The 43,996-nt window shown below is 53.3% G+C and carries 41 protein-coding genes; 19 read left to right on the forward strand and 22 right to left on the reverse strand.

Translation table 11 applies throughout. The annotated features are described in order from the left end of the window. Positions 1-227: 227 nt before the first annotated feature. Complete coding sequence (locus UC14_RS22660) at positions 228-1,877, forward strand: Na+/H+ antiporter (RefSeq protein WP_013577313.1); 1,650 nt, start codon at positions 228-230, stop codon at positions 1,875-1,877. A gap of 58 nt (positions 1,878-1,935) precedes the next feature. Here UC14_RS22660 and UC14_RS22665 read toward each other — a convergent pair whose 3' ends face one another. Continuing rightward, on the reverse strand, positions 1,936-2,814 hold the full coding sequence (locus tag UC14_RS22665) for a LysR family transcriptional regulator (RefSeq protein ID WP_112198482.1): 879 nt from the start codon (positions 2,812-2,814) through the stop codon (positions 1,936-1,938). Between the two features lie 144 nt (positions 2,815-2,958). On the opposite strand from UC14_RS22665, the gene UC14_RS22670 reads away from it, so the two are divergent. Next, positions 2,959-3,381 (forward strand): CidA/LrgA family protein, encoded by a 423-nt coding sequence (locus tag UC14_RS22670; RefSeq protein WP_013577311.1) that lies wholly within the window; start codon positions 2,959-2,961, stop codon positions 3,379-3,381. Further along, positions 3,374-4,063 carry an LrgB family protein gene (locus UC14_RS22675; RefSeq protein WP_013577310.1) on the forward strand — a complete coding sequence of 230 codons (690 nt, stop codon included), beginning with the start codon at positions 3,374-3,376 and terminating at the stop codon, positions 4,061-4,063. The genes UC14_RS22670 and UC14_RS22675 overlap by 8 nt, the downstream gene beginning before the upstream one ends. Positions 4,064-4,455: 392 nt before the next feature. Here UC14_RS22675 and UC14_RS22680 read toward each other — a convergent pair whose 3' ends face one another. The 18 genes from UC14_RS22680 to msrP all read right to left on the reverse strand — a co-directional run bounded on the left by UC14_RS22680 (position 4,456) and on the right by msrP (position 20,748). Then, positions 4,456-5,217: an amino acid ABC transporter ATP-binding protein gene (locus UC14_RS22680; protein ID WP_013577309.1), complete on the reverse strand. Its 762-nt coding sequence runs from the start codon at positions 5,215-5,217 to the stop codon at positions 4,456-4,458. A gap of 8 nt (positions 5,218-5,225) precedes the next feature. After that, complete coding sequence (locus tag UC14_RS22685; protein ID WP_041673173.1) at positions 5,226-6,335, reverse strand: amino acid ABC transporter permease; 1,110 nt, start codon at positions 6,333-6,335, stop codon at positions 5,226-5,228. Positions 6,336-6,344: 9 nt separating this feature from the next. Next, a complete protein-coding gene (locus tag UC14_RS22690) occupies positions 6,345-7,523 on the reverse strand; it encodes an amino acid ABC transporter permease (RefSeq protein WP_112198483.1) in 1,179 nt (392 codons plus the stop codon). Between the two features lie 103 nt (positions 7,524-7,626). Next, positions 7,627-8,652 (reverse strand): amino acid ABC transporter substrate-binding protein, encoded by a 1,026-nt coding sequence (locus tag UC14_RS22695; RefSeq protein ID WP_013577306.1) that lies wholly within the window; start codon positions 8,650-8,652, stop codon positions 7,627-7,629. A gap of 417 nt (positions 8,653-9,069) precedes the next feature. Further along, a complete protein-coding gene (locus tag UC14_RS22700) occupies positions 9,070-9,255 on the reverse strand; it encodes a hypothetical protein (RefSeq protein WP_013577305.1) in 186 nt (61 codons plus the stop codon). Positions 9,256-9,341: 86 nt separating this feature from the next. Continuing rightward, complete coding sequence (lpxP, locus tag UC14_RS22705) at positions 9,342-10,262, reverse strand: kdo(2)-lipid IV(A) palmitoleoyltransferase (RefSeq protein WP_112198484.1); 921 nt, start codon at positions 10,260-10,262, stop codon at positions 9,342-9,344. 420 nt (positions 10,263-10,682) lie between these two features. Next, positions 10,683-11,114 carry a DoxX family protein gene (locus UC14_RS22710; RefSeq protein WP_370447499.1) on the reverse strand — a complete coding sequence of 144 codons (432 nt, stop codon included), beginning with the start codon at positions 11,112-11,114 and terminating at the stop codon, positions 10,683-10,685. A 197-nt stretch (positions 11,115-11,311) separates the two neighbouring features. Further along, positions 11,312-11,608, reverse strand: coding sequence for a DNA-binding transcriptional regulator Fis (gene fis / locus UC14_RS22715; protein ID WP_004097144.1), 297 nt, complete (start codon positions 11,606-11,608; stop codon positions 11,312-11,314). Positions 11,609-11,629: 21 nt separating this feature from the next. Beyond that, entirely contained in the window at positions 11,630-12,595 is a 966-nt protein-coding gene (gene dusB / locus UC14_RS22720; protein WP_013577302.1) for a tRNA dihydrouridine synthase DusB, read from the reverse strand. 389 nt (positions 12,596-12,984) lie between these two features. Beyond that, the gene (locus UC14_RS22725; RefSeq protein WP_225444940.1) at positions 12,985-13,737 is read right to left on the reverse strand and encodes a carbonic anhydrase; all 753 of its coding nucleotides are present in this window, start codon (positions 13,735-13,737) and stop codon (positions 12,985-12,987) included. Positions 13,738-13,882: 145 nt separating this feature from the next. Then, positions 13,883-14,767 (reverse strand): 50S ribosomal protein L11 methyltransferase, encoded by an 885-nt coding sequence (gene prmA / locus UC14_RS22730; RefSeq protein ID WP_013577300.1) that lies wholly within the window; start codon positions 14,765-14,767, stop codon positions 13,883-13,885. Positions 14,768-14,810: 43 nt separating this feature from the next. Then, positions 14,811-16,256, reverse strand: a complete 1,446-nt coding sequence (gene panF / locus UC14_RS22735) for a sodium/pantothenate symporter (protein WP_112198485.1) — start codon at positions 16,254-16,256, stop codon at positions 14,811-14,813. Then, positions 16,246-16,488, reverse strand: a complete 243-nt coding sequence (locus UC14_RS22740) for a YhdT family protein (RefSeq protein ID WP_015690529.1) — start codon at positions 16,486-16,488, stop codon at positions 16,246-16,248. Before UC14_RS22740 ends, panF begins: the two co-directional genes overlap by 11 nt. An 85-nt stretch (positions 16,489-16,573) precedes the next feature. Next, positions 16,574-17,923: an acetyl-CoA carboxylase biotin carboxylase subunit gene (gene accC / locus UC14_RS22745; RefSeq protein ID WP_013577297.1), complete on the reverse strand. Its 1,350-nt coding sequence runs from the start codon at positions 17,921-17,923 to the stop codon at positions 16,574-16,576. Between the two features lie 11 nt (positions 17,924-17,934). Beyond that, positions 17,935-18,399 carry an acetyl-CoA carboxylase biotin carboxyl carrier protein gene (gene accB / locus UC14_RS22750; protein ID WP_013577296.1) on the reverse strand — a complete coding sequence of 155 codons (465 nt, stop codon included), beginning with the start codon at positions 18,397-18,399 and terminating at the stop codon, positions 17,935-17,937. Positions 18,400-18,431: 32 nt separating this feature from the next. Next, positions 18,432-18,884, reverse strand: a complete 453-nt coding sequence (gene aroQ, locus UC14_RS22755; RefSeq protein ID WP_013577295.1) for a type II 3-dehydroquinate dehydratase — start codon at positions 18,882-18,884, stop codon at positions 18,432-18,434. A 241-nt stretch (positions 18,885-19,125) separates the two neighbouring features. After that, the gene (gene msrQ / locus UC14_RS22760) at positions 19,126-19,728 is read right to left on the reverse strand and encodes a protein-methionine-sulfoxide reductase heme-binding subunit MsrQ (RefSeq protein ID WP_013577294.1); all 603 of its coding nucleotides are present in this window, start codon (positions 19,726-19,728) and stop codon (positions 19,126-19,128) included. 18 nt (positions 19,729-19,746) lie between these two features. Continuing rightward, positions 19,747-20,748 (reverse strand): protein-methionine-sulfoxide reductase catalytic subunit MsrP, encoded by a 1,002-nt coding sequence (gene msrP, locus UC14_RS22765; RefSeq protein WP_013577293.1) that lies wholly within the window; start codon positions 20,746-20,748, stop codon positions 19,747-19,749. Positions 20,749-21,064: 316 nt separating this feature from the next. Here msrP and csrD point away from each other — a divergent pair, with 316 nt between their 5' ends. From csrD to tldD, 8 genes are all read left to right on the forward strand, one after another. Beyond that, on the forward strand, positions 21,065-22,999 hold the full coding sequence (gene csrD, locus UC14_RS22770) for an RNase E specificity factor CsrD (protein WP_112151056.1): 1,935 nt from the start codon (positions 21,065-21,067) through the stop codon (positions 22,997-22,999). 355 nt (positions 23,000-23,354) lie between these two features. Then, the gene (mreB, locus tag UC14_RS22775) at positions 23,355-24,398 is read left to right on the forward strand and encodes a rod shape-determining protein MreB (protein ID WP_013577291.1); all 1,044 of its coding nucleotides are present in this window, start codon (positions 23,355-23,357) and stop codon (positions 24,396-24,398) included. Positions 24,399-24,653: 255 nt separating this feature from the next. Next, a complete protein-coding gene (mreC, locus tag UC14_RS22780; RefSeq protein ID WP_013577290.1) occupies positions 24,654-25,661 on the forward strand; it encodes a rod shape-determining protein MreC in 1,008 nt (335 codons plus the stop codon). Continuing rightward, positions 25,658-26,146, forward strand: a complete 489-nt coding sequence (mreD, locus tag UC14_RS22785) for a rod shape-determining protein MreD (RefSeq protein ID WP_013577289.1) — start codon at positions 25,658-25,660, stop codon at positions 26,144-26,146. The genes mreC and mreD overlap by 4 nt, the downstream gene beginning before the upstream one ends. 7 nt (positions 26,147-26,153) lie before the next feature. Next, the gene (locus tag UC14_RS22790; RefSeq protein WP_013577288.1) at positions 26,154-26,747 is read left to right on the forward strand and encodes a nucleoside triphosphate pyrophosphatase; all 594 of its coding nucleotides are present in this window, start codon (positions 26,154-26,156) and stop codon (positions 26,745-26,747) included. After that, a complete protein-coding gene (rng, locus tag UC14_RS22795; protein WP_013577287.1) occupies positions 26,737-28,206 on the forward strand; it encodes a ribonuclease G in 1,470 nt (489 codons plus the stop codon). The genes UC14_RS22790 and rng overlap by 11 nt, the downstream gene beginning before the upstream one ends. Before the next feature lie 98 nt (positions 28,207-28,304). Beyond that, entirely contained in the window at positions 28,305-32,132 is a 3,828-nt protein-coding gene (gene yhdP, locus UC14_RS22800) for an AsmA2 domain-containing protein YhdP (RefSeq protein WP_112198486.1), read from the forward strand. A 141-nt stretch (positions 32,133-32,273) separates the two neighbouring features. Then, positions 32,274-33,719, forward strand: a complete 1,446-nt coding sequence (gene tldD / locus UC14_RS22805; RefSeq protein WP_013577285.1) for a metalloprotease TldD — start codon at positions 32,274-32,276, stop codon at positions 33,717-33,719. Between the two features lie 73 nt (positions 33,720-33,792). On the opposite strand, the gene aaeR is transcribed toward tldD, so the two are convergent. Continuing rightward, the gene (aaeR, locus tag UC14_RS22810) at positions 33,793-34,731 is read right to left on the reverse strand and encodes an HTH-type transcriptional activator AaeR (RefSeq protein ID WP_013577284.1); all 939 of its coding nucleotides are present in this window, start codon (positions 34,729-34,731) and stop codon (positions 33,793-33,795) included. A 273-nt stretch (positions 34,732-35,004) separates the two neighbouring features. Here aaeR and aaeX point away from each other — a divergent pair, with 273 nt between their 5' ends. Genes aaeX through aaeB form a run of 3 tightly spaced genes read left to right on the forward strand, consistent with a single transcriptional unit; the run spans position 35,005 to position 38,120 of the window. Further along, positions 35,005-35,208, forward strand: a complete 204-nt coding sequence (gene aaeX / locus UC14_RS22815; RefSeq protein WP_013577283.1) for a p-hydroxybenzoic acid efflux pump operon protein AaeX — start codon at positions 35,005-35,007, stop codon at positions 35,206-35,208. 7 nt (positions 35,209-35,215) lie between these two features. After that, positions 35,216-36,151: a p-hydroxybenzoic acid efflux pump subunit AaeA gene (gene aaeA, locus UC14_RS22820; protein WP_013577282.1), complete on the forward strand. Its 936-nt coding sequence runs from the start codon at positions 35,216-35,218 to the stop codon at positions 36,149-36,151. A gap of 10 nt (positions 36,152-36,161) precedes the next feature. Next, positions 36,162-38,120 (forward strand): p-hydroxybenzoic acid efflux pump subunit AaeB, encoded by a 1,959-nt coding sequence (gene aaeB, locus UC14_RS22825; protein WP_112198487.1) that lies wholly within the window; start codon positions 36,162-36,164, stop codon positions 38,118-38,120. A gap of 7 nt (positions 38,121-38,127) precedes the next feature. On the opposite strand, the gene UC14_RS22830 is transcribed toward aaeB, so the two are convergent. Continuing rightward, positions 38,128-38,709, reverse strand: coding sequence for a maltose acetyltransferase domain-containing protein (locus UC14_RS22830; protein WP_112198488.1), 582 nt, complete (start codon positions 38,707-38,709; stop codon positions 38,128-38,130). A 185-nt stretch (positions 38,710-38,894) separates the two neighbouring features. On the opposite strand from UC14_RS22830, the gene UC14_RS22835 reads away from it, so the two are divergent. The 3 genes from UC14_RS22835 to UC14_RS22845 all read left to right on the forward strand — a co-directional run bounded on the left by UC14_RS22835 (position 38,895) and on the right by UC14_RS22845 (position 41,178). Next, positions 38,895-40,355 (forward strand): NAD-dependent succinate-semialdehyde dehydrogenase, encoded by a 1,461-nt coding sequence (locus UC14_RS22835; protein ID WP_013577279.1) that lies wholly within the window; start codon positions 38,895-38,897, stop codon positions 40,353-40,355. Between the two features lie 77 nt (positions 40,356-40,432). Beyond that, positions 40,433-40,879, forward strand: a complete 447-nt coding sequence (locus tag UC14_RS22840) for a ribonuclease domain-containing protein (protein ID WP_013577278.1) — start codon at positions 40,433-40,435, stop codon at positions 40,877-40,879. A gap of 5 nt (positions 40,880-40,884) precedes the next feature. Then, positions 40,885-41,178, forward strand: a complete 294-nt coding sequence (locus tag UC14_RS22845) for a barstar family protein (RefSeq protein WP_013577277.1) — start codon at positions 40,885-40,887, stop codon at positions 41,176-41,178. Positions 41,179-41,230: 52 nt separating this feature from the next. On the opposite strand, the gene yjgA is transcribed toward UC14_RS22845, so the two are convergent. After that, on the reverse strand, positions 41,231-41,782 hold the full coding sequence (gene yjgA, locus UC14_RS22850) for a ribosome biogenesis factor YjgA (RefSeq protein ID WP_013577276.1): 552 nt from the start codon (positions 41,780-41,782) through the stop codon (positions 41,231-41,233). A gap of 227 nt (positions 41,783-42,009) precedes the next feature. Here yjgA and pmbA point away from each other — a divergent pair, with 227 nt between their 5' ends. Beyond that, complete coding sequence (gene pmbA / locus UC14_RS22855; RefSeq protein ID WP_015690526.1) at positions 42,010-43,350, forward strand: metalloprotease PmbA; 1,341 nt, start codon at positions 42,010-42,012, stop codon at positions 43,348-43,350. A gap of 147 nt (positions 43,351-43,497) precedes the next feature. Then, on the forward strand, positions 43,498-43,884 hold the full coding sequence (cybC, locus tag UC14_RS22860; RefSeq protein ID WP_013577274.1) for a cytochrome b562: 387 nt from the start codon (positions 43,498-43,500) through the stop codon (positions 43,882-43,884). The last annotated feature ends 112 nt before the right edge of the window (positions 43,885-43,996 follow it).

The following is a 43,996-nucleotide window of genomic DNA, read 5'->3' on the forward strand; positions in this document are numbered from 1 at the left end:
GGTATTAATGACGAATCAGTAGGTTGAAGTGTGCTTTGGCATGAGTTTTGTCATTAAAACCCCCTCCCGTCCTCCCCCTTCGCAGGGGGAGGAGCAAACCCTCTCTGATGTAACCGCACGCACTGATTTAAATCACATCCCCTTTTGATCTACTATTCCTTAGTTCGCTCCGGACTCACTCACCTGCGTCTGGCTGAAATTCATAAAAACAAGAGTCTAAGGAAAGCATGGAAATCTTCTTTACCATTCTGATTTTGATTCTGGTGGTGTCGCTCTCCGGTGTCGTCACCAGAATGTTGCCGTTTCAGGTTCCTCTTCCATTAATGCAGATTGCCGTCGGTGCTTTGCTGGCGTGGCCCAATTTTGGCCTGCACGTGGACTTCGATCCGGAACTGTTTCTCGTCCTCTTTATCCCGCCGTTGCTGTTCGCCGATGGCTGGAAAACCCCGACCCGTGAATTCCTCCACCATGGGCGCGAAATTCTCGGGCTGGCGCTGGTGCTGGTGCTGCTCACCGTCGTCGGTATCGGTTATCTGATTTATATGATGGTGCCGGATATTCCGCTGGTGGCCGCGTTCGCGCTGGCTGCGGTGCTGTCGCCGACCGATGCCGTGGCACTGGGCGGCATTGTCGGTAAGGGCCGTATTCCTAAGTCGATCATGAGCGTGCTGGAAGGTGAAGCGCTGATGAATGACGCGTCCGGTCTGGTGTCGCTGAAATTCGCTATCGCCGTGGCGATGGGCACGATGATCTTTACCGTCGGTGGTGCCAGTGTTGAGTTCCTGAAAGTCGCGATTGGCGGTCTGATGGCCGGTGTGGCGGTGACGTGGTTGTACAGTAAATCGCTGCGCATTATGAGCCGCTGGAGCGGTGATGATCCGGCCACACAAATCGTCTTCCTGCTGCTGTTGCCGTTCGCGTCTTATCTGATTGCCGAACATATCGGTGTGTCGGGCATTCTGGCCGCTGTGGCTGCAGGGATGACCATCAGCCAGTCCGGCATTATTCGTAATGCACCGCTGGCGATGCGTCTGCGTGCGAACAGCGTCTGGGCGATGCTTGAGTTCGTGTTCAACGGCATGGTGTTCATCATGCTGGGTCTGCAATTGCCGGGCATCCTTGAGAACTCAATTGATCAGGCGACACACGACCCGTCTATCGTGACGTGGCACCTGTTTGCTGATGTCGGGATTATCTACTTTGCGCTGCTGATCCTGCGTTTCGTCTGGCTGTGGGTGATGAAGAATTTCAGCAACCGTTTCCTGAAAAAGAAACCGCTCCTGTTTGGCAGCTACAGTACGCGTGAACTGTGGGTGGCGTCTTTTGCCGGTGTGCGCGGAGCCATTACGCTGGCCGGTGTGTTGTCGATTCCGTTATTCCTCGCCGATGGTTCGGCGTTTCCGTCGCGTTATCAGCTGGTGTTCCTGGCGACCGGCGTCATTCTGTTCTCGCTGATTGCCGGTGTGATTGCCTTGCCGTTCCTGCTCAAAGGCGTGGTAGTGGCGGATGGTACCGCTTATCGCGAAGAAGAGCGCATGGCGAAATCGGTCGCGGCGGAAGTGGCGATTGAAAGCCTGCATAAGATGGAAGAGCGTCTGGCGGCGGATACCGAAGAAAATATTGATGAACAGACGCTGAAGGAAATCAGTTCGCGGGTTATCGGGACGTTACGGCGACGCACGGCCAACCGCGATGATATGGAAACCGCGCTGAAGCTGGAAAACCTCGAGCGCCGCTTCCGTCTGACCGCGCTGCGCGCTGAACGTGGTGAGCTGTATCACCTGCGTGCCACGCAGAAAATCAGTAACGAGACGCTGCAAAAACTGCTGCATGACCTCGATTTACTTGAAGCGCTGCTTGTCGAAAAAGAAGTGTAGTTTCTGTCAGAAATGAAAAAACCGCGTGCGCTGCCAGGTTCACGCGGTTTTTTATTGGCTATTTCCAGTAGTCGCGGCACAACGTGATCCACGCCTGTGCACTGTGCGAGAGATAGCTGCCCTGATGCCAGATCAGCCCGAGCTGCCACGGCATCAGCGGATCCAGTGGCAGCCACATCAGGACATTCTTATCCAGCCGCTGACAGACCGGTTCCGGCAAAATCGCCACACCCATACCGGTTTGTACCATCGCCGCCAGGAAATCCCACTGCCCGCTGCGCGCCGCAATTTTTGGCGTAAAGCCGTGTGAGGTAAAGGCATCCATCAGTTGGCGGTACAGGGCAAAATCTTCGTTATAAATCAGGATGCTTTCATCAGCCAGATCACTGAACCCGATGCGCGTGCGGTTCAGCCAGTGCGGCGTGCGCGGCACCACAACGCACAGCGGATGACTGAACAGCAGCAGTGAGGCGATAGAAGGCACGGCGTCAGCGGGCAGGGCAGTCAGCGCCAGATCCAGCTCGCCGGAAATCACAGCCTGTTGCACGGTCAGCCCGCCAAACTCGGAAATAATCAGTTCAATGCCGGGATATTGCTGGCGGAAGCTGCCGATAAGCGGCGCGATTTGCGTCCCGACCATCGGCGGAATGCCCAGCCGCAGATGACCGGATTTCAGCGAGTTAATGTCTTCCAGTTCCGCTTCAAGCTGGCGGAATTCCTCAAGGATATTCAGGCCACGCTGATACAACGCCTGACCGCTGTCGGTCAGGTGTAAACGCCGTCCTTCGCGGACAATCAGCGTGCATTCCAGTTCTTCTTCCAGATGACGCAGCATTTTGCTGATCGTTGGCTGGGTGACGAACAACTTTTCCGCCGCGCGGGTAAAGCTCTGCTGGCGAACCACTTCGACAAAATAGCGTAAGGTACGGACGTCCATGGGCTGATGTTTCCCCGGTCAGATCGGCGAGTTACAAAGTATTCCAAACTGGAATCATTTTTATGATTTTAATTCATTTCTTTACCAGTTTCCTGCCAGCGTATACTTCATTTTCACACTTTTCCCTCTTTCGAGGTCGTCCCCATGTTGTTGGCGTTGCGCACTAAAGCGCCGTCCCTGCTGACCCGTTGTCAGATCCCTGTTCAGGTGGTGTTGTACGCGGTGTTATTCGTTATCGCTGATCGTCTGGTCACTGCGTTACATCTGCCGTTACCCGCCAATATTGTCGGGATGCTGATGCTTTTACTGCTGATTATGTTGCGTATTTTGCCTGTGAAATGGGTGAAAGCCGGTTCCCGCTGGTTGCTGGCGGAAATGCTGCTGTTCTTCGTACCAGCCGTGGTGGCTGTGGTGAATTACGCCCAATTGCTGATGATCGAAGGCTGGAAAATCTTTCTGGTGATTGGGATCAGCACGATGCTGACGCTCGGGGCGACTGCCGTGGTGGTCGATAAAGTGTATCGTCTGGAGCAGCGTCTGGCGGCAAGGAAGGCGAGCCGTGACTGATTTACTGATCAGCATGTTGTGTTTTGTGGTCACCCTCGGGTTGTATTACGGCAACAAAAAACTGTACCGCCAGAAGCGCACACTGCTGCTGATGCCACTGGTGTTCACGCCGATTGTACTGGTGATTTTGCTGGTGGTGACGCACACGTCGTATCAGGATTACCTCGGTGAGACGCACTGGTTGTTATGGCTGCTCGGGCCGTCAACCATCGCGTTTGCGGTGCCGGTTTACGAGAATATGGCGGTGATCCGCCGTCACTGGATGTCGCTGAGTGCGGGCGTGCTGACGGCGATAGTCGTTGCCGTCGGCAGTTCCGTCTGGCTGGCGCGCATGCTGACCCTGCCCGAAGAAATCCAGCGTAGTCTGGCGGTACGCTCTATCACTACGCCGTTTGCACTGGCAGCCGCGAAACAAATGGGTGGCCAGCCTGATCTGGTCGCGTTGTTTGTGGTGATCACCGGCGTATTCGGCATGGCGGTCGGGGATATGCTGTTTCTGCGTCTGGCGGTAAAAAGCGGCCTCGCAAAAGGTGCCGGTTTCGGTGCGGCGTCACACGGTGCGGGCACGGCGAGAGCTTATGAACTGGGTGCGGAGGAAGGCGTAGTATCAAGCCTGGTGATGATGCTGGCAGGGGTTGTCACTGTGGTGATTGCGCCGGTGATCGGCGGGGTGATGTGGTGATGATCTTTTGAAAAAGATCTGAAACATTAAGGTCAAGACCTTGGGTTGCCACCCAAACTGGCCTTAAGGGCGGCTTATCGCCGCCGCCCTTAAGAATCCCGGGCTCTTTTACTGCACGCTTCGCTCGCTGGCTATGTTTCAGGTGCCGCAGCGATAGCCGCAAAATTCCGCCGCTGCGCGGTGCCCTCCGTTCGGGTTACAACCCGCGCAAAAAGACGCGCGGTTTTCCACCTCTCCTCCGGCGGTATTTTGGAACCGGCCTCAACGTTAACTTCACAACCTCACTTTCCCCTTTTGGGCGGTTTCGGCGCAGCGCGATAAGTGATCACCGCTAATGAGAAACCGAAATTTTCACCGTTCCGTTCAGATGCCGGTCAAGCTGCGGCCTCAGCTCAGTGAATCACCTGTGACAAGAACTCCCGCGTCCTCGCTGACTTCGGATTGGCAAAGAACTCCAGCGGCGGGGCCTGTTCCACGATCTCCCCGCGATCCATAAAGATCACCCGGTCGGCGACCGTTCTTGCAAAGCCCATTTCATGCGTTACACACAACATGGTCATGCCTTCTTCCGCCAGCGTGATCATGGTGTCCAGCACCTCTTTCACCATTTCCGGATCGAGCGCAGAAGTCGGTTCATCAAACAGCATAATTTTGGGCTTCATACACAGCGAACGGGCGATCGCCACACGCTGTTGCTGACCACCGGAAAGCTGGCCGGGGAATTTATGCGCATGCTCGGCGATACGGACACGTTTCAGGTAATGCATCGCCAGTTCTTCGGCTTCTTTCTTTGGCATCTTACGCACCCAGCAGGGTGCCAGGGTGCAGTTTTGCAAGACGGTCAGATGCGGGAACAGGTTGAAATGCTGGAACACCATACCGACTTCGGTGCGCACGCGTTCGATATTGCGCAAGTCGTCGTTCAGTTCGGTTCCGTCCACCACGATGCGCCCTTGCTGGTGCTCTTCCAGATGGTTAATGCAACGGATGGTCGTTGATTTCCCCGAGCCGGAAGGGCCGCACAACACGATACGTTCACGCGGTTTCACGCTCAGGTTGATGTCTTTCAATACGTGGAACTGTCCGTACCACTTATTCACGTTTTCCAGCGTGATCATCATATTTTGGTTTTCAGTGACTTGATGGTCGCTCATGGTTTACCTCAGTGTGCGGAACGTCCGGTGTGAAAGCGTCTTTCCAAATGCTGGCTATAACGCGACATGCTAAAACAGAAAATCCAGTAGACGGCGGCGGCGAAGACGTAGCCTTCGGTTGACATGCCCAGCCATTCAGGATCGACGGTGGCTTGCTGGACGCTGCTGAACAAATCAAACAGGCCGATGATGATCACCAGACTGGTGTCCTTAAACAGCGCGATAATAGTGTTGACCAGACCCGGTATCACCATTTTCAGTGCCTGCGGCAGAATGACTAAGCCTTGCGTTTTCCAGTAGCCGAGCGCCAGTGATTCGGCGGCCTCCGTCTGGCCTTTCGGCAGCGCCTGTAACCCGCCGCGCACCACTTCCGCGACATACGCCGACTGGAACAGCACCACCCCCACCAGCGCACGCACCAGTTTGTCGATACTCGTCCCTTCGGTCATAAACAGCGGCAGCATCACCGAGGACATGAACAGCACGGTGATAAGCGGCACGCCGCGCCAGAACTCGATGAAAATCACCGACAGAATACGCACGACAGGCAGGCTTGAACGCCGTGCCAGCGCCAGCATAATGCCCAGCGGTAACGCACCGGCAATGCCGACAGCGGCAATGATCAGCGTCAGTGTCAGGCCACCCCACTGACGGGTTTCGACGCGACTCAAACCCAGGAAACCGCCGTACAGCATGATCCAGGTGAAAATCGGGAAGAGCACCATCCAGCAGGCGATATAACGTCCGCGGCGTGGCATGGCTTTAAAGAAGATCGGTGCAAGGGTCAGCAGACCGACGATCAGTGTGACGTTGATGCGCCAGCGTTGATCGAACGGATACAGCCCGTACATGAACTGGCCGAAACGTGCGTGGATAAACACCCAGCACGCGCCAGCTTTGGTGCAGTCAGTGCGCGCCGTGCCAACCCAGTTGGCCTGAAAAATCACCCAGTTCAACAGCGGAGGGATCAGCAGCCACATCAGCCATAAACAGAACAGCGTCAGCAGGCTGTTAAACCAACTGGAGAACAAATTTTTACGCGCCCAGAGCACGGCCGTTCCGAGTGGCGTTCCGGGTTTCACGGCTCTGACTCCCGGAGGAAGTGTTGTCATTGTCATGGGATTCCCTTAACGCTCGACCAGCGCGATACGCCGGTTGTAAATGTTCATCAGGAAGGAAATTGCCAGGCTGATGATCAGGTACACCGACATCGTAATAGCAATGGTTTCAATTGCCTGACCGGTCTGATTGAGCACGGTACCGGCGAACAGCGACACCATATCCGGATAGCCAATTGCAGCCGCCAGAGAGGAGTTTTTCACGATATTGAGATACTGGCTGGTCAGCGGTGGAATGATCACCCGCATGGCCTGCGGCAAAATCACCTGACGCAACGTGACAGGATTCGGCAATCCTAACGAACGGGCGGCTTCATGCTGACCGTGTGAGACAGACTGAATGCCGGATCGGATCACTTCGGCGATAAACGTTGAGGTATAGACCGATAATGCCAGCGTTAACGCCGCCAGTTCCGGGATCAGCACCATGCCGCCACGGAAGTTGAACCCGCGTAGCGCAGGCACGTCCCAGTGCAGCGCAGGCCCGAAAATCAGGTGCGCCAGCGCCGGAAAGACAACCAGCATCACAATCGCCCACGGCCAGATATGCCAGATCCGGCCGGTGTGAATCTGGCGGAAATGGTTGTAGCGTTGCAGCGCGATGATGCCAAAAATCGCCAGCAGCACGGCGATAAAGCCCGCCAGACTGCCCGGTGCCAGTTCCGGTGAGGGCAGATAAAAGCCACGGTTACTGACGAAAGCCAGGTCAAAAGCATTCAGACTCTGACGCGGCCCCGGCAGGTTACGCAGTACGGCGAAATACCAGAAGAAGATTTGCAGCAGCGGGGGAATGTTACGGAACGTCTCGATATATACCGTCGAGACTTTGCGAATCAACCAGTTATCGGAAAGGCGTCCTAAGCCGATAATGAACCCGAGAATCGAGGCAAAAACGATACACAGCGCGGAAACCAGCAGCGTATTCAGCAGACCGATAACAAATACGCGGGCGTAGGTGTCACCTTCCTGGTAATCAATAAGATGCTGAACAATGCCGAAACCGGCACCTTTTTCAAGAAACGCAAATCCCGAGGTGATCCCTCGTGTAGTCAGATTGGTAATGGTGTTGTGGAGCAAGTAACCCAAACAGGCTACCAGCAACACCACCGCGAAAATTTGGTAAATCCAGGCTCGTACGGCTGGGTTGGTCAGCGATAACGAACCTTTTTCGGTTGGGCGTTGCGACATAGTGAATGGCCTTTAGCAATCTTTCACCGGGAAGTGATGCACCGGGGAACGACCGGTGCATCAACATCCTTAAACACTTTTCAACTTCATGAAGAAAGGATATTTAGCGAACTGGAGGAGCGTATTGGATCCCGCCTTTATTCCACAATGCGTTCTGGCCACGTTTGATTTTCAGCTCGCTGCCCTGACCGACGTTGCGTTCAAAGCTTTCGCCGTAGTTGCCGACCTGTTTAACGATTTTTACTACCCAGTCATTAGGCACTTTCAGGTCAGCACCGTAAGTCCCGGTTTTGCCCAGCAGGTTGCTCATATCAGGTGTCGTCGGGTTAGCCGCCAGCTTATCCACGTTCTGAGAGGTTACGCCCATTTCTTCAGCGTTCAGCATCGCGAACAGTGACCAGCGGACGATCGCCAGCCAGTCTTCGTCACCACGACGAACTACCGGACCCAGAGGTTCTTTAGAAATCACTTCCGGCAGAACGATGAATTCGTCTGGTTTGCCGAGTTTGATACGCAGTGCGTACAACTGAGACTGGTCAGAGGCCAGGGTGTCACAACGACCTGAGTCCAGCGCTTTCGCACTTTCGTCCGAGCGGTCGAAGGTGACCGGGGTGTAAGTCATTTTGTTGGCTTTGAAGTAGTCAGCCACGTTCAGCTCGGTATCCGTACCGGCCTGCAGACAGACCGTTGCGCCATCGAGTTCTTTCGCGCTTTTCAGGCCCGCTTTCTGGTGAGTCAGGAAGCCGATACCGTCGTAGTAGTTTACGCCAGCGAAAATCATGCCCATGCCCGCATCGCGGGAAGAGGTCCAGGTCGTGTTACGTGACAGGATGTCCACTTCGCCAGACTGCAGCGCGGTGAAACGCTCTTTGGCAGTCAGCGGGGTATATTTCACTTTCTCAGCATCACCAAACACGGCAGCAGCCACCGCACGGCAGACGTCAACGTCGATACCGGTGAATTTGCCTTTGGAGTCAGCGTAAGAGAAGCCTGGCAGGCCGTCGCTGATACCGCATTGAACAAATCCTTTCTTTTTAACGGCATCCAGAGTGGTACCTGCATGAGCCTGACCAGCCAGTGTCACGAAGCTTGCTGCGGCAATCAGTGTTGAGAGCAATATTTTTTTCATAAAGCGTCCTGTGAGACAAAACTGAAAATTATTATTGTGTAAGTGCCGGAGCACCCTGTCTGTTTATGGGGCAACGCCCTCTGCACCTGTCTTTGCAAAGGGAGTGCCAACATGAAAAACGCCCCATCAATCAAGTCATGTAGAGGAATTGCACAGTAACATTGACGAGGCGTATAAAATTTATTGCCCCGTTTCAGTGCGCGGTCAATGTGGCTGCGTTAAATGAGTGCGGAATATTTCAATATTGGAGTGCAGATCGCGCTGTTTGCAGCGAAGTGAAATGTGCATTCATATTTGGAAAAAAAATGAGGCAAAACGATGAGTAAATCTCTCAGACCAGGCGTTCTGAGAGATATGTTGGCATGACGGGATTTAAAACAGGGGACATTATCAGTGCAGCGGAGAAAATAGAGTGACTTATTTGGCCTGATCTTTACTGCCTTTGATCAGTTTACGCGCCGCCGCAATCTGGTCATTGTCCGGCGTTTTAGGTTTGGCTTTGTTGAGCGCAGAACTGAGGCCTGAGCGCCCCCAAAGGTCAAAGCTGTCATCATCTTTGAGATGGTCAAAGATAGAAGGTGTCGCGTCGGGTTTTTTAGCCATAAAGATTACAGATCTCTTATTGGATGCAATGAATGAAAAAAGCCCGACGCGGTGGCATCGGGCTACTGTTTTATGGCCTCTGGCGCTTATCGATAAAGCGAAGGCGCACCCGCCGGGCGGGTTTTAAAGCGGCGATGCAGCCAGAGATACTGATCCGGCGCACGCATAATTTCTTTTTCGATCACGCGATTCATGTAGGCTGCTGCCGCCATTTCATCGTCGATCGGGTAATCCTGCAACTGGGGCTGGATAACCAGTTCATAACCCGCACCGCCTGCTTTACGTACCAGCACAACGGTCACCAGCGCAGGTTTTGCCAGACGCGCCAGCATAAAGGTTCCGCTGGTAGTTGCGGCCTGATCGACAGCAAACAGTGGCGCAAATACGCTGCCACGCGGGCCGTAATCCTGATCCGGCGCAAACCAGACAGCTTCGCCTTTTTTAAGCGCGTGAACCATACCGCGTAAATCTTTGCGATCGAGCATCGCCTTGTTAGACCGCATACGCCCCCAGGTCTGCACAAATTCCATCGCTTTATTATTGTGCGGGCGATACATCGCCATCATCGGCTGACATAAGCCCATCGCGCGGCCGCCTAATTCCAGCGACATAAAATGCACGCCAATCACCAGCACGCCCTGTTTGTTTTCCTGCGCCTTTTTCAGGTTGTGCAGGCCGCTGACATCAAACCAGCGTTTAACACGGGCATCCGACCAGAACCAGGCCATGCCGGTTTCCAGCAGGCCCATGCCAAGGGATTCAAAGTTGCTGATGATGCGCGCTTCGACCTGATCAGCGGGGAGATCCGGGAAGCACAATTGCAGGTTACGGCGCGTTATCGACACACGACGTTTCAGGAAACGCATGGACGTCCGGCCCAGCCAGATGCCGAGACGGTTTAACACCGGATAAGGAAGCTGAACCAGCAGGAACAATACGCCAAGGCCAAACCAGGTCAGCCAGTAACGTGGATGTAAAAATGATGCGCGAAAGCGAGGAGAATTCATAAAAGCCCAATCATCTGCATAAAAAACCGGGGTAACGCGTCAGGGGTTAGCTCAGTCGCGATACGAATTGTCTGTTAAAGAGTGGGACAACATGCGGGTGTAAACGTTTCCGAAAGCACATATATTGACTCACTTTTACTTTATCAAGACACAATTAAAAGGCGGGATCGCGAAGCTGAAGGGCTGTCCGTAGGCGTTGAGCGGGGCGAATTCGACTCTTGCCGTGAGTATAACATGTCGTGTGATCTAACCGCAGAGGGTAATTGTCCGATAAACGCACTCTTTACTGTTTATTTACGTGTGGGTTTAGACAATAAAATGAAAACGCTACGGAAAGAAGGCATTAGCATTCAGACGTCGCGATATCCTCCACATGATATTTCAGCATGCTCCGCTGGCGAAACATGCTGAAAGGGAATATCAGCGATACAGCGGGTTGCTCATCACAGAGTACCGTCCACTGCCATACAGCGCGATCACGACGGCGGCCATGAAGTAATAGACGATATCTTCAATCGCCCAGGCACCGACCGGGGTGAGTGCAAAGGTGTGATGGATACCGACCATCATCCACGCAACAATCATTGTCGCTGCGGCAGACAGCGCGGCGAGTCGGGTGAAAATCCCCAGCATCATCATAATCGGGGCGATCACTTCGCCGATGATCACGCCGTAGGCGACAAATGCCGGAATACCATAGCCTGCCAGCATGCCCTGAATACCGCCCAGACCGTCATGCAGCTTATGCCAGCCGTGAAAAATCAGCAGTCCATAGGTGATCCGTAACAGCAAAATCGCCAGATCAGGTTTGTTCAGTGCTGCGGTAAAACGAAGATAAAGTTGCTTCATCAGAGTGACTCCCGGAGACGTTTTATTGTCCGTCTAAGGTAGTGCTTAATCGCTGAATGCAGGAGATAATTATTCTCATTTGGGTTGATCTGGGTTAGGTTTTGCGCAGATTTTGGGGTAAAGGTTTACGGGCAAAGCAGAAAACAAAAAGGCGCTCCCCTTGCGGAAAAGCGCCTTTTTAAGACATCGACTGATTAGTATCAGTTCATGCCATATTTTTTCAATTTCTTACGCAGCGTACCGCGGTTGATACCCATCATCAGGGCCGCACGAGTCTGGTTGCCACGGGTATACTGCATCACCATGTCTAACAGTGGCTGTTCAACTTCAGCCAATACCAACTCATACAGGTCATTCACGTCCTGACCATTCAATTGAGCAAAATAGCCCTTAAGTGCTTGTTTTACCGAGTCACGCAGGGGTTTTTGGGTTACCTGATCCTGAGAATTAACGGTAGAAACGGTCAGTACGTCAGAATTCACGCGTTGTTCGAACATAGTTCTGTCAGCTCTTTTTTGTTACGCAAGATTTTCGAAATATGCTTCCAACGCCTCCAGCTGTTCGCTGGCATCCTCTATGGCGTTGAAGGAGCGCCGAAACTGGTCATTTGGGGCATGCTCCTGGAGATACCAGGAAACGTGCTTACGGGCGATACGGAATCCCTTGCCTTGACCGTAAAAGTCGTGCAATTCCCGTACGTGCCCTATTAACAAGCGCTGAACCTCACCCATAGGAGGTGGAGGTAACAGCTCCCCTGTGTCCAGATAATGCTGGATTTCCCGGAAGATCCAGGGTCTCCCCTGAGCGGCACGTCCTATCATCAGAGCATCAGCTCCGGTGTAGTCGAGCACCGCTCTGGCTTTATGCGGGTCAGTTATGTCGCCATTCGCGATAATCGGAATGGAAACACTCTGCTTAACTGTCCGAATACTGTCGTACTCTGCTTCTCCATTGAAGAGACAGGCACGGGTTCGGCCATGAATAGTCAGGGCCTGAATTCCACAGTCTTCAGCCAATTGGGCAATTTGTACACAGTTACGGTGTTCCGGTGCCCAACCAGTACGAATTTTCAACGTGACTGGCACATCTACCGCCTTAACAACGGCAGTCAGGATTTGTTTCACCAAATCCGGATACTGCAACAATGCAGAACCTGCCAGTTTGCGGTTCACTTTCTTGGCCGGGCAGCCCATATTGATATCAATGATTTGCGCACCGCTTTCCACGTTAATTCGTGCAGCAGCCGCCATATCTTCGGGGTCGCAACCGGCAATTTGCACGGCGCGGATCCCCGGTTCATCGTTATGTACCATGCGCAAACGTGACTTATCCGTCCGCCACACCTCCGGATTGGAGGAGAGCATTTCAGATACTGCCATTCCAGCCCCCATCGCATGACATAAGGCACGAAATGGTCGGTCAGTGATACCGGCCATCGGGGCCGCAATCAGGCAATTTGTAAGCTGGTGGTGTCCGATGCGCATGAACTAGGAATGACCATACTGATGTCCGCAAGGGCGCGTATATTACGCATTTTCGCTGCGATATGAAAGGCCAAACTTTGAGCAATTTGATAAGAAAATGCCTTGTCAGCGCTGAAGTTCATGACGATTTGTTTTTTTATCGTGGTTTTACATTGAGTTATGTGACTTCGGTCAAATTGTGCGCTTGGGCAAATTCCTAATAACTCTCTGAATCATCCGGTTATAACAGTTGATTCTAAGGGGAGATCTGACGTTTTAAGCAGCAACAACCACAAAATTCTGTGATGCAGATCGTCTTTTGGTTAAAAAGTGACTCATTTTCAGAAAGGTGAACAAACAAGACAAAGAGATGCAGAAACAGATTCTGCACCTTAATCTGCAGTACGGAATTACTCTGCCACTACCACGCGACCATGCAGTCCTTGTACCGGGCGATTGTTCGCATGATGCATCGCATGCTGGAATTTCTTCAGCTGCGCCTCAGACAGCGTCTGAGGTTGTTTAACGACCAGCCAGCGAACGCCTTCTGTACAAGGTGGCGTAGTCAGCGATCCGCTGAAACGATAATGCGTCAGATCGGTGGGCAGCAGGCCATCAAGACTGACTTTCTCTTTCAGCGTGACAGATTCGCCCGCTTTTTCCGGCATCTGTTGCCAGATTTTTTCCAGCTCGGCATTAGCTTTGCCGGTTTCAAACATTACGGCAATCACCGCAATTTCACCGTCAGCATCCATATGAACAAAATGCGCCTCCATCGGGAAAGATTTACCGTTGAGGGTATTTTCGCTCGGAGAGTGGAAGTGGAATTGCTGGAGGACGAATTTATCCCCGTCCAGCGTGGCAAAATCACCCTGCTGAACATTCACCTGCACGCTGTGGCCGTTATTAATGACATTCACCGGCGGTAACTGATAGCTGAGTTTAAGCGGGCGAGGGTGCACCTCTAACGCCTCTTTGATATCGATAGGCGACTGTGCTTTGCCCTGCTCGCACAGATGGAAGTCAGGGCTGAGTTTTGACCAGTTTTGCGGGGCGGCGTCGCCATCATATGACCAATGTGGCGCTTCGTTTGCGAAGGCGGGTTGTGCAGAAACTGACAGCGTAAGTGCAGCCAGCGCGGCAGACAATATTGTTCCTTTCAAGAGTTATCCCTTTCATTTGTTGAGTAATAAACCTTGCGAAGTGTAAGGGGTTTACGCGGCAGGAGAAATACGGGAAAAGGCCGGAAAAGGATTTTGGGGGGAAACCCGCTCTTTCTGCACAAACAGAAAAAGCGGGAGGCTGACATCAGGCTTTTTTAACACCGGTTATACGGCACCATTCTTCTTTCTCGGCCACCGGATCCAGTTCGAATTGGTCTTTATAGGCATCCGCTACGCTTTGCGCCTGGCTGGCCAGTACGCCGGAAAGCCCCAGATGGCCACCTGCTACCGGCAGCACGCTGATCAGTGGCGCCAGTTCGCGCAGAGGGCCTGCGAGAATATTGGCGACCACCACGTCGGCTGACAGGTTATCAGGCTGGTCTTTCGGCAGATAAAGCGACAGACGCTCTGATACGCCGTTACGTTCGGCGTTATCGCGGCTGGCCTGAATTGCCTGCGGATCGATGTCGATCCCAACCACGTGTTTTGCACCCAGCTTCAGCGCGGCGATCGCCAGAATGCCGGAACCGCAACCGAAGTCGATCACGGTTTTATCGGTCAGATCCAGACTGTCGAGCCATTGCAGACACATCGCGGTGGTCGGGTGGGTGCCGGTACCAAACGCCAGTCCCGGATCCAGCATCACGTTCACGGCATTCGGATCCGGCACATCGCGCCAGCTCGGGCAAATCCACAGACGTTCGCCAAAACGCATCGGGTGGAAGTTATCCATCCATTCGCGTTCCCAGTCTTTGTCTTCCAGTTGTTCGATTTTGTGCACGAAACCTTTGCCCAGCAGAGGTTCGTTCTCCAGCATGACGATCACTTCGTCCATGTCGGTTTCCGCATCGTACAGGCCGATGGCGTCGGTATCACCCCACAGCAGGGTTTCGCCCGGCAGCGGTTCGAAGACCGGATTATCGTGGGTGTCCTGGAACGTTACGGACACGGCGCCACTTTCGATAAGCGCGTCGCTCAGCGTTTCCGCGTCGTTACCGGTGGTATTAATTTTCAGTTGGATCCAAGGCATAGCCATTCTCTTCTTAACAATCTGTAAAATCAGTGCCGCCTGTTCAGGACGGCTTGAGTACGGTTTCACGAGGCTGTTTACCAAACTTATTGCCGGTATAAAACGCCAGCAGGCTCAGCAACAGCGACGGCACAATCGGATGCAGACCGGCAATATGCAGGTCAATACTGGCGAGCAGGGTATAACAAACCGCGCCAACAATCATTGAGCTCAGTGCGCCCGTGGCGTTCGCCCGCTCCCAGTACAAACCGAGCACCAGCGGCCACAGGAACACCGCTTCCAGCCCGCCAAACGCCAGCAGGTTCAGCCAGATAATCATTTCCGGCGGACGCCATGCGGCCAGTAAGACCAGTAATCCCAGTATAAAGGTGGCCCAGCTTGAGAAGCGTTTTAACTTGCGCTCGTTAGTCAGTTGTTCCGGTTTAATACCGAGGTACAAGTCTTTAACGATAGTCGCAGATGATTGCAAAAGCTGCGCGTTGATGGTCGACATAATGGCGGCCATCGGTGCCGCGAGGAAAATCCCGGCGGCGTAAGGCGGCAGCACGGTGATCATCAGCGTCGGGATTACCTGATCGGGAATTTTCAGATCAGGTAAAATGGCACGCCCCAGCGCACCCGCCAGATGCATACCAAGCATCAAAATGGCGACCACGATAGTGCCAAGCACAATGCCACGGTGTACCGCTTTGCTGTCTTTGTAGGAAATACAGCGCACGGCGGTATGCGGCAGGCCAATCACGCCAAAGCACACCAAAACCCAGAAAGAAGCCATAAACGGCAGTGAAAGGACGTCATCCCCGCCATGCACGGATACCAGTTTCGGGTCGATTTGCTGGAGCTTATCCACCGCACTGTGCAGGCCACCCGCCGCGTGAATGACAGCGATCAGGAGTAAAATGGTGCCGAGCAGCATCACCAGTCCCTGCATGGCGTCATTGAGCACGCTGGCACGAAAGCCGCCAAACGCGGTATACAGCGCGATGCTGATGCCGAAAATCAGCAGTCCGGTGTCGTAAGGAATACCGGCTGCTGTTTCCAGCAGGCGTGCACCACCGATGAACTGAACGGTCATCGCGCCCAGAAATGCCACCAGCAGACTCAGGCTTGCCAGCCAGACCAGCAGACGGCTCTGGTAGCGGGCAAACAGCATGTCGTTCAGCGTGACCGCATTATAGCGGCGCGCCAGAATGGCGAATTTTTTACCCAGTACGCCGAGTGAAAGCCAGACGGCAGGCAACTGAATCATTGCCAGCAATACCCAGCCAAGGCCAAATTTGTAGGCGGCACCGGGGCCGCCGATAAAGGAACTGGCACTGATGTAGGTGGCGGTCAGGGTCATGGCCAGCACGAAGCCGCCCATGGAGCGGTTGCCGAGGAAATATTCAGTCAGGAAGTTGCCCTGCTCGCGGCGGGTATATGCATAAACAGACAACCCGAAAACCAGCAGCAAATAGGCAATCAGTGGCAATAAGACTTCAGTCTGCATGACTGTCCTCCAGCGGAATATCGCGGTAAATCACGCGAACCATCAGCCAGCTTAAAAGAACGAATATCAGCGGTACCAGCAGACAGGCCATTTCGAACCAGTGCGGCAGGCCGGTGATGCCCTGTTTATCGTCAGGAATATAGGCGGCAAAACTCCATGCCAGCAGATAAGCAATCGTCAGCCCAAAAGCCCATCGGGCTTCACGGTTGGCTTGTAAGAAACGTTTGTCCAACGCCATTTACTTGTCTCCCCTCAAAACGTAAAAAAGGCCGGAATATCCGGCCTTGATAAGAGAGTACGCAACGGTACGGTCTTTTTTATTTTTCCTGCAAACCGAGTTTTTTCTCAAGATAGTGGATGTTAGTTCCACCATGCTGGAAATTCTCGTCGTCCATAATGCGCATTTGCAGTTCAATGTTGGTTTTGATGCCGTCGATGATCAGTTCTGCCAGCGCATTTTTCATGCGGGCAATGGCCACTTCACGGGTTTCACCGTAAGTGATCAGTTTACCGATCATGGAATCGTAGTACGGAGGCACTGTGTAGCCTGCGTAAATGTGCGATTCCCAACGAACACCGAAGCCGCCAGGGGCGTGGAAACGGGTGATTTTGCCTGGGCTTGGCAGGAAGGTGTTAGGGTCTTCCGCGTTAATGCGGCATTCCACCGCATGGCCTTTGACTTTCACTTCGCTTTGTTTGATCGACAGTGGCTGGCCGGACGCAATGCGCAGCTGCTCTTTGATCAAATCCACACCGGTGATCATCTCAGTAACCGGATGCTCAACCTGGATACGGGTGTTCATTTCGATGAAGAAGAACTCGCCGTTTTCATACAGGAACTCGAAAGTACCTGCGCCACGGTAGCCAATATCCACACAGGCTTTGGCACAACGTTCGCCGATGAAACGACGAAGATCTTCCGTGATGCCCGGTGCTGGCGCTTCTTCAACGACTTTCTGGTGACGACGCTGCATGGAGCAGTCACGTTCAGCCAGATAAACGGCGTTGCCCTGACCATCAGCCAGTACCTGAATTTCCACGTGACGTGGATTTTCCAGGTATTTTTCCATGTAAACCATGTCGTTGTTGAAAGCTGCTTTAGCTTCCGCACGGGTCATGTTGATGGACTGTTCGAGGTCTTTGTCGCCGCGTACAACACGCATACCACGACCACCGCCGCCGCCAGAAGCTTTGATGATGACCGGATAGCCGATACGTTTTGCGAAGGCACGGTTTTGATCCATGTCATCGCCCAGCGGGCCGTCAGAGCCAGGTACACAAGGTACGCCAGCCGCTTTCATCGCCTGGATCGCAGAAACTTTGTCACCCATCAGGCGGATAGTTTCAGCTTTCGGGCCGATGAAGATAAAACCAGAACGCTCAACCTGCTCTGCAAAATCGGCATTCTCGGACAGGAAACCGTAGCCCGGGTGGATAGCCACCGCGCCAGTGATTTCCGCCGCAGCGATGATGGCAGGGATGTTCAGATAGCTTTTTACTGAAGGTGCAGGACCGATACAGACGGTTTCGTCTGCCAGCAGCACGTGTTTCAGGTCACGGTCAGCGGTAGAGTGCACAGCAACGGTTTTGATGCCCATTTCTTTACAGGCACGCAAAATACGCAGAGCAATCTCGCCGCGGTTCGCGATAACAATTTTATCTACCATGGTACGCCTCGTTATTCGATGACGACCAGCGGCTCGTCGAATTCAACCGGTTGGCCGCTTTCTACCAGAATTGCTTTAACAACACCGGATTTGTCTGCTTCGATTTGGTTCATCATTTTCATCGCTTCAACGATACACAGGGTATCACCGGCGTTCACTTTCTGACCCACTTCGATGAAGGCTTTAGCGTCCGGGCTTGGCGTACGGTAGAAGGTGCCTACCATCGGTGAGCGAACGATATGGCCACTGATTGCAGCCGGAGCTGCTTCTGCAGGCGCAGCTGCTGGCGCAACCGCAGCAGCCAGACCTGGCTGTTGTTGTACAGGCATAGCGTAAGCCTGTTGCATCATAGGATAAGCCTGCGCAGGTGCAGCACGGCTGATACGTACTGATTCTTCGCCTTCAGAAATTTCCAGTTCAGAAATGCCTGATTCTTCAACCAGTTCGATCAGTTTTTTAATTTTACGAATATCCATGGGTGTGATTCCGTACTCTTTTTGCGTAGAAATTAGTGGGTTTTTGACAAGCGGTTAACCGCTGCCTGTAATGCAAAGTGGTAGCCATCTGCGCCAAGTCCGCAAATAACGCCCACTGCGATGTCGGAAAGATAGGAATGGTGCCGGAACGCTTCGCGGGCATGTACATTCGACAGATGGATCTCGATAAACGGAATCGACACCCCCAGTAATGCATCGCGCAGCGCCACGCTGGTATGGGTAAAGGCCGCGGGATTGATCAGGATGAAATCGACATTTCCGCGTGCCTGATGAATACGTTCAATCAGGACATGTTCTGCATTGGATTGCAGATGGCTCAGTGCTACATCAGCAGCAGCAGCCTGCACTTCCAAACCTTTAACAATATCGTTGAGCGTGGTGTGTCCGTACGTTTCAGGCTCACGGGTGCCTAACAAATTCAGGTTAGGACCGTTCAGTAGCAAAATGTCAAACTTATGCGCCATTGTGAGCCTATCTCCGGCAATTAGACAAAGATTGTAGAAAATACCCTGATGTCACCGGTTTGTCACCTATTTCGCGGCAAATCGGCCCGTCTCTTCGGCATGAGGTCGGGCATTATAATGATATCGTGGCAATTCGCAGCTAAATACTGGTCTTATCAGCGAAGATAATCAACCCTCGGCCGGTCAACGTGGGTGCAATTGTCGAAATTATGAGGGGCAACCGGGCCAAAAGTTCCACGGCTTATCGCAGCCACTGGCGGAATTTTTTATAACGGAATGCCAGCAAGATGACGGCAAGTATTGCGTAAATCACCGGTTGTGGCGACAGCACTTTTACCGACCAAAGGTAGTGGATCGGCGCAAGTATGGCGATGAGATAAATGAAGTTGTGCAACTTTTGCCAGGTTGATCCCATTTTGCGTTGTGCCCACACGGTGGAGGTGCAGGCCAGTGCCAGCAGCAGGATCCAGCAGATGATACCGAGGGTGAGATACGGGCGCGATATCAGTTCACTTCCCAGCAGGCGGATATTGTTGATCCCAAGCTCCAGGAATGAATAGCTGAGAAGATGCAAGGTTCCCCACGCAAAACACCACAACCCCAGCAAACGGCGCGTGCGGATCAGTAATGGCTGTTTGCCATAGCGTGCGACGGGCGTGACCAGTAATGTCACCAGCAAAAATTTCAGAGTCATCCTACCGGTAAAATGCTGAATATCTTTGGCGGGATCGGCGCTGAACCCGCCCTGATTAATCGAAAGCACAATCCAGAAAAAAGGCAAAATGGCGCAAAGATAGATGATCACTTTCAACCCGGTAATATTGGCAGGGCTTAAACGACGCATAACTGAACCGCCTCTTCCTTAATAGAACTTACGTAAATCCATACCGTGATACATCGATGCTACCTGCCCGGCATAACCATTGAACAGCAATGTCGGCTGGCGTTGCACGTCGAGTAAGCCGCCGGAACCGATAAACCGTTCCGTTGCCTGCGACCAGCGCGGGTGATCCACATGCGGGTTCACGTTGGCGTAAAACCCGTATTCGTTGGAGGCAATCTGGTTCCAGGTTGTCGGCGGCTCATCTTGAGTAAATTTGATGTTCACGATGGATTTGATGCCTTTGAAACCGTACTTCCACGGAATGGTCAGGCGGATAGGCGCGCCGTTTTGTGGCGGAAGTGCTTTGCCATAAACGCCGACCGTCATCATCGCCAGCGGGTTCATCGCTTCATCTATACGCAATCCTTCAACGTACGGGTAATTCAGTCCACCGCCGATAAACCGGTCTTTCTGCCCCGGCATATGTTCCGGGTCATATAAGGTAGTAAACGCGACATAACGCGCTTTGCTGGTCGGTTCGGCAAGTTTGAGAATCTCACTCAGCTGAAAACCGATCCACGGCACCACCATCGACCAGGCTTCGACGCAACGCATCCGGTAAATACGTTGCTCAAGCGGGAAGCGCTTCATGATGTCATCCATATCCAGCGTCATCGGTTTAGCAACTTCGCCTTCTATTGTTAATTTCCACGGCGAGGTAACCAGTTGCCCGGCGTTGGCGGCCGGATCAGCTTTATCCAGCCCGAATTCATAGAAATTGTTGTAGCCGGAAACTTTGTCCTCGGGGGTCAGTGTCAGGTCATTTTGATAAGCAGCGGGTTTGGTGAAATCCAGCGGTTTACCGGCGGGCGCGGCAGGGCGGTCATGGCCTTTGAACCAGGAAAGGATATCTGCGCGTGCATTTTGGGGAACAGCAAGTGCCGCGGCACTGATCCCCAGTGCCTGTAAAACTTTGCGCCGGTCATAAAAAATACTTTCGGGTGTGACGTCTGCTTCGGTTAGTTTGCGGGGTTTGAACATAGCCTTCTCCGGCATTCTCATTTTCGTGATTCATTTTTATGGTTATAAACAAAGCATGGCGTGAAACCGGACGCTTTGCGAGATATCACGCTAAAAAAGCGCATTTTGCCGCAGGCATTGAGGAGGCGTTTACCATTTATATAAGAATTACGAATTGATTGGTTTTTGTGTTGCTATGCTATGAATGTATGCGAATGACTCTTTCGAAAATTTCTCCTTTCATCGCATTTTTCTGTTTTATAGTAGCGGCGTTTTTTCGTGGCAAGCTCAGAGAAAGGGTTTGTTTCCCCCTCACCGTAGCGAGTAAGGCACAGGGATGCGATTTACTACCAGACTATCGGCACTGATGACGATGTTAGTTGCGCTGGCAATGTTACTGATGTTGCTTGGCGTCACTTTCAGCTTTATCTATCTGAACAAACAAGATACCGAACAACATCTTCAGGCACTTGCCACGACTTATGATCAGGCATTACTGACGCATCCCCCCGCAGATGCCCAACGCTGGATGCCTCAGGCTATGCGTATGCTTGATGTCACGGATATCGAAGTCAAACTTGATAACACCACCGTTTTTGAATACCACGAGCGTCCGGATGTACACCGCTCGTGGGACAGCGTGATGCCGGAATATGACACTGCCATTATCCCGCTGATGCACAACCACGCCATGTCGCTGCACATTTCCTATGTTGATCCTGTCAGCAGTTACATCCGCTCCCTGCGTTCTACGTTCACGATTGGGATCGCCATTCTGGTCATGCTCGCTATGCTGCTGCTCAGTTTTCGCTGGTTACGTCAGGAAACGGACGGTGTGGAAAAGCTGGAAGACCGCGCGGTCAGAATATTACGCGGTGAACGGGAAGGGCTGTCCGGTCATGTGGGCGAATGGCCGCATTCTGCCAGCAGTGCGATAGATCGTCTGCTAGGGGATCTGAATGAAGCACGTGAGCAGCGCAGCCGCGTGGATACCTTGATCCGTGCTTATGCTCAGCAGGACGCGCAAACCGGCCTCAGTAACCGCTTGTTCTTTGATAATCAGCTTGCGACGCAGCTGGAAGAAAAGGGTGCGCACGGTGTGCTGATGTTACTGCGCTTGCCGGATTTCGACACCATGCGCGAAACGCACGGTCAGGCAGTGGTCGAAGAACTGCGTTCGGCGATGGTGAATTTGTTATCGACGTTCGTGATGCGCCATGTTGATGCGCTGCTGGCACGTTATTTCCACAGTGATTTTGCCGTGCTGTTGCCACACCGCACCTTAAAGGAAGCGGAAGTGATGGCCTCACAATTAGTCAATGCGCTCGGCGTCCTGCCGACCTCGTCGCTAATTGACCGCGATGCGCTGATGTACATCGGTATCAGCGCCTACCGTTTCGGTCAGACGCCGGATCAGGTGATGGACATGGCCGAGCAGGCGACGCGACATGCGGCGTTTCAGGGCAGTAACAGCTGGTTTATCTATGATAAAAATGTGCCGGAAAAAGGTCGCGGCAGCGTGCGCTGGCGGACCCTGCTGGAAAATACGCTGGCGCGCGGCGGCCCGCGTCTTTATCAGAAGCCCGCTTTCACCCGGGACAACAAACCGGATCACCGTGAGGTGCAGCGGCGTGTCTTCGACGGCGAGCAGGAACTGCTGGCTGCGGAGTTTATCCCGCTGGTGGTTCAGTTCGGGTTGTCGCAAAGCTTTGACCGGGTCATGTTAAGTCAGATTATTCCGTTACTTAACCGTTGGCCGGATGAAACGTTAGCATTTCACCTGACGGTTGATTCATTATTGCAGCGCTCATTTGTTCGCTGGCTGCGCGATACCTTGCTGCAGTGCGAAAGAACACAACGAAATCGAATTTTGATTGAACTTGCTGAGGCGGATCTCTGTCAACATACCGACCGCCTGCGTCCTGCGATCAGATTGTTACAGGGTTTGGGCTGTCGTCTGGCCGTTTCGCAAGCCGGACTGACGGTGGTCAGCACCTCCTATCTGAAAACTTTCCCGGTGGAGAGAGTTAAGCTTCACCCGGGGTTAGTGCGTGATATTGATAAAAGGGTTGAAAATCAGCTCTTTGTACAAAGCTTACTCAGTGCATGCGAAGGGACTCAGGCGCTGGTATTTGCCTCTGGCGTGCGCACAAAAGAGGAGTGGGCTGTCCTGCTGAAAAGCGGGATCCACGGCGGGCAGGGCGATTTTTTTGCCGGTCCGGAGCCTGTTGAACCGGTCGGTAAAAAATATTCACACAACCGCGATGTTTAAGTGACCGTTAATGCATTATTTAACGTAGAATGAGCCAGCTTTTGACCTACGCCCTTGTCTGGTTTCCGGTGTTTGTACTCAGACCGCAGATGGATGGAAGATGTTGGTAAAAGTGTAAGAATTTATGTGTGGTGTTGCTACTTCGCCTGGGTGCCTGCCCGAGGTAAACCGAGCCTGCGAGACAGAATTATTTCGCAGTGCCATCAGCCTCAAAAAGTCACCGCAAGTGAATGGCGACATCGCGGACAATTTTCACGGAAGCAGGACGTTTTTGCGCCTTGTCGCTGCTTCGCGTGGTTGGTAAAGTAGGCGGATTTTATTTTCCGCCCCCAGCTAGCAGGATTATCCCTTCGTTATGTTTAAGAAATTTCGTGGCATGTTTTCCAACGACTTGTCCATCGACCTGGGTACCGCCAATACCCTCATTTATGTAAAAGGACAAGGCATCGTGCTGAATGAGCCATCAGTTGTGGCTATTCGTCAGGATCGTGCTGGTTCACCTAAAAGCGTTGCTGCTGTTGGTCACGACGCGAAACAGATGCTGGGTCGTACTCCTGGCAATATTGCCGCTATTCGTCCAATGAAAGACGGCGTTATCGCTGACTTTTTCGTGACTGAGAAAATGCTGCAACACTTCATCAAGCAAGTTCACAGCAACAGCTTCATGCGCCCAAGCCCGCGTGTACTGGTGTGTGTGCCAGTCGGCGCAACTCAGGTTGAACGCCGTGCTATCCGTGAATCTGCACAAGGTGCAGGCGCGCGTGAAGTGTTCCTGATTGAAGAACCGATGGCTGCGGCAATCGGTGCAGGCCTGCCGGTATCCGAAGCGACCGGTTCAATGGTGGTGGATATCGGTGGTGGTACCACAGAAGTTGCCGTGATCTCCCTGAACGGCGTGGTGTATTCCTCTTCTGTACGTATCGGTGGCGATCGTTTCGACGAAGCTATCATTAATTACGTACGCCGTAATTATGGTTCACTGATCGGTGAAGCAACGGCTGAGCGTATCAAGCACAGCATCGGTTCCGCCTATCCGGGTGATGAAGTTCACGAAATCGAAGTGCGCGGTCGTAACCTGGCTGAAGGTGTTCCACGTGGTTTCACGCTGAACTCCAACGAAATTCTCGAAGCATTGCAAGAGCCGCTAACCGGTATCGTCAGCGCGGTGATGGTTGCACTGGAACAGTGTCCGCCAGAACTGGCTTCCGACATCTCCGAGCGCGGCATGGTGCTGACCGGCGGTGGCGCATTACTGCGTAACCTTGATCGCCTGCTGATGGAAGAAACGGGTATTCCTGTTGTTGTCGCAGAAGATCCACTGACCTGCGTCGCCCGTGGCGGTGGTAAAGCATTAGAAATGATCGACATGCACGGCGGCGACTTATTCAGCGAAGAGTAATCTCAGCGAAGACTTGCTGATTCAAACAAGTCTTGTTGCAAGCAAGAATAGTCTGCCCGGGAAGGTGGTTGTCCGTCAGGTAAAACCTGCAACGCGAAGTGTGCAGTGTTCAATGTGGATCCGTGCAAACACTGGCTGAGCGATAAAGCTCTGCCAGTGTTTTGGCTATCCCATGAGATTGCCGCCGTTTCTGTCAGGTGAGGTCTTTACTTCGACTGGCTGAAACTTTCTGTTGCCGAGGAACTCGCATATTTTATGAAGCCAATTTTTAGCAGGGGACCTTCCCTGCAACTGCGACTTTTTTTGGCTATTCTCACGGCCATTGTCCTGATTGTTGCCGACAGTAAAATAGGTACGTTTGTTAAAATCCGCACCTATATGGATACTGCCGTCAGTCCCTTCTATTTTTTGTCCAATGCCCCGCGTGAATTCTTAGATCAGGTCTCTTCTACGTTTGCCACCCGTGGCCAGCTGGAACTTGAAAACCGCGCTTTGCGTCAGGAATTGTTGCTGAAAAACAGTGACCTGATGCTGCTTGGCCAATACAAACAAGAAAATGCTCGCTTGCGCGAGCTGCTGGGATCACCGTTGCGTCAGGACGAGCACAAAATGGTGACGCAGGTTCTCTCCACCAGCAATGATCCTTACAGCGATCAGATCGTCATCGACAAAGGCAGCAACAACGGTGTGTATATCGGGCAACCCGTCATCAGCGATAAAGGCGTTGTTGGCCAGGTCATCGCTGTTGCCGCGCTGACCAGCCGTGTGCTGCTGATTTGTGATGCTTCACATGCGTTGCCGATTCAGGTGCTGCGTAACGACATCCGCGTTATTGCTGCCGGTAGCGGCTGTGCTGATGACTTACAACTTGAACACTTGCCAAGCAATACCGATATTCGTGTCGGTGATGTGCTGGTCACCTCAGGTCTGGGTGGACGTTTCCCTGAAGGGTATCCGGTCGGCGTTGTATCTTCGGTTAAAGTTGATAATCAGCGTGCGTATACCGTCATTCAGGCGCGTCCGACCGCCGGTCTGCAACGTCTGCGTTACCTGCTGTTACTATGGGGCTCTGACCGTAATGGCGAGCATCCTTTACCGCCGGATGAAGTTCATCGCGTGGCCAATGAACGCCTGATGCAAATGATGCCGCAAGTGTTGCCACCTCCGGGAGATATGGGGCCGCCAGCTCCTGTTCCTCCACCGGCAACGGGTACGGTAACGACACCGGTTAGCACGCCTGCTGTGCAGGGAGCGACGCAATGAACAGCTACCGGAGCCACGGACGCTGGATTATTTGGCTATCCTTCTTAATAGCCATGTTATTGCAGGTGATGCCGTGGCCTGAACAGATTTATATGTTCAGGCCGTCATGGCTGATGCTGATCCTGATTTACTGGGTGATGGCATTACCGCATCGCGTCAACGTGGGTACCGGTTTTGTTGTCGGGTTTATTATGGATCTGATCCTGGGATCGACCCTGGGTATTCGCGCGCTGGCTTTTGCCATTACCGCCTACCTGGTCGCGTTCAAATTCCAGTTATTCCGTAACCTGGCTCTGTGGCAACAAGCGCTGATTGTTATGGTGCTTTCGCTGGCTGTGGACGTCATGGTGTTCTGGGGAGAATTCCTGGTAGTCAATGTGTCGTTCCGGCCTGAAGTTTTCTGGAGCAGTGTGGTCGACGGTGTGCTGTGGCCATGGCTGTTCCTGCTGATGCGTAAAATTCGTCGTCAGTTTGCTGTGCAATGAGGATGTTATGACCGCACTTTATCTGGCTTCCGGGTCACCACGTCGCCGTGAATTACTGGCCTTGCTGGAACTGCCTTTTGAGCGTCTGGTGACTGAGGTTGCAGAAGAGCGTCAGCCTGACGAAGCCCCGCAAGATTATGTTTTACGGCTGGCGAAAGATAAAGCACAGGCCGGTGTGACGGTCGCGGCAGAGGATTTGCCGGTGCTTGGCGCAGATACGATTGTAGTCCTCGACGGTAAAGTGTTGGAAAAGCCACGTGACGAAGCGCAAGCCGCTGTTATGCTTAAGGCATTGTCTGGCAGACAGCATCAGGTGATGACCGCCATTGCGTTTGCCGACAGGCAGGAATGCCTCAATACGTTGGTTGTGACCGATGTCACTTTCCGTTCACTATCCTCCGACGATATTGCACATTATATTCTGAGCGGTGAGCCCATGGATAAAGCGGGCGCTTATGGTATTCAGGGAAAGGGCGGTTGTTTCGTCCGTGAAATTCGCGGCAGTTACTATGCAGTTGTGGGCCTTCCTCTGGTGGAAACTCAGGAACTGCTCAATGAATTTTCTGCCTTACGCGAGCTTAGGAGAAAACATGACAGCTGAATTACTGGTCAATGTCACCCCGTCTGAAACCCGCGTGGCTTACATTGACGGTGGCATTCTGCAGGAGATCCATATTGAGCGCGAGACCAAGCGCGGGATTGCCGGCAATATTTATAAAGGGCGTATCAGCCGTGTTCTGCCGGGTATGCAGGCAGCATTTGTCGATATCGGCCTTGAAAAAGCCGCATTTTTACATGCTTCAGACATCATGCCGCACACCGAATGTGTGGCGCGTGACGAGCAGAAAAATTTCCACGTGCGTGACATCGCAGAACTGGTGCATCAGGGCCAGGATCTGATGGTGCAGGTGGTGAAAGATCCGCTGGGCACCAAAGGTGCGCGTCTGACGACTGACATTACCTTGCCTTCCCGCTATCTGGTGTTCATGCCTGGTGCGTCACACGTTGGCGTGTCGCAGCGTATTGAAAGCGAAGCCGAGCGTGATCGCCTCAAACGTATCGTCTCAGAATATTGTGATGAGCACGGCGGCTATATTATTCGTACCGCAGCCGAAGGCGTGGGTGAAGAAGAACTCAAACAAGATGCGGCCTACCTGAAACGCTTGTGGACCAAGGTGATGGAGCGCAAGCGTCGCAACAAAACCAAATGCAAGCTGTATGGTGAGCTGGCACTGGCGCACCGTGTGCTGCGTGATTTTGCCGGTGAAGCACTGGACCGCATCCGCGTTGACTCCCGCCTGACGTATGAATTGCTGGTCGAATTCACCAGCGAATACATGCCTGAAATGACCAGCAAGCTGGAGCATTACAGCGGCAAGCAGCCTATTTTCGATCTATTCGATGTGGAGAACGAAATCCAGCGTGCGCTCGAGCGCAAGGTGGAACTCAAGTCCGGCGGCTATCTGATTATCGATCAGACCGAAGCCATGACCACCGTGGATATTAATACCGGTGCGTTTGTCGGCCATCGTAATCTGGAAGACACGATATTTAACACTAACACCGAAGCGACGCAGGCCATTGCCCGTCAGCTACGGCTGCGCAATCTCGGCGGCATTATCATTATCGACTTCATTGATATGTCGAATGAAGATCACCGCCGTCGCGTGCTGCACAGCCTCGAGCAGGCGCTGTCGAAAGACCGCGTGAAAACCGGTATTCACGGTTTCTCCGCCCTTGGTTTGGTAGAGATGACCCGCAAACGTACCCGCGAAAGCGTCGAACATGTGCTGTGCAGCGATTGTCCGACCTGTCATGCACGCGGCACGGTGAAAACCGTTGAAACCGTCTGCTATGAAATTCTGCGTGAAATCGTGCGTGTGCATCATGCCTACGATTCTGACCGTTTCCTGGTTTACGCGTCTGCCGCAGTAGGGGAAGCGCTCAAGGGAGAAGAATCCCATGCACTGGCCGAAGTAGAAATCTTCGTCGGCAAGCAGGTGAAAGTGCAGATCGAGCCGCTCTACAGTCAGGAACAGTTTGACGTCGTCATGATGTGATCCGATGGCTATTCGTCTGAAGCATCAAGAAGTTAAAGGTTTCCATTGCCGTCTGTGCGGGTGAAAACCAGCATGGAATGGAAAACAAGGAGAGAAGTTTGAGGCGACTGCCCGGTATTTTATTAACCACCAGCGCAACCCTTGTCGTGATAGTGGCTTTGGTGATCAGTGGCTTGCGTCTGGCATTGCCTCAGTTGACCCGCTTCCAGGATCAACTGGTCGGGAAAGTCGAGGCGGTCACGGGCGTACCGATCGAGTTATCGCAAGTCAGCGCCAGCTGGAAAACCTTTGGCCCGGTCATGGAGATCCGAGGCCTTCAGGTGACATTACCGGACTCAAAGTGGCAGGTTCAGCGCATTACCCTGGCGCTGGACGTCTGGCAATCCTTGCTGCATTTCCGCTGGCAGTTCCGCGACCTTACTTTTTACAATTTGCAGCTGGATTTAAACAGCACGCTGGGTGGCGAAAGCAATAAAGGCAACGGCATCCAGCCAAACCGCGTCAGTGATATTTTCCTCAGACAGGTCGACCATTTCGATCTGCGCAACAGCCGCATTTCCTTCCTGACGCCTTCCGGTCCACGGGCGGAATTCGACATTCCTCAGATGACCTGGCTGAACAGCCACAACCGCCATCGCGCCGAAGGGCAGCTTAGCCTGTCGAGTTTTAACGGGCAGCACGGCATTGTGCAGTTGCGTATGGATCTGAACGACACCAATGGTTTGCTCAATAACGGGAAAATTTATCTTCAGGCCGATGATATCGACATGAAACCGTGGTTCAGCCGGTGGTTGCGCAATAATACCGGTCTGGAAAGTGCTAACTTCAGCCTCGCGGCGTGGCTGACGGTGCGTAGTGGCGATATTTATGCCGCTGACGCATTGCTGAAAAATGGCTCTGCCACCTGGAAAAATGGCACTGAGGAACACCAGCTCGATGTCGATAATCTGACATTACACGGTAACCGTCAGGGTAATGGCTGGCAGGTTGGCACGAAGCAGCTGAATCTGAAAACCGATGGTGTGGCGTGGCCGAAAGGCCGCCTTGAAGTACTTTATCTGCCTGAAAATAACCAGTTCCTCGGGCCTTCGCAGGGTGAAGAGCTGCGCATCCGTGGCACCAATCTGCAACTGGAACGTTTAGGCCCGGTGATCCCGACTTTCTCATTCCTGACTCCGGCTTTACTGGAGCGCTGGCAGGATTTAAAACCCGCCGGTAACGTTGATCGGCTCGCGCTGGATATCCCGCTAAAGCAGCCTGATCAGACCCGTTTTGATGTGAACTGGCGCGATGTCAGCTGGCAGCGCTGGAAACTGCTGCCGGGTGTCAATCATTTCAGTGGTGGCCTGAAAGGTAGCGTGGCGGGCGGGCAGATGACGGTGAAATTACAAGACAGCCTGCTGCCGTACGGCGAAATGTTCCGCGCACCGCTGGATATCAGTGCGGCGACCGGTACCTTTAACTGGAAGAACGGCAAAGATGGCTGGTCATTGTCGGGTAAAGACGTAGATGTCAAAGCCAACGCGCTGTGGGCGAAGGGCGATTTCCGCTACAACCAGCCTGTCAAAGGTGACCCGTGGCTGAATATCCTGGCCGGTATTCGCCTGTATGACGCCGGTCAGGCCTGGCGCTATTTCCCTGAACCGCTGATGGGCAAACATCTGGTAAATTATCTCAGTGGTGCCATAAAGGCCGGTCAGGTGGATAACGCCACCCTGACCTTCAACGGCAATCCACATCATTTCCCGTTCAAAAAGAACGAAGGGCAGTTTGAAGTGTGGGTTCCGCTACGCCACTCGACCTTTGAGTTCCAGCCAGGTTGGCCAGCGCTGACTGATCTGGATATCGATCTCGATTTCCTTAATGACGGCCTGTTTATGAAAGCCGCGCACACCAAACTGGGCAATGTGGACGGTAACAATGTCGTTGCCAATATTCCTGACTACCTGAAAGAAAAACTGTTTATTGATGCGGACCTGCGCGGGCAGGGGAAAGATATCGGCGATTATTTCATGGATACGCCGTTGCATGACTCGCTGGGCTCGGCGCTACAGGAATTGCAGATTGGCGGCGAAGTGAATGGTCGCTTACATCTGGATATTCCGCTTGATGGCGAACTTGTGCGTGCATCCGGTGGCGTCACGCTCAATAACAACAGTCTGTTTATTAAACCGCTGAACAGCAAAATCAGTCAGCTCAGTGGCCTGTTCAGTTATGACAATGGCAACCTGCAAAGTAACCGGCTTACCGGTAACTGGTTCGGGCAACCGGTCAACGTGATGTTCAGCACGCAGGAACTGCCGGATGATTTCAAGGTTCAGGTCGGGCTGGATGCCAACTGGCAACTGTCCAAAATCCCCGGCTTGCCAGCGGCAGCAGCCAGTAAAATTTCGGGTGGTACACCGTGGAAAGGCGACGTCAATATTACGCTGCCGCACAAAGGTACCCCGACCTATACCGTCGATGTAAACGCCGATCTGAAAGATGTGAGCAGTCACTTACCCGATCCGTTGAGCAAGAAAGCCGGTCATCCGCTGCCGCTGGTGGTGAATGTCAAAGGCGACCTGCACAGTTTTAATCTGCAAGGTGTGCTGGCGGGCAAAGATCATTTCAACAGCCGCTGGCTGCTGGGTAAACAACTGAAACTCGATCGCGCATCGTGGCAGGCAAACAGCAAAAAAACGCCTCCATTGCCGGATGACAGCAGTCTGACGCTCCATCTGCCCGCACTTGATGGTGAAAGCTGGCTGGGTTTGCTGTCACCGGATAAAGCGACGCAGGACACTACTACTAAACTGGCCGGTTTCAGCTTCCCGCACCAGATTATCCTGACAACGCCTGCGCTGACACTGGGCGGACAGGTCTGGAATGACCTGACCCTCACCTCGGTACAAGGGCATCAGGGCATGGAGGTCACTGCCAAAGGTAAGGAAATCGATGGCAGGCTGAATATGAATGACAACGGTCCGTGGCTGGCTAATCTGAAATACGTCTATTTCAATCCGCAATGGACGGTCGCGGATGTGGCCAGCAGCGGTCAGCCGGGCGGTAATCCGTTTGCTACTGAAAAGATTTCGTTTGCCAGCTGGCCGGCATTGCAACTGCGTTGTGAAGCCTGCTGGTTCCTCGGTCAGAACTTCCGCAAAGTGAATGCTGACCTGACACCGCAAGGCGATCAACTGATGCTGCGTAACGGTCTGATAGATACCGGCGTGGCACGTCTCGACGTGCAGGGCGACTGGAGGCAGAACGGGCAGGGCGAAAACACCGGCCTGAAAGGCAAGCTGACCGGTAAAAATATTGAGCAGGCCATGTCATTCTTTGGTGTGACTACACCACTGAAAGGCGCGCCGTTTGACGTTAACTTTGATTTGCACTGGAAATCCGTGCCGTGGAAGCCAGATATCAGCACACTGAACGGCACCCTGAAAAACACGCTGGGCAAAGGCGAAATTGCGGATGTCGGCACGGGCCGCGCCGGACAATTGCTGCGACTGGTCAGCTTCGATGCGCTGCTGCGCAAACTGCGTCTTGATTTCAGCGATACCTTTGGCCAGGGCTTCTATTTTGACTCCATCAAATCCACGGCCTGGATTAAAGACGGCGTACTTCATACCGACGATCTGCTGGTTGACGGGCTGGAAGCAGATATCGCCATCACCGGGAAGGTCAATTTCGTGAATCAGCAATTGGATCTCGAAGCGGTCATTGCGCCGGAAATTTCCGCCACAGTAGGTGTGGCGACGGCGTTCGTCATCAACCCGGTAGTCGGCGTTGCAGTCTTCGCTGCCAGTAAAGTGCTGGCGCCGCTGTGGAATAAAATCTCGCTTATCCGCTATCAGATTGACGGCACTATCGCAGAACCCCGTATCAACGAAATTCTGCGTAAACCGGTTGAACATCCAAAAGCCGCCGCCGCACAGTAACGCCACCGTGAAGGTGGCAGGAAACCTCGTTCATGCTGTGTTAGGCTGTTAATAACCTTGTAACAATGGATTGTCTGGCGTGCAGACTGTGTAGACCACAGTCTGCACGCCGGATTGTCGTCTAAAAGAGAGTGAACATCTATGAGTCTGGCCTTAGTCAGTGAGCAGTTACTAACTGCTAATAATCTGAGTCATCAGGATCTGTTTTCCATTTTGGGCCAGTTGTCTGAACGTCGTCTTGATTATGCCGATCTCTTTTTCCAGTCCAGTTTCCATGAAAGCTGGGTGATCGAAGACAGCATCATCAAAGACGGTTCTTACAATATCGATCAGGGCGTTGGTGTTCGTGCGGTAAGCGGTGAAAAAACCGGTTTTGCTTATGCTGACCAAATCACGCTGAATGCCCTGAACCTGAGTGCAACAGCTGCCCGTAGCATTGTCCGCGACCAGGGCAATGGCAAAGCGCATACGCTGGGCGAAATTGCCTATAAATCTCTTTATTCTCCGCTGGATCCGCTGCAAAGCCTGTCACGCGAAGCAAAAATCGAACTGCTGCACCGCGTCGACAAAATTGCCCGTGCAGCCGATAAGCGCGTGCAGGAAGTCAGTGCCAGCATCACCGGCGTGTATGAAAACATCCTGGTGGCAGCCACCGACGGCACGCTGGCGGCAGACATTCGCCCGCTGGTGCGTCTGTCCGTGAGCGTTCTGGTTGAACAGGATGGACGTCGTGAGCGTGGCTCAAGTGGCGGCGGCGGTCGTGTTGGTTATGACTACTTCCTCGAAACCGTTAACGGTGAAGTGCGTGCGGAAGCTTTTGCCCGTGATGCCGTGCGTATGGCGTTGCTGAATCTGACGGCAGTCGCCGCCCCGGCAGGTGGCATGCCGGTGGTGCTGGGCGCAGGCTGGCCAGGCGTGCTGTTACATGAGGCGGTAGGCCACGGTCTGGAAGGTGACTTCAACCGTCGCGGAACCTCTGTATTTAGCGGTCAGATGGGCAAACGGGTGGCTTCTGAACTGTGTACCGTAGTGGACGACGGCACCCTGCCGGGTCTGCGCGGTTCACTGGCGATTGACGACGAAGGTGTGCCGGGGCAGTACAACGTGCTGATCGAAAACGGCGTGCTGAAAGGCTACATGCAAGACAAACTGAATGCGCGCCTGATGGGCGTTGCGCCGACCGGTAACGGCCGCCGCGAATCTTACGCACATCTGCCGATGCCGCGTATGACCAACACCTATATGCTGGCCGGGAAATCAACGCCGGAAGACATTATCAGTAGCGTAGAATTTGGCCTGTATGCGCCAAACTTCGGCGGCGGTCAGGTGGATATCACCTCGGGTAAATTCGTGTTCTCTACCTCCGAAGCTTATCTGATCGAAAAAGGCCGCATCACCAAACCGGTGAAAGGCGCGACGCTGATCGGCTCGGGCATTGAAGCGATGCAACAGATTTCCATGGTCGGCAACGATCTGGCGCTCGATAAAGGCGTCGGTGTGTGTGGTAAAGAAGGCCAGAGCCTGCCGGTCGGGGTCGGTCAGCCTACCCTGAAACTGGATAATCTCACCGTCGGCGGCACTGCGTAGCAGAAGATTATTTCGGTGTTATCCCTCCCCTTTCACAAGGGGAGGTCAGGTGGGTTTTTGGTTTGATACGAACTCAATTCCACTGAGTCACTTTCTTGCCCTGCCGGTATCCCTGATACACCTTGCTTACCCGTTTGAAATAATCCGTCAGATAATCAATACAGACCTGCACTTTCAGCGGCAGTTTGTCCTTTTCAGTATACAGCGCGTAAACCGGGCGCGGATCGGACTGATAGCGCCTGAACAGAATCTCCACCTCACCGGCATTAATCTCCTCAATCACCCACATCAGCGGAACATACGCGATACCGACACCGGCTTTCAGCCAGCGGATCATGGTCTGCGAGTCGTTAGTCACGAAGCGGCCTTGCGGTGTAATACGGGTTGAAACACCTTCGGGGGCGATCAGTTCGAATTCACTGTCCGGGCGGACGCTGTATTCCAGCCAGGAGAAATTCACCATATCGGCGGGTTTCTCCGGCGTGCCGTGTTGTGCCAGATAACTGCGCGCCGCACACACCACCATCGGCATTGAGCCTAAGCGGGTGCAGAACAGGCTGGAATCCTGCAACGCGCCGACGCGGATCACCACGTCCAGTCCGTCAGCGATCAGGTCCGGTGCCGGAATGCCAGTCACCAGATTCACCGTCAGACCGGGGTATTCGGTGAGCATTTCCGCAGTCATCGCGGCAAGAACATTTTGTGCCATCGTCGATGAACTGCCGATGCGTAATGTTCCGGTCGGGGTGTTGTTGAAGGCATACAATTGTTCATGCACTTCACGTACGTCGTGCAACATTTTCCGGCAACCCTGATAATAAAGTTTACCGGCTTCTGTCAGACCGATGCTGCGGGTGCTACGGTTTAGTAATTTGATTTGTAAGTCATTTTCCAGCTTTGAAATCGTCTGGCTGATGGCAGAAACGCTCATGTCGAGGCGTCGTGCGGCCGCCGTGAAGGAGCCGCTTTCCACGACCTGAGCAAAGATCGACATGCGTTTTAATCGGTCCATTGTTAACTCTGGCTTAAAAGTGATTTAGATCACAGAACGTTGATCTGTTGATAATAAGCACGCTAATATACCCTTCCGGGCGATAAAGCTCAGGTTTCAGTTTTCCTGACATCATGCTTACCTTCGCACACTTCCCTGGCAACTCTGCAGCTTCATTGCTCTGCTCCCGTTGAATTATTTTCTCCGGGGTCGCGTGCCGTTGCCTAAAATAACGAATAATGCGTGCGCGGGACGATATGTGTTTGTCCGTCGTAATAATGTAAGGAATTTTTGATGAGTTTGCTTCCGGTAATGGTGATTTTCGGATTGTCGTTTCCTCCGGTGTTTTTTGAAATATTGTTGGCGCTGGTGGTGTTTTTCCTGCTGCGGCGCATATTGCAACCCACCGGAATTTATGATTTTGTCTGGCACCCGGCATTGTTCAACACAGCGTTGTACTGCTGTCTTTTCTACCTGATCTCCTGCATGTTCGTCTGAGGGCGTTGTGAAAAATTTCTCCATAAAAATAATACGTTACACAATAACGTTGATTCTTGTCGTGCTGGCTGTCATCGCAATCTTCAAAGCCTGGGCGTTCTATACAGAATCTCCATGGACCCGTGATGCCAAGTTTACCGCTGACGTTGTGTCCATCGCGCCCGATGTCACCGGTCTGATTACCGATGTGCCGGTGACGGATAACCAACTGGTGAAAAAAGGCCAGGTACTGTTCAAAATTGACCAGCCGCGCTACCAGCAGGCGCTGGACGAAGCGAGTGCTGACGTCGCGTATTACCAGGCGCTGGCTTCTGAGAAAAAGCGCGAGGCCGGACGTCGTGTGAAACTGGGCGTACAGGCCATGTCGCAGGAAGAAATCGATCAGGCCAATAACGTGCTGCAAACCGCTGAACATCAGCTGGCGAAAGCGCAGGCTGCACGGGATCTGGCGGTGCTGGATCTGGAACGGACCGTGGTTGTCGCACCTGCTGATGGCTGGGTAACTAACCTGACCGTTCATCCGGGCAACTACATTAACCGGGGTTCGACTGCCGTGGCGCTGGTGAAGAAAAATTCCTTCTACATTCTGGCGTATCTGGAAGAAACCAAACTGCCGGGGCTGAAAAAAGGGGATCGTGCGGAAATCACGCCGCTCGGCAGCAACCGTATTATGCACGGTACGGTCGACAGCGTAGCGGCGGCGGTGACGAACAGCTCCTCTTCTGCGGCGACCAACGGTCTGGCGACCATCGACAGCAACCTTGAATGGGTGCGTCTGGCACAGCGTGTGCCAGTGAAAATCCTGCTTGATGACAAAGACCAGCAACATCCTTATCCGGCAGGTACCACGGCGACGGTCGTGATTACCGGCAGCCATGACCGTAAACAAGATGAAGGATCCCCGTTCCTTCGCCTCCTGCACCGTCTGAGAGAGTTTGGTTAAGGCCGGAAAGATGAATAGCGTACTTATCCCGCGCGTGCGTTTTGCCTGCAAGCTGACGTTCGCGATCCTCGGCGCACTGGTTCTCGGGTTCTATCTGCAACTCGAAACCCCGCGCTGGTCGGCCATGACTGCCGCGATCGTAACGTCGGGACCTGCGCTGGCGGCGGGTGGCGAACCCTTTGCCGGTGCTATTCGTCATCGTGGTTTTCTGCGGGTTATCGGCACCTTTATCGGCTGTATCGCGGCGCTGGTGATCGTGATTGCTACCGCCCGCGCACCGGTCGTTATGCTGCTGTTATGCTGCATCTGGGCGGGCGTGTGCACCTGGTGGTCATCGCTGGTTCGTATCGAGAACTCGTATGCGCTGGGTCTGGCTGGTTATACCGCGCTGATTATCGTGGTGACTTCCGCCAGCTCGCCTTTGCAAACTCCGCAGTTTGCGGTTGAGCGTTGCAGTGAAATCGTTATCGGGATTTGCTGCGCTATCGTCGCTGACCTGTTGTTCTCCCCCCGTTCCATCAAAAAAGATATTGACCGTGCCGTCAGTCAGCTGATGTTGGATCAGTTTGCGCTGATGCGGATTTGCGTGAATAGCGGGACGAAGGAAGAAATCGATAAGTCCTGGAATAACCTGGTGAAAAGCACGACCGCGCTGAACGGGATGCGCGGCAGTCTGATGATGGAGTCGTCGCGCTGGCAGCGGTGTAATCGGCGCCTGAAAGCGCTGCACAGCACCTCGCTGAGCATGATCACCCAGGCGTGCGAAACCTATCTGATTATGCAAAGCTCTCCGGAACGGGTCTCGCCTGAACTGAAAGCATTGTTTGCTGAACCCGCTGAAAACGTGGCGGATGTGCATCGCAGACTGAAACAATTACGCCAGATGATTACCGGCATGCACAGCGACAACGTACTGATGACGGTCAGCGCCTGGACCGGCGCCGGAACCCGTGCGCTGTTGCTGATGAAAGGCATCCAGACCAACAGCAGTATCAGCACCATTGAAAGCGGGGTGCTCGATGGCGAAGTGGTGGTGCGGCCTGTTTCAGCAGAACGTCACCATGCGCTGGTCAACGGCCTGAGAACCTTCACGGCGACAACCATCGGCTGCCTGATGTGGCTGTGGACCGGCTGGACGTCAGCCAGTGGTTGCGTGATTATCATCGCAGTGGTGACTTCGCTGGCGATGCGTACGCCGAACCCGAAAGGCATGGCGATGGATTTCATTATCGGCATGTTGCTGGCGATTCCGGTCGGCTCGATGATGTTTATGCTGATCATGCCCGCAACGCAGCAGAGCCTGTTCCTGCTGTGTCTGATGCTGGGGATCTTCACCTTCTTTATCGGTATCGAAGTGACCAAGCGCCGTCTCGGTATGCTCGGATTGCTGGCAGGCACCATTAATATTCTGGTGCTCAGCAATCCGATGGTTTTTAACGTCACGTCGTTTCTGGATAACGCGATGGGGCAGGCGATCGGTACGGTGATCGCGATGGCGGTGTTGCTGATTGTGCGCGACAAGTCTCGCGAGAAAACCGGGCGTACGCTGCTTAACCGCTTTATGAGCAGCGCGGTATCGGCGCTGACCACCAAAGCGTACCGGCGTCGTGAAAACCATCTTCCGGCGCTTTATCATCAGCTGAACCAGTTGCTGGTGATGTTCCCGAACGATATTGGTAAATACCGTCTGGCGCTGATGCTGATTATCGCGCACCAGCGCATGAAACTGGCAGAAGTGCCGGTGAATGATGAGCTGTCGGCATTCCACAAGAAAATCCGTAATACGGCCGATCACGTGGTCTCTGCTTCAGGTGAAGGCAAGCGCACCTATTATTATCAGCGGTTACTGAAAGAGCTGGGTGAGTATCAGGAGAAACTGGTCGAGTACGACGCACCACTGAAAGTGACCGAGCCGGTAAGGCGCCTCACTGACATGCTGCAACGTTATCAGCACGCGTTCCTGGCCTGACCGGCGGCTATTTCAGGAAAGCCTCACGGTCGCTGGCGGTGATCGGACGTAATACGCGGCAGGGTACACCTGCCGCGACCACATCCGGGGGAATGGATTTGGTCACCACACTGCCAGCCCCAATCACGCTGTTACGTCCAATCGTCACACCCGGATTGACTATCACGCCGGTGCCCAGCCAGACATTATCTTCAATGACAATCGGCAGCGAGAATTGCTGTCCGGTGATGCGGATGTCAGGATCGATGGGATGTCCGGCGGTGGCGAGCGTGACGTTCGGTGCGATCATCACGTTATTGCCAATGGTCACGGTGGCGTCATCCACCACCGTGAGATTGAAGTTAGCGTAAAAGTGGTTGCCGATATGAATATGGGTGCCATACGCGACGCGCAGCGGCGGCTCAATCCAGCAGGACTCCCCCAGACTGCCCATAATACTTCTGAGCAATTGCAGGCGCTTTGCCTCTTCAGAAGGGCGCGTGAGATTGAAATCATACACCCGCTCTTTTCCGGCACCGCGTTCCTCCGGCAATCCTTCGTCCGTGTCTGTATAAAGTTCACCGATATTCATTTTTTCGCGCGTCGACATGCCTTCTTCCTTTGTAAAAATGGGGTGGGGTTCACCGCAGTTTACTGAGGGATGCGGAAACTGTGAACGTATGACAATTCACTTTGCGATCTGTGTCTCTCAGTGCTGTCTGACAGACGCTTCTGCTCAAGCCGCTATACTTACCTGATAGATCGCTTAAAACGGCATAAATCAGGAGGATCCTCATGTCAGCCCAACCTCATAAACTCTCCACGCATCCATTATTTAAGACCGGCTATTTTGCCGGTGGTAAATGGCTTAAAGCCAAAGAAACCTTTGATGTGCTGGATCCGGCAACCGGCGATGTGGTCGCCAAAGTCGCCAAAGCCGGTAAAGCAGAAACAGAAGCCGCGGTGAAGGCAGCCAGTGACGCATTCCCCGAATGGCGCAAAACCACTGCGAAAGCGCGTTCTGAAATCTTGCATCGCTGGTATGAACTGATGCTGGAAAATAAACAGTTTCTGGGCGAGCTGATGGTTGCCGAGCAGGGCAAACCGCTGAAAGAGGCACTGGGCGAAGTCGATTACGCCGCCAGCTACCTGCAATGGTTCAGCGAAGAAGCCAAACGCGCTAACGGAGAAATCATTCCTCCGGCCAAATCCGGCTCACGCATTCTGGCGACCCGCGAACCGGTCGGCGTGGTGGCGGCCATCACGCCGTGGAATTTCCCGCTGGCGATGCTCACCCGTAAACTGGGGCCGGCGCTGGCGGCAGGCTGTACCGGTCTCATCAAACCGGCCAGTAACACGCCGCTGTCGGCTTTCGCCTTGTTGCAACTGGCGCAGGATGCCGGGGTTCCGGACGGTGTGATCAATGGCGTGGCCGGTGACACCGGTGCCATCAGCGACGTGATTATGACCAGCAATGCGGTACGTAAAGTCTCCTTTACCGGCTCGACGGAAATCGGCAAAACGCTGGTGCGTAACAGCGCCGACACCATGAAAAAGGTGTCGATGGAACTGGGTGGCAATGCGCCGTATATCGTGTTTGACGATGCCGACATTGAGGCGGCGGTGAAGGGCGCGATCACTTGTAAATTCCGCAATACCGGCCAGGTCTGCGTGTGCATCAATCGTATTTATGTGCAGGAGGGCGTGTACGAGGCGTTTACCTCGCGGCTGGTGGAAGAAGTACGCAAGCTGAAAGTCGGCAACGGCATGGATGAAGGCGTCATTGTCGGGCCGCTGATTGATATCAAAGGACTGGAGAAAGTTGAAGAGCACGTCAAGGACGCGCTGGAGAAAGGTGGACGCCTGATGGAGGGCGGACAGCGCCACAAACTCGGTGGCAACTTCTTCCAGCCGACGGTCATTATTGATGCCACTGATGACATGAAAGTGGCGCATGAAGAAACCTTCGGTCCGCTGGCGGCCTGTTTCCGTTTCAAAACGGAAGAGGAAGTGATTAAACGCGCCAACGACACGCCTTTCGGGCTGGCAGCGTATTTCTATAGCCAGAATCTTCAACGTATTTTCCGGGTCGCGGATGCTATTGAGAGCGGGATGATTGGCATTAATGAATGTGCGATTTCCAACGAAGCCGCGCCATTTGGCGGCGTAAAAGAATCTGGCCTGGGACGTGAAGGTTCGGTGCTGGGGCTGGAAGAATATTTGCAGGTGAAAACGCTGCATTTAGGGAATCTTTAAGTCAGCTTTCCAGAAGTTACTTTTTAAGAAACAATAAACAGAAACAGACTCATTCCGGCTAAACACAAAGGACGTCAATGAAGGCATTTAACGGGCGGTGTGTGCGCAATCTGATGATGGCCGCCGTGTTTTTCGGGCTGTGCGGTGTCGCGGGGCAGGTTGTCGCGAAAACGACATATAATCAGGGCACAATAGTTCCGGGCACCGATGAACAAACGGTGATCGGCTATTTACGCCAGAACCATAAATTGCCTGAAAATTACATCACCAAGAAAAAGGCGCGGGAAGCCGGCTGGGATGCCCGTTCCGGGAATTTATGTGATGTATTGCCGGGCAAAGCCATCGGTGGTGACCGCTTCTCAAACCGGGAAGGGCGTTTGCCTTCGGCGTACAAAAGGGTGTGGCGCGAAGCGGATATTAACTATCGCTGCGGGCGTCGCGGTGCTGACCGCGTGTTGTTTGCCAGCGACGGGCTGATTTATGTCAGTAAAGACCATTATCAGAACTTCGTTCGGGTGGAGTGATGTCGATGAATAAAGTGAGCTTCGATTTTAATCACATCCCGGATTTACCCGCATTCTACCGCGAGTTTGTCCGTCAGTTTGCACTGACTGACAGCTTCGGCGCGAATCTGGACGCACTCTGGGATGAGGTAACGGGCGGGATTGCACTGCCGGTTGAGATAGATTTCATTAATCTGAATGCCAGCCGTAAACGCCGTTTCGGCGCGCTGATTCTGTTGTTTGAAGAAGCGGAGGAAGAACTGGAAGGCGAGTTGCGGCTGAATCTGCTGGAGAAACCCGCAGTAAAGGCTAAAGGCTGAAAAGAAAAAACCCGCCATTTTCTGTTAAGTAAAAAGGCGGGTTTTTGTTTTTTTATTCCTGACCTTCAGCCAGTTCGCGCAGATACTGAAAAATCTGGCGGTAAGATTTCGGCGGCTTGTTAGTGGCTTTCTCTTTCTGTGCGTTACGGATCAGTGCGCGCAGTTGCTGGCGATCGGCTTCAGGATACAATTCCAGTACCGGCGGGATCGCATCATCACCTTCTTCAACCAGACGGTCACGCAGCATTTCCAGTTTATGGAACAGCGAAATCTGCTGGTTATGGCGGTTTTTCAGCTTATCCAGCGCGGTCTGGATCGGTTCAACATCGCGGGAACGCAGCATTTTACCGATCAGCTGTAACTGGCGGCGGCGGCCTTCTTTCTTGATCTTCTGCGCTAAGTCGATCGCTGCGCGCAGATCGTCGTCCAGCGGCAGTTTGTCCAGCGAGTTTTTACCCAGTTCAACCATTTCTGCACCGAGATCTTTCAGCGCCTCGGCGTCACGTTTAATTTCACTTTTACTGACCCAGATGATTTCTTCATCATCTTCGTTCTCGTTGGTTTCGGGAACGTCGTCGTGCCAGTCGTCAATTTTCTTTGTCATGGGCGCTTCCTCTTAACGAGGTAATCCTGTCAGTTTGATTGTGCTTTATTGCTTTGGCGGCATTATGCAGGGTTATGCCGCATACATCCATGTTCTGTTGCAACTTTGGGCATAACAACGCCGGAGTGAATGCGAAATTGTGGCGAGTCTCTGTTAGACTCAAAGATAAGACTTTCTGTATATCAGTGTAGAACAATCCCTTTTATCTCATAAGCGATGGCATGCCGATGAACGTAGTGAATCAAGTAGCGCAGCAGCGTAAGACTCTGGAACAGGCCGTATCTCAGGCACTGGAACTGGCGAAAGCCGGTTCAGATGCTGCAGAAGTGGCGGTCAGCAAAACCACCGGTATCGGCGTCAGCACCCGTTTTGGCGAAGTCGAGAATGTGGAATTCAACAGCGACGGCGCACTGGGCATCACCGTTTATTATCAGAACCGTAAAGGCAGTGCGTCTTCCACCGATTTAAGCCCGGACGCTATTTCCCGCACCGTGCAGGCGGCGCTGGATATTGCCCGTTACACGTCGCCGGATCCGTTCGCGGGCGTGGCCGATAAAGAGATGCTGGCGTTCGATGCACCGGACCTGGATTTATTCCACCCGGAAGAGCTGGATCCGGATCGCAGCATCGAACTGGCCGCACGTGCTGAACAGGCGGCGTTGCAGGCTGACAAGCGTATCACCAACACCGAAGGTGGCAGTTTCAACAGCCATTACGGTATCCGCGTTTTCGGTAACAGCCACGGCATGTTGCAAAGCTATTGCTCGACGCGTCATTCGATTTCCGCCTCAGTGATTGCCGAGCATGAAGGCGACATGGAGCGCGATTACGCCTACTCCATCGCCCGTAAAATGAGCGATCTGAAAGACCCTGAATGGGTCGGCGCAGAGTGCGCCCGCCGCACCTTGTCACGTCTGGCGCCGCGCAAATTACCGACCATGCAGGCCCCGGTATTGTTCGCTTCTGAAGTGGCGACCGGCCTGTTCGGGCATCTGGTGGGGGCGATCAGCGGTGGCAGCATTTACCGTAAATCGTCTTTCCTGCTCGACAGCCTCGGCAAGCAAATTTTGCCGGAGTGGCTGACCATTGAAGAACATCCGCACCTGTTGCAGGGGCTGGCTTCCACGCCATTCGACAGCGAAGGTGTGCGCACCGAGCGTCGTGATATCGTCAAAGATGGCGTGCTGCAAAACTGGCTGATGACCTGCTATTCCGCGCGTAAGCTCGGTCTGCAAACCACTGGTCACGCGGGCGGCATTCACAACTGGCGCATCGCCGGTCAGGGCGATGATTTCGCCGGAATGCTGCGTAAGCTCGATAAAGGCCTGGTCGTCACCGAACTGATGGGGCAGGGCGTCAGCGGTGTTACCGGCGATTACTCCCGTGGCGCGGCAGGTTTCTGGGTCGAGAATGGCGAGATCCAGTATCCGGTAAGCGAAATCACCATTGCCGGTAATCTGAAAGACATGTGGCGCAATATGGTCGCCATTGGCAGCGATATCGAAACCCGCAGCAATATCCAGTGCGGTTCCGTGCTGTTACCGGCAATGAAAATCGCTGGCGAATAACCCTCCTTAAAGCAGCTGTCGCCCGATCGCTGCTTTAATTCTTTACAAAAAATTCATCCCGTTTTTCTCTCTCTCAGCCTATTTTTATAAAGCCTTACAAGCAATGTCGTTTTATCTAATAAACAAATAACAATAGAGAGATAGTTCATGCGTAAACAACTGATGGCGTTAGCGGTGATAGCCATGCTCGGCAGCAGCACGGCAGCACTGGCAGCAGATTTAGAAACGGACATGGATACAATTGCTGATAACTACGGCAAGGTGTTGAAAACCAGCGATCAGGCCGAACTGACCACCGGTCTGGCAAACATGAAAGCGGCTGCCGAGGACGCGAAAAAAGCCACACCACCGAAACTGAAAGGCAAAGCGCCGGACAGCCCTGAAATGCAGGATTACCACAAAGGGCTGGATACACTGATCGGCCAGATTGATAAGGCCTCCGCTTTAGCCAAAGCGGGCAAGGTCGATGAAGCGAAGAAAGAAGCTGAAGGGTTCAAGGCGACAAGGAATGAGAACCACAAGAAGTTTAAGTAAGCAGATGGCGGGTGTCTTGCTCCTCCCCTGCGAAGGGTAGGGAGTAAAACCCACATTATTTCATGGTGAGAAATAGCCGGAATTGACCGCTGTCTTGCTCCTCCCCCCTGCG

This window comes from Rahnella sp. NRRL B-41462 (assembly GCF_003263525.1).
Taxonomy (GTDB): Bacteria; Pseudomonadota; Gammaproteobacteria; order Enterobacterales; family Enterobacteriaceae; genus Rahnella; species Rahnella aceris.

What these genes read in the sequence shown, in the direction of transcription:
- UC14_RS22660 (WP_013577313.1), top strand. Translation starts at nt 228, where the DNA reads ATGGAAATCTTCTTTACCATTCTGATTTTGATTCTGGTGGTGTCGCTC.
- UC14_RS22665 (WP_112198482.1), bottom strand. Translation starts at nt 2,814, where the DNA reads ATGGACGTCCGTACCTTACGCTATTTTGTCGAAGTGGTTCGCCAGCAG.
- UC14_RS22670 (WP_013577311.1), top strand. Translation starts at nt 2,959, where the DNA reads ATGTTGTTGGCGTTGCGCACTAAAGCGCCGTCCCTGCTGACCCGTTGT.
- UC14_RS22680 (WP_013577309.1), bottom strand. Translation starts at nt 5,217, where the DNA reads ATGAGCGACCATCAAGTCACTGAAAACCAAAATATGATGATCACGCTG.
- UC14_RS22685 (WP_041673173.1), bottom strand. Translation starts at nt 6,335, where the DNA reads ATGACAATGACAACACTTCCTCCGGGAGTCAGAGCCGTGAAACCCGGA.
- UC14_RS22690 (WP_112198483.1), bottom strand. Translation starts at nt 7,523, where the DNA reads ATGTCGCAACGCCCAACCGAAAAAGGTTCGTTATCGCTGACCAACCCA.
- UC14_RS22695 (WP_013577306.1), bottom strand. Translation starts at nt 8,652, where the DNA reads ATGAAAAAAATATTGCTCTCAACACTGATTGCCGCAGCAAGCTTCGTG.
- UC14_RS22700 (WP_013577305.1), bottom strand. Translation starts at nt 9,255, where the DNA reads ATGGCTAAAAAACCCGACGCGACACCTTCTATCTTTGACCATCTCAAA.
- lpxP (WP_112198484.1), bottom strand. Translation starts at nt 10,262, where the DNA reads ATGAATTCTCCTCGCTTTCGCGCATCATTTTTACATCCACGTTACTGG.
- fis (WP_004097144.1), bottom strand. Translation starts at nt 11,608, where the DNA reads ATGTTCGAACAACGCGTGAATTCTGACGTACTGACCGTTTCTACCGTT.
- dusB (WP_013577302.1), bottom strand. Translation starts at nt 12,595, where the DNA reads ATGCGCATCGGACACCACCAGCTTACAAATTGCCTGATTGCGGCCCCG.
- prmA (WP_013577300.1), bottom strand. Translation starts at nt 14,767, where the DNA reads ATGCCTTGGATCCAACTGAAAATTAATACCACCGGTAACGACGCGGAA.
- panF (WP_112198485.1), bottom strand. Translation starts at nt 16,256, where the DNA reads ATGCAGACTGAAGTCTTATTGCCACTGATTGCCTATTTGCTGCTGGTT.
- accC (WP_013577297.1), bottom strand. Translation starts at nt 17,923, where the DNA reads ATGGTAGATAAAATTGTTATCGCGAACCGCGGCGAGATTGCTCTGCGT.
- accB (WP_013577296.1), bottom strand. Translation starts at nt 18,399, where the DNA reads ATGGATATTCGTAAAATTAAAAAACTGATCGAACTGGTTGAAGAATCA.
- aroQ (WP_013577295.1), bottom strand. Translation starts at nt 18,884, where the DNA reads ATGGCGCATAAGTTTGACATTTTGCTACTGAACGGTCCTAACCTGAAT.
- msrQ (WP_013577294.1), bottom strand. Translation starts at nt 19,728, where the DNA reads ATGCGTCGTTTAAGCCCTGCCAATATTACCGGGTTGAAAGTGATCATC.
- msrP (WP_013577293.1), bottom strand. Translation starts at nt 20,748, where the DNA reads ATGTTCAAACCCCGCAAACTAACCGAAGCAGACGTCACACCCGAAAGT.
- csrD (WP_112151056.1), top strand. Translation starts at nt 21,065, where the DNA reads ATGCGATTTACTACCAGACTATCGGCACTGATGACGATGTTAGTTGCG.
- mreB (WP_013577291.1), top strand. Translation starts at nt 23,355, where the DNA reads ATGTTTAAGAAATTTCGTGGCATGTTTTCCAACGACTTGTCCATCGAC.
- mreC (WP_013577290.1), top strand. Translation starts at nt 24,654, where the DNA reads ATGAAGCCAATTTTTAGCAGGGGACCTTCCCTGCAACTGCGACTTTTT.
- mreD (WP_013577289.1), top strand. Translation starts at nt 25,658, where the DNA reads ATGAACAGCTACCGGAGCCACGGACGCTGGATTATTTGGCTATCCTTC.
- UC14_RS22790 (WP_013577288.1), top strand. Translation starts at nt 26,154, where the DNA reads ATGACCGCACTTTATCTGGCTTCCGGGTCACCACGTCGCCGTGAATTA.
- rng (WP_013577287.1), top strand. Translation starts at nt 26,737, where the DNA reads ATGACAGCTGAATTACTGGTCAATGTCACCCCGTCTGAAACCCGCGTG.
- tldD (WP_013577285.1), top strand. Translation starts at nt 32,274, where the DNA reads ATGAGTCTGGCCTTAGTCAGTGAGCAGTTACTAACTGCTAATAATCTG.
- aaeR (WP_013577284.1), bottom strand. Translation starts at nt 34,731, where the DNA reads ATGGACCGATTAAAACGCATGTCGATCTTTGCTCAGGTCGTGGAAAGC.
- aaeX (WP_013577283.1), top strand. Translation starts at nt 35,005, where the DNA reads ATGAGTTTGCTTCCGGTAATGGTGATTTTCGGATTGTCGTTTCCTCCG.
- aaeB (WP_112198487.1), top strand. Translation starts at nt 36,162, where the DNA reads ATGAATAGCGTACTTATCCCGCGCGTGCGTTTTGCCTGCAAGCTGACG.
- UC14_RS22830 (WP_112198488.1), bottom strand. Translation starts at nt 38,709, where the DNA reads ATGTCGACGCGCGAAAAAATGAATATCGGTGAACTTTATACAGACACG.
- UC14_RS22835 (WP_013577279.1), top strand. Translation starts at nt 38,895, where the DNA reads ATGTCAGCCCAACCTCATAAACTCTCCACGCATCCATTATTTAAGACC.
- UC14_RS22840 (WP_013577278.1), top strand. Translation starts at nt 40,433, where the DNA reads ATGAAGGCATTTAACGGGCGGTGTGTGCGCAATCTGATGATGGCCGCC.
- UC14_RS22845 (WP_013577277.1), top strand. Translation starts at nt 40,885, where the DNA reads ATGAATAAAGTGAGCTTCGATTTTAATCACATCCCGGATTTACCCGCA.
- yjgA (WP_013577276.1), bottom strand. Translation starts at nt 41,782, where the DNA reads ATGACAAAGAAAATTGACGACTGGCACGACGACGTTCCCGAAACCAAC.
- pmbA (WP_015690526.1), top strand. Translation starts at nt 42,010, where the DNA reads ATGAACGTAGTGAATCAAGTAGCGCAGCAGCGTAAGACTCTGGAACAG.
- cybC (WP_013577274.1), top strand. Translation starts at nt 43,498, where the DNA reads ATGCGTAAACAACTGATGGCGTTAGCGGTGATAGCCATGCTCGGCAGC.